The 44,176-nt window shown below is 66.7% G+C and carries 47 protein-coding genes; 18 read left to right on the top strand and 29 right to left on the bottom strand.

Going from position 1 to position 44,176, the window contains the following annotated elements; all coding sequences use genetic code 11:
• Positions 1 to 263: transposase (locus BP68_RS18740; RefSeq protein WP_496374607.1), on the bottom strand; the 263-nt coding region annotated here is incomplete at its 3' end.
• Between the two features lie 120 nt (positions 264 to 383).
• Positions 384 to 1,094, bottom strand: a complete 711-nt coding sequence (locus BP68_RS18735) for a helix-turn-helix transcriptional regulator (protein WP_496374605.1) — start codon at positions 1,092 to 1,094, stop codon at positions 384 to 386.
• 166 nt (positions 1,095 to 1,260) lie between these two features.
• Between BP68_RS18735 and BP68_RS18730 the strand changes: the two genes are divergently transcribed.
• From BP68_RS18730 to BP68_RS18665, 14 genes are all read left to right on the top strand, one after another.
• The gene (locus BP68_RS18730) at positions 1,261 to 1,593 is read left to right on the top strand and encodes a hypothetical protein (RefSeq protein ID WP_496374603.1); all 333 of its coding nucleotides are present in this window, start codon (positions 1,261 to 1,263) and stop codon (positions 1,591 to 1,593) included.
• A gap of 42 nt (positions 1,594 to 1,635) precedes the next feature.
• Positions 1,636 to 2,434, top strand: a protein-coding gene (locus BP68_RS18725) for an IS5 family transposase (protein WP_496374601.1) whose coding sequence is annotated in 2 segments (ribosomal slippage) — positions 1,636 to 1,907 and positions 1,906 to 2,434 — 801 coding nt in all. Because the reading frame shifts where the segments join, the coding sequence is not laid out codon by codon here.
• Between the two features lie 278 nt (positions 2,435 to 2,712).
• The gene (locus tag BP68_RS18720; RefSeq protein ID WP_496374599.1) at positions 2,713 to 3,288 is read left to right on the top strand and encodes an A24 family peptidase; all 576 of its coding nucleotides are present in this window, start codon (positions 2,713 to 2,715) and stop codon (positions 3,286 to 3,288) included.
• Positions 3,289 to 3,310: 22 nt separating this feature from the next.
• Positions 3,311 to 4,177, top strand: a complete 867-nt coding sequence (gene cpaB / locus BP68_RS18715) for a Flp pilus assembly protein CpaB (RefSeq protein ID WP_496374597.1) — start codon at positions 3,311 to 3,313, stop codon at positions 4,175 to 4,177.
• A gap of 366 nt (positions 4,178 to 4,543) precedes the next feature.
• On the top strand, positions 4,544 to 5,839 hold the full coding sequence (locus tag BP68_RS18710) for a type II and III secretion system protein family protein (protein WP_496374595.1): 1,296 nt from the start codon (positions 4,544 to 4,546) through the stop codon (positions 5,837 to 5,839).
• Positions 5,840 to 5,854: 15 nt separating this feature from the next.
• Complete coding sequence (locus tag BP68_RS18705) at positions 5,855 to 6,130, top strand: hypothetical protein (protein WP_496374593.1); 276 nt, start codon at positions 5,855 to 5,857, stop codon at positions 6,128 to 6,130.
• A gap of 114 nt (positions 6,131 to 6,244) precedes the next feature.
• Positions 6,245 to 6,445 carry a Flp family type IVb pilin gene (locus BP68_RS18700; RefSeq protein ID WP_496374591.1) on the top strand — a complete coding sequence of 67 codons (201 nt, stop codon included), beginning with the start codon at positions 6,245 to 6,247 and terminating at the stop codon, positions 6,443 to 6,445.
• A gap of 123 nt (positions 6,446 to 6,568) precedes the next feature.
• Entirely contained in the window at positions 6,569 to 7,819 is a 1,251-nt protein-coding gene (locus tag BP68_RS18695) for a pilus assembly protein TadG-related protein (RefSeq protein WP_496374589.1), read from the top strand.
• 8 nt (positions 7,820 to 7,827) lie between these two features.
• Complete coding sequence (locus BP68_RS18690; RefSeq protein WP_496374587.1) at positions 7,828 to 8,265, top strand: TadE/TadG family type IV pilus assembly protein; 438 nt, start codon at positions 7,828 to 7,830, stop codon at positions 8,263 to 8,265.
• Positions 8,262 to 8,711 carry a TadE/TadG family type IV pilus assembly protein gene (locus BP68_RS18685; protein ID WP_496374585.1) on the top strand — a complete coding sequence of 150 codons (450 nt, stop codon included), beginning with the start codon at positions 8,262 to 8,264 and terminating at the stop codon, positions 8,709 to 8,711. The genes BP68_RS18690 and BP68_RS18685 overlap by 4 nt, the downstream gene beginning before the upstream one ends.
• Before the next feature lie 9 nt (positions 8,712 to 8,720).
• Positions 8,721 to 9,869 (top strand): CpaE/TadZ family protein, encoded by a 1,149-nt coding sequence (locus BP68_RS18680; RefSeq protein WP_496374583.1) that lies wholly within the window; start codon positions 8,721 to 8,723, stop codon positions 9,867 to 9,869.
• Between the two features lie 88 nt (positions 9,870 to 9,957).
• On the top strand, positions 9,958 to 11,265 hold the full coding sequence (locus tag BP68_RS18675) for a TadA family conjugal transfer-associated ATPase (protein WP_496374615.1): 1,308 nt from the start codon (positions 9,958 to 9,960) through the stop codon (positions 11,263 to 11,265).
• 11 nt (positions 11,266 to 11,276) lie between these two features.
• Complete coding sequence (locus tag BP68_RS18670; protein WP_496374581.1) at positions 11,277 to 12,260, top strand: type II secretion system F family protein; 984 nt, start codon at positions 11,277 to 11,279, stop codon at positions 12,258 to 12,260.
• Between the two features lie 12 nt (positions 12,261 to 12,272).
• Positions 12,273 to 13,175 carry a type II secretion system F family protein gene (locus tag BP68_RS18665; protein ID WP_496374579.1) on the top strand — a complete coding sequence of 301 codons (903 nt, stop codon included), beginning with the start codon at positions 12,273 to 12,275 and terminating at the stop codon, positions 13,173 to 13,175.
• Positions 13,176 to 13,210: 35 nt separating this feature from the next.
• Here BP68_RS18665 and BP68_RS18660 read toward each other — a convergent pair whose 3' ends face one another.
• The 15 genes from BP68_RS18660 to BP68_RS18590 all read right to left on the bottom strand — a co-directional run bounded on the left by BP68_RS18660 (position 13,211) and on the right by BP68_RS18590 (position 29,004).
• The gene (locus tag BP68_RS18660; RefSeq protein ID WP_496374577.1) at positions 13,211 to 13,381 is read right to left on the bottom strand and encodes a hypothetical protein; all 171 of its coding nucleotides are present in this window, start codon (positions 13,379 to 13,381) and stop codon (positions 13,211 to 13,213) included.
• 150 nt (positions 13,382 to 13,531) lie between these two features.
• Positions 13,532 to 14,518 carry a porin gene (locus BP68_RS18655; RefSeq protein ID WP_496374575.1) on the bottom strand — a complete coding sequence of 329 codons (987 nt, stop codon included), beginning with the start codon at positions 14,516 to 14,518 and terminating at the stop codon, positions 13,532 to 13,534.
• A 237-nt stretch (positions 14,519 to 14,755) separates the two neighbouring features.
• A complete protein-coding gene (locus BP68_RS18650) occupies positions 14,756 to 16,447 on the bottom strand; it encodes an MFS transporter (protein WP_496374573.1) in 1,692 nt (563 codons plus the stop codon).
• Positions 16,448 to 16,828: 381 nt separating this feature from the next.
• A complete protein-coding gene (locus BP68_RS18645) occupies positions 16,829 to 17,584 on the bottom strand; it encodes an SDR family NAD(P)-dependent oxidoreductase (RefSeq protein WP_496374571.1) in 756 nt (251 codons plus the stop codon).
• A gap of 23 nt (positions 17,585 to 17,607) precedes the next feature.
• Positions 17,608 to 18,582 (bottom strand): Bug family tripartite tricarboxylate transporter substrate binding protein, encoded by a 975-nt coding sequence (locus BP68_RS18640; protein ID WP_496374569.1) that lies wholly within the window; start codon positions 18,580 to 18,582, stop codon positions 17,608 to 17,610.
• An 80-nt stretch (positions 18,583 to 18,662) separates the two neighbouring features.
• A complete protein-coding gene (locus tag BP68_RS18635) occupies positions 18,663 to 19,316 on the bottom strand; it encodes a 2-hydroxychromene-2-carboxylate isomerase (protein WP_496374567.1) in 654 nt (217 codons plus the stop codon).
• 43 nt (positions 19,317 to 19,359) lie between these two features.
• The gene (locus tag BP68_RS18630) at positions 19,360 to 19,620 is read right to left on the bottom strand and encodes a DUF1289 domain-containing protein (protein WP_496374565.1); all 261 of its coding nucleotides are present in this window, start codon (positions 19,618 to 19,620) and stop codon (positions 19,360 to 19,362) included.
• Complete coding sequence (locus BP68_RS18625) at positions 19,617 to 20,120, bottom strand: YbaK/EbsC family protein (protein WP_496374613.1); 504 nt, start codon at positions 20,118 to 20,120, stop codon at positions 19,617 to 19,619. The genes BP68_RS18630 and BP68_RS18625 overlap by 4 nt, the downstream gene beginning before the upstream one ends.
• 30 nt (positions 20,121 to 20,150) lie before the next feature.
• Complete coding sequence (locus tag BP68_RS18620; RefSeq protein ID WP_496374563.1) at positions 20,151 to 21,065, bottom strand: hydroxymethylglutaryl-CoA lyase; 915 nt, start codon at positions 21,063 to 21,065, stop codon at positions 20,151 to 20,153.
• Between the two features lie 41 nt (positions 21,066 to 21,106).
• Complete coding sequence (locus tag BP68_RS18615; RefSeq protein WP_496374561.1) at positions 21,107 to 22,039, bottom strand: 2-hydroxyacid dehydrogenase; 933 nt, start codon at positions 22,037 to 22,039, stop codon at positions 21,107 to 21,109.
• A 38-nt stretch (positions 22,040 to 22,077) separates the two neighbouring features.
• Positions 22,078 to 24,099, bottom strand: a complete 2,022-nt coding sequence (locus BP68_RS18610) for an ATP-binding protein (RefSeq protein WP_496374559.1) — start codon at positions 24,097 to 24,099, stop codon at positions 22,078 to 22,080.
• Entirely contained in the window at positions 24,100 to 24,828 is a 729-nt protein-coding gene (locus BP68_RS18605; protein WP_496374557.1) for a DUF4126 domain-containing protein, read from the bottom strand. It abuts the gene before it with no gap.
• 16 nt (positions 24,829 to 24,844) lie between these two features.
• Entirely contained in the window at positions 24,845 to 25,627 is a 783-nt protein-coding gene (locus BP68_RS18600) for an enoyl-CoA hydratase/isomerase family protein (RefSeq protein WP_496374555.1), read from the bottom strand.
• 13 nt (positions 25,628 to 25,640) lie between these two features.
• Complete coding sequence (locus BP68_RS18595) at positions 25,641 to 27,245, bottom strand: carboxyl transferase domain-containing protein (protein ID WP_496374554.1); 1,605 nt, start codon at positions 27,243 to 27,245, stop codon at positions 25,641 to 25,643.
• Positions 27,246 to 27,285: 40 nt separating this feature from the next.
• Complete coding sequence (locus BP68_RS18590; protein WP_496374553.1) at positions 27,286 to 29,004, bottom strand: AMP-binding protein; 1,719 nt, start codon at positions 29,002 to 29,004, stop codon at positions 27,286 to 27,288.
• A gap of 169 nt (positions 29,005 to 29,173) precedes the next feature.
• Here BP68_RS18590 and BP68_RS18585 point away from each other — a divergent pair, with 169 nt between their 5' ends.
• A complete protein-coding gene (locus BP68_RS18585; RefSeq protein ID WP_496374611.1) occupies positions 29,174 to 30,205 on the top strand; it encodes an AraC family transcriptional regulator in 1,032 nt (343 codons plus the stop codon).
• Positions 30,206 to 30,317: 112 nt separating this feature from the next.
• Here BP68_RS18585 and BP68_RS18580 read toward each other — a convergent pair whose 3' ends face one another.
• The 6 genes from BP68_RS18580 to BP68_RS18555 all read right to left on the bottom strand — a co-directional run bounded on the left by BP68_RS18580 (position 30,318) and on the right by BP68_RS18555 (position 36,175).
• Positions 30,318 to 31,019, bottom strand: coding sequence for an ABC transporter ATP-binding protein (locus BP68_RS18580; RefSeq protein WP_496374552.1), 702 nt, complete (start codon positions 31,017 to 31,019; stop codon positions 30,318 to 30,320).
• Positions 31,016 to 31,777: an ABC transporter ATP-binding protein gene (locus BP68_RS18575; protein WP_496374551.1), complete on the bottom strand. Its 762-nt coding sequence runs from the start codon at positions 31,775 to 31,777 to the stop codon at positions 31,016 to 31,018. The genes BP68_RS18580 and BP68_RS18575 overlap by 4 nt, the downstream gene beginning before the upstream one ends.
• The gene (locus BP68_RS18570) at positions 31,777 to 32,667 is read right to left on the bottom strand and encodes a branched-chain amino acid ABC transporter permease (protein WP_496374549.1); all 891 of its coding nucleotides are present in this window, start codon (positions 32,665 to 32,667) and stop codon (positions 31,777 to 31,779) included. Before BP68_RS18570 ends, BP68_RS18575 begins: the two co-directional genes overlap by 1 nt.
• 6 nt (positions 32,668 to 32,673) lie before the next feature.
• Complete coding sequence (locus BP68_RS18565; protein WP_496374547.1) at positions 32,674 to 33,549, bottom strand: branched-chain amino acid ABC transporter permease; 876 nt, start codon at positions 33,547 to 33,549, stop codon at positions 32,674 to 32,676.
• Positions 33,550 to 33,676: 127 nt separating this feature from the next.
• On the bottom strand, positions 33,677 to 34,897 hold the full coding sequence (locus BP68_RS18560) for an ABC transporter substrate-binding protein (RefSeq protein WP_496374545.1): 1,221 nt from the start codon (positions 34,895 to 34,897) through the stop codon (positions 33,677 to 33,679).
• 45 nt (positions 34,898 to 34,942) lie between these two features.
• Positions 34,943 to 36,175, bottom strand: coding sequence for a metal-dependent hydrolase family protein (locus BP68_RS18555; protein WP_496374543.1), 1,233 nt, complete (start codon positions 36,173 to 36,175; stop codon positions 34,943 to 34,945).
• Between the two features lie 216 nt (positions 36,176 to 36,391).
• Here BP68_RS18555 and BP68_RS18550 point away from each other — a divergent pair, with 216 nt between their 5' ends.
• Entirely contained in the window at positions 36,392 to 37,336 is a 945-nt protein-coding gene (locus tag BP68_RS18550; RefSeq protein ID WP_496374541.1) for a LysR substrate-binding domain-containing protein, read from the top strand.
• Positions 37,337 to 37,460: 124 nt separating this feature from the next.
• On the opposite strand, the gene BP68_RS18545 is transcribed toward BP68_RS18550, so the two are convergent.
• Together BP68_RS18545 and BP68_RS18540 are read right to left on the bottom strand one after the other, a co-directional pair.
• On the bottom strand, positions 37,461 to 38,129 hold the full coding sequence (locus BP68_RS18545) for an HAD family hydrolase (RefSeq protein ID WP_496374539.1): 669 nt from the start codon (positions 38,127 to 38,129) through the stop codon (positions 37,461 to 37,463).
• A gap of 185 nt (positions 38,130 to 38,314) precedes the next feature.
• Entirely contained in the window at positions 38,315 to 39,349 is a 1,035-nt protein-coding gene (locus BP68_RS18540) for a hypothetical protein (protein WP_496374537.1), read from the bottom strand.
• A gap of 214 nt (positions 39,350 to 39,563) precedes the next feature.
• Here BP68_RS18540 and BP68_RS18535 point away from each other — a divergent pair, with 214 nt between their 5' ends.
• Entirely contained in the window at positions 39,564 to 40,298 is a 735-nt protein-coding gene (locus BP68_RS18535) for a LuxR C-terminal-related transcriptional regulator (protein WP_496374535.1), read from the top strand.
• Here BP68_RS18535 and BP68_RS18530 read toward each other — a convergent pair.
• From BP68_RS18530 to BP68_RS18520, 3 genes are read right to left on the bottom strand one after another with little or no spacing between them, the layout of a single operon-like run.
• A complete protein-coding gene (locus tag BP68_RS18530; protein ID WP_496374533.1) occupies positions 40,292 to 42,139 on the bottom strand; it encodes an ATP-binding response regulator in 1,848 nt (615 codons plus the stop codon). The genes BP68_RS18535 and BP68_RS18530 overlap by 7 nt on opposite strands.
• Positions 42,140 to 42,154: 15 nt before the next feature.
• Complete coding sequence (locus BP68_RS18525; RefSeq protein WP_496374531.1) at positions 42,155 to 42,565, bottom strand: YchJ family protein; 411 nt, start codon at positions 42,563 to 42,565, stop codon at positions 42,155 to 42,157.
• On the bottom strand, positions 42,565 to 43,269 hold the full coding sequence (locus BP68_RS18520; protein ID WP_496374609.1) for a DUF4197 domain-containing protein: 705 nt from the start codon (positions 43,267 to 43,269) through the stop codon (positions 42,565 to 42,567). The genes BP68_RS18525 and BP68_RS18520 overlap by 1 nt, the downstream gene beginning before the upstream one ends.
• A gap of 173 nt (positions 43,270 to 43,442) precedes the next feature.
• On the opposite strand from BP68_RS18520, the gene BP68_RS18515 reads away from it, so the two are divergent.
• Entirely contained in the window at positions 43,443 to 43,916 is a 474-nt protein-coding gene (locus tag BP68_RS18515) for a DUF421 domain-containing protein (RefSeq protein WP_496374529.1), read from the top strand.
• A gap of 74 nt (positions 43,917 to 43,990) precedes the next feature.
• On the opposite strand, the gene BP68_RS18510 is transcribed toward BP68_RS18515, so the two are convergent.
• Positions 43,991 to 44,176, bottom strand: a 186-nt coding sequence (locus tag BP68_RS18510; protein ID WP_496374527.1) for an acyl-CoA dehydrogenase family protein, incomplete at its 5' end; no start/stop codon positions are given.

Raw genomic sequence — 44,176 nt, 5'->3', positions numbered from 1 at the left:
GGTGCAGCGTCCTCAACCTCGGGCGCAGAGAGGCTCAGAGGGATGAACGGATTGATGGGTTTGGGAGCGGGTGGCGCAGCGTGCTCGCGCAGCCAGCGATGGACGATGTTGGCGTTGATGCCATGGGCCAGAGCCACAGCCGCAATCGACGCTCCGTTCGCCCGGCACTGCGTTACGACCTGGGCCTTGAGTTCTGGACTGTAAAAGCGCCGCTTGGGATTTGGGGCGATCGCCTCGCTCGACATAGTGTGCATGATCTCCATCGTGCACACCATGCCTGCTCGAACGGGCTATATCAAGATGGGTTCACCGCGCGCATACTTTGCACGGAGTTTCCGCATCAAACCAGTGACGCCATGCTCCCATTATCGTGTGGTTAATATTCAATGCGGCTGACGACTCAGTTCGCCACCGAGTTCGCTGGGTTTATGTAGTCCGTGCCGGCTGGCATAGGCGTATAGGTCAAGTCGGTTACTCAGTCCCAGTTTGCTGTAAATGGAGCTGAGGTGGTTGCGCAGCGTGTGTTCGCTGATGCAAAGCTGCCCTGCAATCACCTTGCCAGGGGCTGCGGTGTTAGCTGCTACTGCCGCGATGAGTTCACGTTCACGCGCGGTGAGGGTGGCGATCTTCATACGCTCAGGGTCGTTCTGGGTGGCAGCATTCAAGCGGGCCATCTCCATAAAGATGCGACTGGTGGCAGCGCGGTCGATCCACAACTCGCCCTCGTTCACCTTCGCTATAGCCTTGAGCAGTACGTGAGCGGGCTCGCTCTTGCATACGACGCCGCGCACTCCCCCAAGCACCGCTTTGTCAAGGTGCTGTGTATCTTGTGACGATGCCAGCAGGATTACGTGGGCTGAGAAGCGTTCATGAACCCGGTTGAAGATCATCGTGTCAGAGCAGGCCTCCAGATCCACCACGATGACGTGGGCCAAGGTCATGGAGAGCATCTGCTGTGCTGCCTCCATGCCGCTGGCGGAGCCCACCAACTCCAAAGATGGTGCAGCCGACTGGACGAGATGCTCAAGTCCCCAGCAGGTCATAGCGGGGGCGATCAAAACCACTCGAATGGGTTGATTGCAAGTGATGTTCATGTGCGTGTCGCCTCATGGGAAAACTTCACTTATTGATGGTGATGTTATGCAACATTAGGTAAACGTGCATTGCTTGTTACAACTTTTATTCTTGAAATGCTGGGGAACGTTTCATGGATGGGTCCATCCGACTTCGCCATGGCGTAGGACAGAAGTCCTCCTTCAAATGAATGAACTGCCCCTCGCACAAGGGCGGCGCGCTGTGCACACTGCGGTCATGCTTTTTGACCGCAGACATGAGCTACGTGAGCCGATTGCCTTACGCATCAAGCTAGCCAGCGGTGCGATCGCAATCACTCGCGACTTAGGCTCTTGCGGCATGTATTTCCACATGCCTCTGGACCAGTCGTTGGAAGACTGGATTCACCTGGAATTCGATCTCGATCACTCGGGCCTGCGCGCGACTGCGCTGGGTGAGGTGCTGCGTACCGAGTTCGGCGCGGGTTCCAAAGGCGTGGCGATGCGGTTGCACCACCTGCAACTTCGCACCATCGACTGAGAACGTGTTCATGATCTTTGCTCTTGCCCTGACAATTGGTTGGTGCGAAGCAAGAAATACCCCAGCGACACGAGCCGCGAGCAATTCGAGATCATCAAGCCCTTGCTGGAGGGTGCGCGCAAGAAGACCAAGCCGCGCACCGTTGACTTGTACGAAGTGTGGTGCGCGGTGTTGTACCTGCTGCGCACGGGCTGCCAGTGGCGGGCACTGCCCAGCGACTTTCCCAAGTGGCGCACAGTGCACTCGTACTTTGCCCAATGGAGTCAGCCCGATGAGCAGGGTGTCAGCCTGCTGGAGCGGGCCTTAAAAAAATCAGGTTGGCGCGGCCCGAGAGAGACAGGGGCGCTACGCATGCAGCGCGTTCTTGATCATCGACGCGCAGAGTGTGAAGAACACGGACACGGCGGGCCTGAAGGGCTATGACGCGGGCAAGAAGGTCTCGGGCATCAAGCGCCATATTGCGGTGGACACCCATGGCTTGCCGCACGCGGTGGCGGTGACGACGGCCGAGGTGACGGATCGCAAAGGGGCGTTGCAGGCACTCAAGCGCTGCAAGTCCTGCCTGGGACGAGTGCAAAGCGTGCTGTGCGACAACGGCTACGTGGGCCAGCCCTTTGCGCAGGGCGTACAAGAGATTCTGAGTGATCACGTAACGGTGCAGATCGCCAAGAGGAGCGAGATGCACGCCTTCAAGGTCCTGCCCAAGCGCTGGATCGTCGAGCGCAACTTTGCGTGGTTGGACAAGAACCGGCGGCTGTGGAAGAACTGCGAGCGCTGGCTTAACACCAGCTTGCAGTTCGTCCACCTGGCATTCTTGGCTCTATTGCTCAGAAGATCGTGAACACGTTCTGAAGCCGTCGCTTCCTTCCCCTGCCTCCGGCCTGCTGACGCACTTCCTTGCGGCAGCTTCGTGAGTTGGGCGATTCATTCCCGTTTGCCCCCAAGTTCGCGTCAAAACGAAGGTGCTTCTTCGTCCTGTGGGTCGTAGTCGGTTTGTCCTGTGCACGAGGGGGGCAGAGAGAGGACCACTGTACTACCGAGAAAAGGATGCTTGACCAATGCCCGGCGTCGGTCCTCTTTCTACAGTGGGAGCCATCAACTAGCGCTGCGCCCACCACCATGACCACATTCGAAGCCCCGCTCCATATGCTGCAGACGCTGCTGTGGCACCCCGGCACGGGCGTGCTTGTCGCTTTGCTGTTAGTGGCTGCCTGGACAGATTGGCGCGCCTACCGCATCCCTAACTGGCTGACCGTGTCCGGCATGGCCTGGGGGCTGGCCTACAACAGCCTTGCTGGCAACTCGGTCGTCGCCGGGTTTGTTCATGGGTTGCTCGGCCTGGTCACAGGCTTGGCGTTGCTGCTACCGCTGTATGCACTGCGCGTTCTGGGGGCCGGCGACGTCAAGTTGATGGCGATGGTAGGAGCATTCTTGGGTGCGCTTGCCACACTCAAAGCTGCACTCATCGTATTCATCATCGGCGGCCTGCTGGCAGTGGCGTGGGCTGCAGTGCGTCGATCGCTGCCTCAGCTCAAAGACAACACACAGGCCTTGGTGGCGTCATTGGTCGTGCCGGGCATGCCCCTGTGGCGTCCGGGCGTGGCCACCCCCTCTGTTGGAAGCCTTCCTTACGGCATCAGCATCAGCTTGGGCGCGATCGTTTTCGTGACCTTGCGGCAGCTGGGCTACATCTGATCGACACCCACTGGAGCGCAGCATGAAGAATGTCAAAGCCCTCGTCCTGCTGGCCTTGGCCATCCTCACCGGCCTGGCGGCAGCCGTTTACGCTGCACGGTGGGTGGCTCAGCGAGGCACACTCGCCTCATCCAAAGTCGTGGTCGCCGCTGTCGACATCGAACTGGGCAGCAAACTCAATCCGCAAATGCTCACCACGGTGGAATGGCCGTCTGGCTCGGTTCCCCCGGGTGCGTTCATCAGCCTGGACCAAGCCCAGGATCGCGTGGTGCGCATGGCGATCCCGCGTGGGGATGCCATTCTGGAACGCAAGCTGGCCCCCGCTGGCACGCAAGGTGGACTGTCTGCCGTGATCGCCGACGGCAAGCGCGCCATGACTGTGCGCGTCAACGATGTGATTGGCGTGGCGGGCTTTGCTCTGCCAGGCAACTACGTGGACGTGATGGTCAATACGCAGCAGGAGCGCACAGGCGGCAAGGAAAGCCAGATCAGTCTGACCGTCCTGGAGCAGGTGCTGGTGCTTGCCGTGGCTCAGGAAGCCAGCCGCGATGACCTGAAGCCCAAGGTCGTGAGTGCCGTCACCCTGGAACTTTCGCCCGAGGACGCCGAAAAGTTGGACCTTGCACGCAGCGTCGGCACCTTGTCTCTGGTGTTGCGCAACCAGCTCGACAAGACGGCTGTCGGCACCACCGGAATCACCCGCGACCAGCTGCTGGGTTTGACGACCGTATCGGCAGCGCCTGCTGCCCCCGCAGCACCGGTACCGGTACAGAGGCGTGCCGTGGCCAAGACGCCAGCATCCCCGGCCACCACTGTTTCGACGGCAGTACCTCTGCGGGACTGTGTCGAAATCATCTCCCACGGAACGCGCACCGTCAGCTGCTTTTGAGCAGCAGCCGTCCAGAGCAACACCACCGAAAGGGCCTACACCGTGCACACACTCCGTCCAAGTCCCTTGGCTTTGCTGGCCGCCGTAGCCTGTCAGTTGAGCGTCGTGGTCCCAGCCGCAGCACAGTCACTCGACGCGCCCGCCGCCAGGGCCATCTCCAACCGCACTGTGCCTGCCCTTGGTTCGCGCCAGGGGGCATCCCCTTCCGCGGCAGCGCGGTTGGCTTGCACCTCGGTCACTACCGCACCCGCGAGTAGCGTGGCCTTGGGCAAGTCCCGGGTGATTCAACTCCAGGCGCCTGCCGTGCGCCTGATCGGAGGCGGCCGCCCTTCGAGCTGGATTGGTCAGCCGGTTGACACAGGAGACATGCCTCCCAATGCACAAGGCCGCGGGCAGGGCACTACGCCTGGCGGATCTGCTGGCACGGACGGCATCGCCGACACCGAAATCACGCTGCTAAGCCCCAATGAACTGTTGGTGTTGGGGCGCCGGCCCGGTTCTTCCAACGTGATAGTGCAGGACCGCGACGGCCGATGTGTGGTCCGCGATATCTTTGTCACGATAGACCCCGACACGCTGCAAACCAAGCTTGCGGAACTGATGCCTGACGAGCGCGGGGTCAAGGTCAGCGGTGCGGACAACGCGCTGGTGCTGACCGGAAGCGTGACCGACGCCGTCAAGCTTGACCAGGTTGTGAGCCTGGCCAGCGTGTATGGCGATGGCAAGAAGGTGGTCAACCTGATGCGAGTGACCGCTCCGCAGCAGGTCATGCTCGAAGTGAAGATCGCCGAGGTGAGCAAGGGCCTGCTGGACCACTTTGGCCTTGATTTCACCCGAGCCCTCAGCGCAGGTGGCCACACTTCAATGATCTCCGGAATCATCGGCGGGGCGCCGGCTGTGCTAAGCCGCTTTGGTCCGGGCGCGGGTGGATCGTTTTCCGGCAGTGCAGCATCCGTGATTTCCTCGCCATCAGCCGCTGCAACTGCCAACATCAACAGCAGTACCCGGGGCGCATCGCTGCTCGGCATCGATGCCGAGAATCGCGACGGCATCGTGCGCATCCTTGCCGAGCCCAACATCATGGCCATCAGCGGCCAATCGGCTAGTTTCCTGTCCGGCGGCAAGATCTTCATTCCTGTTGCCCAGAGCCGAGAGAGCGGTGCCACCACCATCACGCTGGAGGAAAAGGAGTTCGGCGTGGGCCTGAAATTCACGCCCACGGTGCTGGATGGGCGAATCAACCTGAAGGTGACCTCCGAGGTGTCGGAGCTGTCGCAAAGTGGTACGCCCTTTGCAACGGTCAACGGCAGTACAGCGGTGCTGCCTTCCATGACGACCCGGCGCGTGGATACGACCGTGCAGCTGGGTGACGGCCAGAGCTTTGTGGTGGCGGGCCTGATCAAGAACAGCATGACCGGGGCACTGAACAAGTTTCCTGCGCTGGGCGAGGCGCCTGTCGTCGGTGCGCTGTTCCGATCCACCGAGTTCCAGAACGACAAAACCGAGTTGATGTTCGTGGTGACCCCCCGCCTGGTGCGGCCCGCGGACGGACCCATCATGCTGCCGACCGACAACCACATCGTGCCCACCCGTGCCGACGTGATTCTGCGTGGCTCCGGCGAAGGCTCCATGCCCACTGGCGAGCAACCTGCACTCAAGTGAATTGGGGAGACCACCATGAAGACTCTTGCTCTTTGCGCTGCGCTGGCCCTGCTCGGAGGCTGCGCCTCCAGCACGCCGAACTACGACATGCGCTTTGGCGATGCCGTGCGCCAGGCCCGCCAGGCCATGACGCTCAATCCTAGCGCCGCAAGCACTGATCCGGTGGCAGGCATGGACGGCCGCGCCGCGCGCGATGCGGCAGGCCGCTACCAGGAGTCCTTCAAGTCGCCACCACCGGTGGTCAACGTCATCAACATCGGCGGCAACCCTGCCGGCAGTGGCAGCCGCTAGTGCAAAGGCTACGCTGCAGAAAGGAGCCTGCCATGACATGAAGCGGAACCCTAATCCCGATCCTGAAAGAGATTCCCTTTGTTGTTGATTTCTTCAAATTGAAAGGCGGACACCATGAACACGATCCAGAACTTCATCCGCGACTTCGCCCGGGAAGACGACGGTGCTCAAGTCATTGAATACGCGCTGATCATCGCGGTGGTTTCCATTGCCCTGATCGTTGCGATCGCCAACCTCGACAACGGCCTGTCTGGCTTCGTCACTCGCGTCGAGAGTTGCCTGTCGGGCAACGGTTGCACAGCCGTGACTCCCTGATCCACGACGTGGCGCATTGAGTTGACGGGGAACTGCCTAGTAGGTGCGGTTCCCCGTCATGGAACGTCAGATGCAGCGGAGCCGACCATGCGATCACACACTCGCCGCCAACGGGGGGCCACCTTGATCACCGCAGCCCTGTTCCTGTTGTTTCTTCTGGGGTTCATGGGCATTGCGCTCGATTTCGGGCGCCTGTTCATCGTCAAGTCCGAGCTCCAAACCGCCATGGACAGCTGCGCACTTGCGGCGGCCCAGGAACTGGACGGTACCGCCTCCGCCCTCGACCGAGCCAGGAGCGCAGGCATCACGGCAGGCAATCTCAACCGAGTCAACCTTCAGTCGGCCGACTGGGACGGCAAGGGCCGGATCACAGCTACCGACTTCCGCTTCTTCGACCTGAACTACGACCCCACCGCCAACGGCTCAGCGGCACGTTACGTGGAGTGTGCCCACGAGCAGCCCGGCGTACAGATGTGGCTGCTGCAGGCCTTGGCGGCCGTCTTCGGCCCGGCCTCCTACCCCGATGCCCGTGATGTGGCCGCGCGTGCTGTGGCGACGCGTGGTGCATCACAGACCAGTTGCCCCGTACCCTTGGCCCTTCGTCCCAAGCACCCTGGCGACGGCCCGCCCAACTATGGTTACACACCCGGTGAATGGGTCACGCTGCTGATGGGGGCAGGAGGGGGCACCAATGGCTACATTGGCTGGGCCAATCTGGACGGGAGCAACAGTGCTTCCGAAACCGAGCACGAGATGCTGCAGGGACGGTGCGATGTTCGCGTAGATGAACCGTTGGGCACCCCCGGTGTCCAGGCATCGATTGCCGATGCCTGGAACGCAAGGTTCGGCATCTACCGGAACGCGGGCGGACCCGAGCGACCTTACATGCAGCCCGACGCCAGCGGGTACGCCTACACCACGACGAACTGGCCAAGTGGCAACAGCGCCTACCAGGGCCCGACACCCGCTGGCGCGCACTCTACGGCTTCCAACTACACCACCAAGCAGGCGGCTTTTGCCTCTTGTGCCGATACCGGAACCCGGATGACAGGGGCTGGCAGCTGCTCGGCCATCATGGGCCGATCGGTTGGCGGCGGCTTCAACAAGATAGCACCACCGGGGGCGACGGCGCAGGACGGCCATGCAGAGTTCGGCGTCTTCAACCGTCGTGTCGTGACGGTGCCCATCACCATGACCTATCCCGGCAGAGTCCAAGACTACGGCTGCATGCTGATGCTCCAACCCATCAGTATTCCAATGCAGCCCGTGCAACTCGAATTCATCGGCCGTGCGGGGGCGCCGGGCGTGCCCTGCACCACCAACGGTTTGCCTGGAGGCAGCGTCGGTGCACTGGTGCCGGTACTGGTGCGATAGGAGCCATCATGCGAAGCGCACACACCCTTCAGCGTGGCGTGGCCATCATCGAGTTCGCCCTCGTGCTGCCCGTGCTGCTGATGCTGACGTTCATCACCACCGAGCTGGGCCGGGCCCTGTTGCACTACAACACCCTCACCAAAAGCGTTCGGGAGGCAAGCCGCTATCTGTCCACGCAGACCCCTGGAACGGGTACGACGCAGGCCCGCAACCTGGTTGTCTACGGCAGCGTTGAAGCACGCGCTGTGCCGCAACTGCCAGGCCTTAACACCTCCAATGTTCCCGATCCTGTCTGGGAGACCGCGGGTACGGTTCCTGTCATCAACACAGTGACCGTGCGCATCACGGGTTACCAGTTCGAGTCGATGTTCACCAATGCCTTCGGCATCACGTTTGGGGCGCTGCAGTTTCCAGACATTGCCGCCACCATGAGGAGCCACCTGTGAAACACAGTCAACGGGGCGCGACCATCATTGAGTTTGCGCTGGTGTTCCTGCTTTTCCTGATGTTCATGCTCGCGATCCTGGATTTCTCCCGGATGCTGTTCACCTGGAACGCTGCCAGCGAGGCCACACGCATCGGCGCACGCCATGCAGCCGTTTGTGACAGCACGCGCGAAGCCAGCGAGGTCCGCGACCGTATGCGGGCGATGTTGCCGCAAATCGACAGAGTCAGCATCGAATGGGACCCTCCCTCTTGCTCGTCTGGCAATTGCGTGGGTGTGCGCGTGGGCATCACCGACCTGAACTACCAGTGGATTTCCCCGCTCGCGGGCCTGGTTGGCGCGCTGGATCTGCCCATGCCGTCTTTCTCCACCTATCTGACGCGTGAAGCCATGCGTCAGGATCCTCTCAGCGATAGCGTGCTGTGCAGGCCGTCTGATGCTTCCTGAAGGTCCACCATGAAAATCGCCGTCATTTCACCCAATCCCCAGCACCTGAAGGAAATCGGGCATGTGCTCTCTAGCGCGTACGAAACGCTGCTGTTCGATGGCGGCAAGAGCCGGATGCGCGAGGTGGCCGACAAGGAGAACCCCGACCTGATCCTGGTGGACGGTATGTGCCACGATCCTCATGAGTTGGTGTACGTTGAGCAGGTCACTGCCCAACACCCAGGCATCACTGTGTTGTTGCTGTGCTCCAGCCACGCGCCAGAGTTCCTGTTGCAGGCCATGCGGGCCGGGGTCAGGGAGGTGCTGCCTTCGCCGGTTGCCGCAGATGTTCTTCGGCCTGCGGTGGAGCGGGTAGCGTACAAACTCAAAGGCAAGATACAGCGCAAGGGCAAGGTCCTTTCCTTCATGCCGTGCAAGGGCGGCAGCGGCGCGACCTTTCTGGCCACCAACCTGGGTTGGCAACTGGCACAGGACAGCTCGGTGCTGCTGATGGATCTGAATCTGCAGTTCGGGGATGCGCTGTCCTTCGTGCACGACGGCAAGCCGCCCACTACCGTGGCCGATGTGGCGCGGGACATCTACCGGCTGGACGCCTCGCTGCTGGCGGCCAGCACCGTCAAGATTGATGCCGGCTTCAGCATGTTGCCAGCCCCAGAGGATCTGGCGCAGGCAGGGGACGTGCGCCCGGAGCATGTCACTGCCATCATCGATCTGGCGGTCAGCCAGTACGACTTCGTGCTGGTCGATCTGCCGCGCTGCCTGGACCCCATGGCCATTGCAGTGCTCGACAGATCCTGGCGCATCTATCCGGTACTGCAGCCCTCGCTACCGGATCTGCGCAATGCCCGGCGTTTGCTGCAGGCGTTCCGCGCCCTGGGTTATCCGGATGATCGCTTTGAGCTCATCGTGAATCGCTACGACAAGGGCGGCGAGATCAGCCTGGATGAAATCCAGCGTTCGCTGGGCGTCGGCCGCATCAGCACGGTGCCCAATGCCTGGCGCGACGTGCACTCGTCCATCAATAGCGGAGACCCGATTGCCCGCAAGTCCAGAACCGGCAGCGTCGTGCGCCAGTTGGACGAGCTGGCGCGCACGCTGCGACCGCGTGCCGATGAAACCCAGCGCGGCCTGTTGGGCCGCCTATTCCGGAGGGCCTGACATGAATGCTGCTGTTCAACCCGACATCGCCGCCGTAGACAGCGGCTCCTCGCTGCGCGCGCGCCTGAACGTGCTGACCACCAACGCAATGGCGCGCCCGCAAGCCCCTGCGGGCGCCGACGCCTACAAGGCGTTGAAGGGGCGGCTACATCTGAAGCTGTTGGAGCAAATGGATTTGGCCGCGCTGGAGGTGTTGCAGGCCGAGCAGTTGCGCCGCGAGATAGCCTCGATGGTCGAGCGTTTGATCCAGGAGGAGCAGGCTGCCGTCAATGAGGCAGAGCGGGCCATGCTGGTGCGTGACATCCAGCACGAGATGCTGGGATTTGGTCCGCTGGAGCTGCTGATGGCGGATCCGTCGGTTTCGGACATCCTGGTCAACTCGTGGCAGCAGGTCTACGTAGAGCGCAAGGGGAGGCTGGAGCTCACGCCGGTGACCTTCACCGACGAGAAGCACTTGCTGCGCATCATCGACAAGATCGTGTCCCTGGTGGGGCGTCGCATTGACGAGAGCAGTCCGATGGTGGATGCGCGGCTACCCGACGGCTCGCGCGTCAATGCGGTCATTCCGCCGGTGGCGCTTGACGGGCCCATGATGTCGATCCGCCGCTTCGCCCATATCCCGTTGCGCATGGAGAACCTGATCAGCGACGCGCTCAAGACGCTCACGCCTGAGATGGGGCAGTTGCTGGAGGGGCTGATCAAGTCCAAGGTCAATATTCTGATTTCGGGCGGAACGGGTGCGGGAAAAACGACGCTGCTGAACATTCTGTCGGGCTTCATTCCGGAGAGCGAGCGAGTCGTCACCATTGAAGATGCCGCCGAGCTGCAGATGCAGCAGCCGCACGTGGTGCGACTGGAAACGCGGCCCATGAACATCGAGGGGAAGGGTGAGATCACCCAGCGCGCTCTGGTGCGCAACGCCTTGCGCATGCGCCCCGACCGGATCGTGATCGGCGAAGTTCGCGGTGCCGAGGCGTTCGACATGCTGCAGGCCATGAACACCGGGCATGAGGGATCACTCACGACCATCCACGCCAACACCCCCCGTGATGCGATTTCCCGGCTGGAGAACATGGTGGGCATGGCCAACCTGAACATGCCGCACAGGGCCGTGCGCCAGCAGATCGCATCGGCCATCACCGTCGTGGTGCAGTCGCTGCGTTTGATCGACGGGCGCCGCAAGGTCACCAGCATCCAAGAGGTGACCGGCATGGAGGGCGAGGTCATCACCATGCAGGAAATCTTCACGTTCCGTCAAACCGGAATTGGTGCAGATGGCAAGGTGCAGGGGCATTTCCAGGCCACGGGCGTGCGGCCCAAGTTCAGCGAGCGGCTGCAGGCCTTTGGCGTGAAGCTGCCCGACAGCATGTTCGACCCGCTTCGCCATTACCAGTGAGGGGTAGCACCATGAAGGAGCTTTTTTCAGGGTTCAACTTTCTTGTGCTGGCCGTGCTGCTCGGGGTTGCGGTGCTGCTGCTCGTCGAAGGCCTGTACCTGCTGTGGCTGGCGTACCGTGGCCCAGAGGCGTCCCTGCTCAAGAAGCGTCTGCGGGCGCTGTCTGCGACCTCCGACAGCACTTCGGTCCTCAAGCAGCGCATGCTCAACGAGTCGCCGTGGGCCCAGCGGATGCTGGAGCGGCTGCCCCGCTTGCGGGAGGTGGATCGCTTCGTGCTCCAGTCCGGGCTGGGCTGGCCCGTAGGTGGGCTGCTCCTGGGGTGTCTGGGAGCTTTCGCGGTCGGGACGCTGCTGGCGCAGCAACTGCTGCAGCTCTCCACGCTGCTGGCCTTGACGGTGGGCGTGGGCGTGGGGCTGTTGCCGCTGGCCTATGTGCAGTGGCGGCGCAGCCGCCGCTTGACCAAGCTGGGTGAGCAGTTGCCCGACGCGCTGGACCTGCTTGCGCGTGCGCTACGCGCGGGGCATGCCTTCACAGCGGGGATCAAGATGGCGGGCGATGAGCTGCCGGAGCCTATCGCCGGCGAGCTGCGCACGGTCCACGACGAGATCAACTACGGCATCTCGCTGCAGCAGGCACTGCACCACCTGTCCGAACGTGTGCCGCTGACCGATCTGCGCTACTTCACCGTGGCGGTGCTGATACAGCGCGAGTCCGGAGGCAACCTGACGGAAATCCTGACCGGCCTCAGCCATCTCCTGCGGGAGCGGGCGCGCCTGCTGGCCAAGGTGCGAGTGCTTTCGTCGGAGGGGCGGCTTTCCGCATGGATCCTCATGCTGATGCCCTTCGCTCTGGCTGGCATTCTGCAGCTGTTCAACCCCAAGTTCATCGGTGTGCTGTGGACCGACCCCATTGGCATATCCATGATCAAAACACTGCTGTTCATGATGCTCATTGGCGGATTGATCATGCGGAAAATCGTCCGTATTCGCGTCTGAGAAGGGCCTGCCATGCTGCTGCTCTCCATCCTGATCTTCGTGTCGCTTTCACTGATGGTGATTGCGGGCTACGTCTTCTGGGCACCCTCTCGCACCGAGCAGCGCTTGCGTGAGCTGTCGGAACCCGAGGGGCGTGAATCCTGGAGTGAAACTGCACTGAAGGTGGCCGGCCCTCTGGCGCGCCTGTCCCTGCCCGAGGGGGAGTGGGAAAACTCACCGCTGCGCACGCATTTTCTCAATGCCGGTTTGCGGGGCGACCATGTCCGTCTGTACTACTTCGCGGCCAAAACGGTGTTGCCGCTGCTGTTGGCCGGGTTGAGCTTCATGGCCAGCCGAGCGCTAGGAACGGCCACGGAAATGCATCTGCTCTTGTATGTCAGCAGCGCGGCCCTGGTAGGCGTCTATTTGCCCAACCTGTTTCTTTATTGGGCACGATCAAGTCGTCAGCGCGAGATCTTCGAGAGCTTCCCCGATGCGACCGACCTGATGCTCGTGTGCATGGAGGCCGGTCTGGGATTGGATGCCAGCCTGGTCAAGGTCACTGACGAGATGAGTCGCAGAAGCGCAGCATTGGCCGAGGAGTTGCACCTGACCACCCTGGAGATGCGCGCCGGTGGCACGCGCGAAAAGGCGCTGCGCAACCTGGCGCTGCGCACGGGCGTCGAGGAAATTGGAACCTTTGCCGCCATGCTGACGCAGGCCGACCGATTTGGCACGAGCATTGGCGAGTCGCTGCGCGTGTTTTCGGAAGACCTGCGTCACAAGAGGCAGGTCATGGCCGAGGAGCGGGCGGCCAAGGTGCCAACCAAACTGCTGGCGCCCTTGGTGCTGTTCATCTTCCCGTCAGTGATCATGGTGATCCTGGGGCCCGCGGTTATACAGATCATCCGTACCGTACTGCCCATGCTGCGGTAGGGCCACGGTACGCCCCGCAGGGCGTCAGCAGGCGCCTACTGCGCAGCACTGCCGGGGTTGGAGGCGGGTGTTGCCGCCGGCTCAGGCACATGCATGGCATCTGTGCCGTGCTTTTCACCACTCATGTCCACCTGGTCCCCCGCCTTCATGATCACGAACAGCGCAATTGCCGCAAACACCACAAAACCTACCACGATCTTCCACATGCTCATCTCCTGAAAATTGTCGTCAACGGAATGAGGCGCGACCAACAAAAAGGCCTCACACATGCATGTGTGAGGCCTGTTTTTTTCTGATTGCAAGCCCTGTCCAAATTGAATCAGGCTTGGGTTTCAGGCAGCTTACGCTGCCACATATCAGAAGTTGTGGCGAACGCCCAGAGCCAGGGAGCTGAAGTCCGCGCCGGCAGTGCCAGTGAGGTAGCTCGCACCGGCCTTGTTGTCCACCTTCGTGTAGAAGGCGTACACCTTGGTGCGCTTGCTCAGGTTGTAGTTGTAGCCCAGCGTGTACTGCGTGGCGGCGCTGTCAGGCACGTTGTCCCACTTGCCGGCACGGCCCACGTTCAGGTGGAACTCGGAAGCGCCCATCATGTAGGCACCGGCCAGGCGGAAGTTGTTGCGCTTGCCCAGCAGGTCTTCGTCGTTGCGCTGGTAGTAGCCGCCGACCACGAACTGGCCGAAGGTGTACAGAGCGCGCAGACCCAGCTGCTTGTCGCCGTCCACCTGGCTGTAGCCAGCGCCCAGGTTCAGTGCGCCGATGTTGTAGTTGGCAGCCAGGTCGTAGCCGTTCTTGCCGCCGGAGGTCTTCTCGTGCAGGTTCACGGAAGCATCGATCGTCAGGCCTCCCAGGCTGGGCGAGCGATAGCCGATCTTGTTCGTGGTGCTCAGGCCGTTGAACCAGACGGGGTCTTGGTAGAAAGCGTCGGAAGAGGTACCCGTGTCATGGTTGTGCATGCTCACGTAGTCGGCCGTCGCGTAGTACGACTCGGGCGTGAAGTTGCCCAGGCGAACCATACCGAAGCCGCCGGACAGGTTCACTTCGCTCTGGCGCGCGAAGGACATGCCGGTCGTCGGGTGGGTCCAGCCGGAGCCCGTGCCTGTGTCGGAGTTGAAGCCGCTTTCCAGTTGGAAGCCGGCCTTCAGGCCGCCGCCCAGGTCTTCCGTGCCCTTGAAGCCGAAGCGCGACGAGTTGTTCTGCATGACGGTGTTGCTGGTGCCACCGACCTTCTGGCGCTCCACCGAGGTGTTCACGCGACCGTAAATGGTCACGCTGCTTTGCGCGAAGACAGCAGAAGTACCCAGCAGAGCCAGGGTGGCGAGCAGCAAACGACTTGGTTTTTGCATTTGATTTCCTTGAATGCTTGTGTCCATCGGGTGTGGTAGGCACAGCTCGCCGCCTGCATTCGGCCGGTTAGCACAATGTGCAACTACGGCGCAAATTCTAGGTGTAACGATCTGGTTAACACACATGAATGTCTCCGCCATAACACCCCTGATGTTTTACCGCCACACTTTCGCGCAAGCAAAGGTGTGGCGGTCTGGGGGTGAACTAGGGCAAACCCTAGATCGATGGAGATGGCATCAATCGTCGGCGTAGATGTCCACGTCCTTGGTCTCGCGGATGAACAGCGTGCCGATCACGGCCGTCATGCCGGCGATGACGATGGGGTACCACAGGCCGTTGTACATGTTGCCGGTGGAGGCCACGATGGCGAACGAGGTCGTGGGCAGCAGGCCGCCGAACCAGCCGTTGCCGATGTGGTACGGCAGGCTCATCGAGGTGTAGCGGATGCGCGTGGGGAACAGTTCCACCAGCATGGCGGCGATGGGGCCGTAGACCATGGTTACCAGGATCACCAGGTAGGCCAGGATGACCAGCATCATGACCTTGTTCATCTTGGCAGGGTCGGCCTTGGTGGGGTAGCCGGCCAGCTTCAGGTCTTCGCTCATTTCCTTCTTGAAGGCGGCGATGGCCTTGACGCTGTCCTCATCGAACTTGTGGTTCACCACATTGCCGACAGGCGCGGTGACGACCTTGTCGCCGATCTTCACGACGGCGGGAGAGCCGGGGGCGCCGACGGCGTTGTCATAGCTCACGGAGTTTTGCACCAGATAGCGCTTGGCGATGTCGCAGGAGCTCTTGAAGTCGATCTCACGTGCCACGGGGTTGCCCTGGAACGAGCAGGTGGCGGGGTCGGCGGTCACCACCACGCCGGCCGTGGCTTGTGCATTGGCCAGATCGGGGTTGGCGGCGCTCGTCAGCGCCTTGAAGACCGGGAAGTAGGTCAGCACGGCCAGCACGCAGCCCAGCATGATGATGGGCTTGCGGCCGATCTTGTCGGACAGCGAACCGAAGATCACGAAGAAGGGCGTGCCGATCAGCAGGGCGGCCGCGATCAGCAGGTTGGCCGTGACGGCATCCACCTTGAGCTGCTGCGTGAGGAAGAACAGGGCATAGAACTGGCCCGTGTACCAGACCACGGCCTGGCCGGCGGTCAGGCCGATCAGCGCCAGGATCACGACTTTCAGGTTCTTCCATTGGCCGAAGGACTCGGCCAGCGGTGCCTTGGAGGTCTTGCCCTCGGCCTTCATCTTCTGGAAGGCGGGCGATTCGGACAGCGACAGGCGAATCCACACCGAGACGCCCAGCAGCAGGATGGATACCAGGAACGGAATGCGCCAGCCCCAGTCGTTGAACGCCGGTTCGCCCATGGCCGTGCGCGTGCCCAGAATCACCAGCAGCGACAGGAACAGGCCCAGCGTGGCGGTGGTCTGGATCCACGACGTGTAGGCGCCGCGCTTGCCGTGGGGGGCGTGCTCGGCCACATAGGTGGCGGCACCGCCGTACTCACCGCCCAGTGCCAGGCCCTGCAGCATGCGCAGCGCGATCAGGATGACGGGAGCGGCCACGCCGATGCTGGCGTAGTTGGGCAGGATGCCGACGATGAAGGTCGAGACGCCCATGATCAGGATGGTGACCAGGAACGTGTACTTGCGGCCGATCATGTCGCCCAGCCGGCCGAACACCAGTGCGCCGAAGGGGCGCACCAGGAAGCCCGCGGCAAAGGCCAGCAGCGCGAAGATGAACGCGGCGCCGGCGTCCAGGCCGCTGAAGAATTGCTTGGCGATGATGGCCGCCAGAGAGCCGTAGAGGTAGAAGTCGTACCACTCGAAAACGGTGCCGAGCGAGGAGGCGAAAATCACCTTCTTCTCTTCCGGCGACATGGGCCGGGCGGCGGCGCCGGGGCCTGCGTAGGCAGTGCTGGTAGCCATGGATGCTGTCTCCTGTTGGGATGGAATCGGATGCGCGAAAGATCGAAGCGCGCGAAAACTGACGATCTGGAAGCACTCTGCGGTGCTTGCGGCGCAATATCGGGCCGCCGTCTGACCGAAAGCTGACACGTGCCCGGCCATTCCGTTGTTCCATGCTTACCGGCGACTGACAGAATCCGTGTAAACCCGTTGTCCGCATTTCTTGATGCGGGAAATGCCGACCTGCCACCCCCGGGTTCACCGTGGATGGCCAGCCAAAGACGGGAATTCACTCACCGATGCCCCAGGGTTTTTCCTAGCAGGGAAAAACCCTTGATGTGCGGCAAAACGCCCCGGGCCAGGTTCGCCCTTACTGGCTGGGGCGTCCCTCAGGGCCGGTGTTCAGGTCGCGAGATAGCCGCCATCGACCTGGAGCACCGTGGCGGTGACATAGCTGGCCAGCGGCGATGCCAGGAAGGCGATGGGGCCCGCGATTTCCCCGGGCTCGCCATAGCGCTTCATCGGAATGCGGCGCAGCATGTACTCCACATGCTTGGGGTCCTTGCGCGTTTGCTCCGTCATGGCCGTCAGCATCACGCCCGGCGCGACCGCATTGACGCGGATGCCCTGCGGCGCCAGCTCCAGCGCCATCACCTTGGTGAGCATCTCGACGGCGGCCTTGGACGTGGAGTAGGCGATCGAATGCGCCGCTGCGCGCGACGCTGCGAGCGAGCCCACGTTGATGACATTGCCGCCGGTGGCGGCCAGCAGGTCCTGGAAGGCCAGGATGGTGTTGCGCACGCCATCGAGGTTGATGTCCATGGTGCGCCGCCATTGCGCGTCGCGGTCGCTGCTGTCGAAGGCGTGCTTGGGCCGCACGCCCGCGTTGTTGACCAGCACCAGCCGGTGGCCGGGCTCCAGCCGCAGGGCGGCTGCGGCCTCGCGGCAGGCCTGGGCGTCGGACACATCCAGCGCCAGGCCCAAGGCCGAGTGGCCGGCGTCGCGGATGGCCTGGGCCGTGCCTTGGGCCGCCGGGCCGTGGACGTCGCTGGCCACCACATGGGCGCCCATGGCCGCAAGGCCGTGGGCCACCGCCGCGCCGATGCCCTGGCCCGCCCCGGTGATGAAGACCGTGTGCCGGTCCAGCAGCGCAGGCACGGGGAGGTCCGGGGCGGCCGTGTTCACGTGACGCTCGCGCCGCTCAGGCGCACGATGTCCTGGTAGCGCGCCAGCTCCTGGCGCATGAACTCGCCGAACGCCTCGGGCTGGTTGGTCACGGTCTCCATCATCATGTCGCGGTAGAGGGCGGCCACTTCGGGGCTGTGGAGTGCCTTGACGATGGCCGCGTTCAGGCGCCGCGCCACGTCGGCCGGGGTGCCCGCGGGCGCGACCAGCCCCCACCAGGTGTCGATGGAGAAGCCCTTGAACGTCTCGGCCACGGCGGGCGTTCCCTCCAGCAGGGGGCTGCGCTGGGCCGTGGTCACCGCCAGCACCTTGAGCTTGCCGGCGCGCATGTTGGCGGCTGCGCTGGCGAGGTTGTCAAAGGAAAAGTCCACCTGCCCGGACAGCAGCGCCAGCTGCGACGGCGCGCCGCCGTTGTAGGGCACGTGCACGATGTCGCTCTGGAGCGCGCGCTTGAGCAGTTCGCCCGCCAGGTGGCCGGCGCTGCCGTTGCCGCCGCTGCCGTAGGTCAGCTTGCCCGACTCCTTCTTGGCGTGGGCGATGAAGTCCGCAAACGTCTCGATGCCGCGCTTTTTCGCCACCTCGGCGTTCACCACCAGCGCGTTGGGCACGCGCGTCATCTGCGTCAGGGGGGCAAAGTCCTTGATCGGGTCGTAGGGCAGCGTCTTGAAGAGCCAGGGGTTGATGGCGTTCGTCGCCACTGCTGCCACGCCCAGCGTCAGCCCGTCCGCCGGGGCGCGCGCCAGGGCCGTCATGCCGATGCCGCCGCCGCCGCCCGGGCGGTTGTCCACGATGATGGTGCCCAGCTCGGGCTCCAGCACGGTGGCCATCTTGCGCACGCTCAGATCGATGGCGCCGCCGGCGGAGTAGGGAACGATGATGCGGATGGGCTTGCCTGCCGCCAAGGCGGACAGCGGAACTCCCGATGCAGCCACGGCGGTGGTGACCGCGGCCATGAATTGTCGACGTTGCATGTTCAAGTGATGCCTCTCTCCAAGGATGGTGGGTTTTTATAGTGATGGGATGGTATAGCGGCCGGGGCCGCTGCCGGGGCTCAGCCCCGGGGCGGCAGGCCCGAGGGCACGCCAGGCGCCGCTTCCCAGGCGGGGCCGTCAAACCAGGTGTCGCCGTCCAGGTAGGCGCGCAGCATGGGCAGGCTGTCCAGCCCCCAGAACAGGCGGCCATCGACCTCGAAGGCCGGCACGCCGAACACGCCGCGGGCCGTGGCCTCGTCGGTGTTGGCGCGCAGCAGGGCCTTGGCCGCGGCGCCCGTGCCAGCGGGGTCGGGGCGCAACTGCTCCTCCAGCGCCTGTGCCAGGGCCTCCAGGCGCGGGGGGGCCAGCGCGTCCTGGCCGCCCAGCCAGACATGGCGCAGCACCGTGCCCGTGACGAAGCGGTTGGTCGTGCCGTCGTCGCTGCAGGCCAGGGCCTGGCGCAGCAGCGGCAGGGGGTTGAACGGGTGGCGCGCCGGCATGTCCAGGCCGCAGCCCTGCGCATGGCCCAGCCAGGTGGCGTGGCGGTAGGTCCAGTCGCGCTTCGGCGGGATGCCGGCCGGGCCGGGGTTGGCGTGCTGCTGCAGCAGGGCGCCCAGCAGCACGGGCTTGTAGCGCAGGTGGTAGCTCAGCCCTTCCAGCACCTGGGGCAGGCGTTCGAAGGCCAGCCAGGCATAGGGCGAGACGAAGTCCAGGTAGAAGGTAATCTGCTTCATGGCCGGGGCGCTCCTGGGTGGCGGGGTGTGAAATGGTGGGCCGTCAAGCCAGTTCCCGGGGCAGCTCCACCTGGGCACGTTGCAGCGCTGCGGCCCAGATGGTGCGGCGCGCCGCGCCGTCGGCCTGCGACCAGGCGCGGATCTCGTCGATGGTGCGGAAGCACCCCTCGCAGTGGCTGCGGTCCGGCGTCATGCGGCACACGGACACGCAGGGCGAGGGGATGGGCTCGTCAAAATCCAAGTCAAATTGGCCTTCAGCGCTTATCTGATAAGCGCGAGCAGCTATCAATTTTGAATCACTCATGCCGCAGGCCCCTGCACCACATCGGCCACGGGAGCGCCGGTGAGCGCCTCCAGGTCCTGCGGGCGCAGCTGGAACACCCCGTGGGGGTGGCCGGCCGCGGCCCAGATCACGTCGAAGCGGAACAGCTCGCGGTCGATCAGCGTGACGGGTGCGTTCGCATGCGCCACGGGCGAGACGCCGCCGATGGTGAAGCCGGTCTTGGCCTTGACGAACTCCGCGTCGGCACGCCCCGTCTTGCCCACCAGGGCATCGACCTTCTTCTCGTCCACGCGCCGGTCGCCCGAGGTCACCACCAGCACGGCCGCGTCGTCGCTCTTGCGCCGGAAGATGATGCTCTTGGCGATCTGGCCCACCGTGATGCCCAGGGCGTCCGCCGCCTCCTGGGCGGTGCGTGCGGCGCTGTCGAGCATGCGCGGCGCATGCGGATGGCCCTTGGCCTCGAGCGCGGCGGCCACGCGGCGCACGCCCTCGGGCAGGGCCTGGAGTTCGGCTCCACACATGTTCTGCATCGTCCTTTCGTTGTCGGTGGTTCAGCCGGCGCGCTTGTTCAGCAGCGCCGTGGCCGCGCGGGACTGGGGCTTGCGGCCCAGAAAGCCGCTGATGTAGGCGCCGGCATCGACCAGCCTGTCCAGGTCGATGCCCGTGTCGATGCCCATGCCGTGCAGCATGTAGACCACGTCCTCGGTCGCCACGTTGCCCGTGGCGCCCTTGGCGTACGGGCAGCCACCCAGCCCCGCGACGGAGGTATCGTACTGCCACACCCCCAGCTCCAGCGCCGCCAGGGTATTGGCCAGGGCCTGGCCGTAGGTGTCGTGGAAGTGGCCGGACACATCGTCCAGCGCGTAGTGGCGCAGCGTGGCCTCGATGGCACGCTGCACCTTGCGCGGCGTGCCCACGCCGATGGTGTCGGCCACGCCGACATGCTGCACGCCGATGCCCTTCATGAGCCCCGCCAGGTATTCCACGCGCTCGGGCGCCACCTCGCCCTCGTAGGGGCAGCCCACGGTGCAGCTCATGGCGCCGCGCACGTAGATACCGGCGGCGCGCGCCGCCTCGACCACGGGGGCGAAGCGCTCGATGCTCTCGGCGATGCTGCAGTTGATGTTCTTCTGGCTGAAGGCCTCGCTGGCCGCGCCAAACACCACGATCTCGTCGGGCCGGTCAATGGCGGCCGCCTCGTAGCCCTTCATGTTCGGCGTGAGCACCGAGTAGCGCACGCCCGGCAGGCGCGTGATGCCCTGCATGACTTCGTGGTTGTCGGCCATCTGCGGCACCCACTTCGGGCTCACGTAGCTGGTGACCTCGATCTCCTTCAGCCCCGCCTCCTGCAGGCGGTGCACCAGGCCGATCTTGATCTCGGCCGGCACGGGCTGCTTCTCGTTTTGCAGCCCGTCGCGCGGGCCCACGTCCACGAGCTTGACGCGGGAGGGGATGTTCGGGTTCATGGCAAGGCCTTGTCTCTGAATGGTGTGTGTGGGGGATGAAATCAGTAGCCGTGCGCGGTGTTGACCACGCCGGCCACGGGCTCGCCGCGTGCCAGCGCGGCGATCTTGCCGGCGATCTGCGCAATGCTTTCCTCGCGCAGCGTGCGCGCCGAGGTGTGGGGCGTGACCGTGATGCGGGGATGGCTCCAGAACGGGTGGCCGGCGGGCAGCGGCTCGGTGCGGAACACGTCCAGCGTGGCGCCGGCCACATGGCCGCTGTCGATCAGGGCCAGCAGGTCGTCGTCCACCAGGTGCGCGCCGCGCGCCACGTTGATCACATAGGCACCGGGCCGCAGGCGCGAGAGCGTGGTGCGGTTCAGGATGTCCCGCGTCTCGGGCGTGAGCGGAAGCAGGTTCACCAGCACGCGGCTTGCGGCCAGGAACTCGTCGAAGCCCTGCGCGCCGCTATAGCAGCGCACGCCCTCGACCTGCCGGGGGCTGCGGCTCCAGCCCCGCACCGGAAAGTCGAACTGCGCCACCGTGCGCGCCACGCGCTCGCCCAGCACGCCCAGGCCCATCACGCCCACGGGGAAATCCTGGCGCAGCAGCGGCTTGCGGAAGGTCCACCGGCCGGCCCGCGTGTCGGTTTCGTAGGCGTCGAGCTCGCGGAAGTGGCGGATCAGCGCATGGCTCACGTACTCGGCCATCTGCACGGCCATGCCCGCGTCGTGCAGGCGCACCACGCGCAGGGCCGGCGGCAGGCGCAGCCGGAGCAGCGCGTCCACGCCGGCGCCGATGTTGAACAGCGCCTTCAGGCCGGGCTGCTCGTCGATGAACTGCTGGGGCGGCGCCCATACCACGGCGTAGTCCGCCTGCGGGGCGCCGGGTTGCCAGGCGCTGATGTCGGCCCCGATGTCAAGGCCCCGCAGCGCGGCGGTCAGGCCCTGCAGCCAGGGCTCGGCCGGGGTGTCGGTGCAGCAAAAGGTGATCTTCATGGTGCCCCGAGCCTACCGCGACCGGCCCGCGCGCGCCCTCAGGCCGCGGAAAGCCTGAGCAGTTCCGCGCCTTCCGTCACCTGGTCGCCGGGCGCATAGAGCAGCTCGGCCACCACGCCGTCGGCGGGCGCGGCGATGGTGTGCTCCATCTTCATGGCTTCCATCACGGCCAGGGGCTGGCCCTTGCTCACCTTGTCGCCAGCCTGCACGGCGAACGACACCACCTTGCCCGGCATGGGCGCCGTGAGGCGCCCGCCCTCGCTGGCGGCCTCGCCCGCATGGGCCAGCAGGTCCAGCGCCTCGATGCGCGTGGCGCCGCGCGGGGTGAAGATGTGGTCGCTCTCGCCCTGTGCGTAGACCATGGCGCGCGTGCGCTGGTCGGCGAACTGTAGATCCAGGCCGCCGCCGGGCAGCGCCTCGAAGGCCAGCGGGCCGCTCACGGCATCCGCGCCCTCGCCCACGGTCAGGTGGCGGCTGCCGGCCGGGCCGTAGCTCAGCCAGGCCTTGGCGTGCGCGCCGCCGAAGTCGAACTCGAAGCGGCGGCGGCAGGCCGTCAGCGAGCGCCAGCCGTCGCGGCGACTGAAGGGGTGGGCGCCTTCCTGCGCCTGTTCGCGCTGCAGCTGGCTGGCCACGGCGGCGGCGGCGGCCAGCGGCAGGCCCACGGACTCCTGGGCAAACAGCACGGCCTCCTCGCGCTGGATCAGCGCGGTGTCGAGCCGCGCCTGCGCGAACGAGGCGCTCTTCGCCACATGGCGCAGGAACTGCACGTTGGTCGCCAGGCCCACGATATGGGTCTGGGCCAGCGCATCGTCGAGCCGCGCCAGCGCCTGCTCGCGCGTGTCGCCATGCACGATCAGCTTGGCGATCATGCTGTCGTAGAAGGGGCTGATGGCGTCGCCCTCGCGCACGCCGTCGTCCACGCGCACCGTGCCGCGCTCAAAGCTGGTGCACGCCGGCTTGCGGTACACGTCGAGCCGGCCTGTGGCGGGCAGGAAGTTGTTGTCGGGGTTCTCGGCGCAGATGCGCGCCTCGATGGCGTGGCCGATGATCTTCAGCTCGTCCTGGCGCTTGGGCAGGGGCTGCCCGCTGGCCACGCGCAGCTGCCACTCCACCAGGTCCTCGCCCGTGATGGCCTCGGTCACCGGGTGCTCCACCTGCAGGCGGGTGTTCATCTCCATGAAGTAGAACTTCATCGCCTCGGGCTGGTCGTAGCCGCCCGGCTGCTCCACGATGAACTCCACCGTGCCCGCACCCACGTAGCCCACGGCCTGGGCGGCGGCCACGGCGGCCTCGCCCATCTGCCGGCGCAGCGCGGGCGTCATGCCCGGCGCCGGCGCCTCTTCCAGCACCTTTTGGTGGCGGCGCTGCACGGAGCAGTCGCGCTCGAACAGGTAGACGCAGTTGCCCTGGGTGTCGCCAAACACCTGGATCTCGATGTGGCGCGGGCGCAGCACGTATTTCTCGACCAGCACGGCATCGTTGCCGAAGCTGTTGATGGCCTCGCGCTTGCACGACTCCAGGGCCGCGGCGAAGTCTCCGGCCTTTTCCACCAGGCGCATGCCCTTGCCGCCGCCGCCGGCGCTGGCCTTGATGAGCACGGGGTAGCCGATGGCGTCGGCCTCGCGCTGCAGCAGGGCGGGGTCCTGGTCCTCGCCCTGGTAGCCCGGCACCAGGGGCACGTGGGCCTTGGCCATCAGGCGTTTGGACTCGGCCTTCAGGCCCATGGCCTGGATGGCCGAGGCGGGCGGGCCGATGAACACCAGGCCGGCGCTGGCGCAGGCCTGGGCGAAGTCCTCGTTCTCGCTCAGGAAGCCGTAGCCGGGATGGATGGCCTGGGCGCCCGTGGCCTTCGCGGCCTCGATGATGCGCTCCCAGCGCAGGTAGCTGTCCTTGGGGGCGCTTCCGCCGATGTGCACGGCCTCGTCGCACGCGGCCACATGCTTGGCCTGGGCGTCGGCGTCGGAGTACACGGCGACGGTCTTCACGCCCATGCGGCGTGCGGTGGCGGCTACCCGGCACGCGATCTCGCCGCGGTTTGCAATCAAGATTTTTTGGAACATTCAGGCCACCTTGGCGGAATCAGAAAGGAAGGAAGACACGCGCCGCAGCACGGCGCGCAGAAACTTGAACAGCGCCGCCATCAGCAGCACCGACACCACCAGCACCACGACCAGCGCGAAGCCGAACGCCACCGGGTGCTGCGTGGCCAGCCAGACCACGCCCACCACCAGGCCGTCCTCCAGGAACGACAGCCCCCAGTTGGAAAACGGCTCGGGCGAGGTATTGACGGCCGCGCGTGTGGTCATCTTGGTGGCCAGCGCCGTGGCCGAGAGCGACCCGCCCAGCAGGCCCGCGGCCAGCGCCATGGCGGCGTTGTCGGCACCGAACACGCCGGCCGCCAGCAGCGCGCCGGCCGGCACGCGGATGAAGGCATGCACGGCGTCCCAGGCGCTGTCGAGCCAGGGCACCTTGTCGGCGAAGAACTCCACCAGCAGCATGAAGCCGCTCACCATGAGCACCACCGGGTGTTCCAGCAGTGCCAGGCCCTGCGGCAGCGGCAGCCAGCCGGCCACGCCCATCATGCCGACGAGGAACACCACGGCGTACAGCCGTATGCCGCTGGCCCAGCCCAGCGCGGCGGCCAGCGCCAGCAGGCCGGCCATGTCCAGTTGCGCCACGGCCTCGCCCGCGCGCGCCGCGCCTTCCGCCACGTCGCGCGCCGTGCCCGCATCCACATGCAGGCCCAGCGTGTGCAGCCATTGCACGAACTGCAGCCAGAGCGCTTCCATGGCGGCGGCCTCGTCCTCAGCCGTTCAGCCAGGACGGCTTGCGCTTTTGCAGGAAGGCCTGCACGCCCTCGCGGCCCTCGTCGCTCGCGCGGATGTCGGCAATGCTCTCCACCGTGGCGGCGATGAGCGTGGCGTCGATCTCGCGCTCGGCCACCTGGTGCACGAGTTGCTTGCAGGCCAGCACGGCGTTCGGGCTGGCGCCGGTCAGCGCCTTGACCAGCTCGTCCACCTTGGCGTCCAGCTGGTCGGCGGCCACCACCTCGTGCACGAAGCCGATGCGCAGCGCCTCCGGCGCGCCGAAGCGCTCGGCCGTGAGGAAATAGCGGTGGGCCGCACGCGCGCCCATGGCGCGGATCACGTAGGGGCTGATGGTGGCGGGGATCAGTCCGATCTTCACCTCAGACAGGCAAAAGCCCGCCGTATCCACCGCCACGGCCATGTCGCAGGCCGCGACCAGGCCCATGCCGCCGGCGTACACGTCGCCCTGCACGCGCGCCACGGTGGGCTTGGGGCATTCGTAGATCACGCGCAGCATCTCGGCCAGCTTGGCCGCGTCCTGCAGGTTCTCGGCGCGCGTGTAGTCGGCCATGCGGCGCATCCAGTTCAGGTTGGCGCCGGCGCAGAACGCGGGCCCCTCGGCTGCCAGCACCACGGCGCGCACGTCGGCGCGCGCACCCACCTCGCGGAAGGCGGCGGTGATCTCGGCGATGACCTCGTCGCTGAAGGCGTTGCGCACTTCGGGCTGGGTCAGCGTGATGGTGGCGCGATGGCCTTCGTAGTGGACGGAAAGAGCGCTCATGCCTGCTGTCTCCTTACATGCGGAACACGCCGAACTTCATGTCCTCGATCGGCGCGTGGCGCGACGCGGCCAGCGCCAGGGCCAGCACGCGGCGCGTGTCGGCCGGGTCGATGATGCCGTCGTCCCACAGGCGGGCCGTGGCGTAGTAGGGGTGGCCCTGGTGCTCGTACTGCTGGCGGATGGGGGCCTTGAAGGCTTCTTCTTCCTCCGCGCTCCACTGGCCGCCCTTGCCCTCGATGCCGTCGCGCTTGACGGTGGCCAGCACGCTGGCGGCCTGCTCGCCGCCCATCACGCTGATGCGCGCGTTGGGCCACATCCACAGGAAGCGGGGGCTGTAGGCGCGGCCGCACATGCCGTAGTTGCCGGCGCCGAAGCTGCCGCCGATGATGACGGTGAACTTGGGTACGTTGGCCGTGGCCACGGCCGTGACCATCTTGGCGCCGTGGCGCGCGATGCCCTCGTTCTCGTACTTGCGGCCCACCATGAAGCCGGTGATGTTCTGCAGGAACACCAGGGGAATCTTGCGCTGGCAGCACAGCTCGATGAAGTGCGCGCCCTTTTGCGCGCTCTCGCTGAACAGGATGCCGTTGTTGGCCACGATGCCCACGGCCATGCCCTCGATGCGCGCGAAGCCGCAGACCAGCGTGTTGCCGAAGCGGGCCTTGAACTCGTCGAAGGCGCTGTCGTCGACGATGCGGGCGATGATCTCGCGCACGTCGAAGGGCTTGCGCGTGTCCACGGGGATCACGCCGTACAGCTCTTGCGCTGCATATTTAGGAGCTGCTGGCGCTTTGTCTGCGGGCGCTGCGGGCTGATTTCTATTCAAATTCGCCACGGCGGCGCGGGCCAGTGCCAGCGCGTGCAGGTCGTTGTGCGCCAGGTGGTCGGCCACGCCCGACAGGCGCGTGTGCACGTCGCCGCCGCCCAGATCCTCGCTGCTGACCACCTCGCCCGTGGCGGCCTTCACCAGCGGCGGGCCGCCCAGGAAGATGGTGCCCTGGTTCTTGACGATGATGGTCTCATCGCTCATGGCCGGCACATAGGCGCCGCCGGCCGTGCAGCTGCCCATGACCACGGCGATCTGGGCGATGCCCTGCGCGCTCATGTTGGCCTGGTTGTAGAAGATGCGGCCGAAGTGGTCGCGGTCGGGGAAGACCTCGTCCTGGTTGGGCAGGTTGGCGCCGCCCGAGTCCACCAGATAAATGCAGGGCAGGCGGTTTTGCTGGGCGATCTCCTGCGCGCGCAGGTGTTTCTTCACCGTCATCGGGTAGTAGGTGCCGCCCTTGACCGTGGCGTCGTTGCACACGATCAGGCAGTCGATGCCGCTCACGCGGCCGATGCCCGCGATCAGGCCCGCGCTGGGCGCGTCATTGCCGTACATGTTCAGCGCGGCTAGCGGCGCGATCTCCAGGAATGGCGTGCCGGGGTCCAGCAACATCTCCACGCGCTCGCGCGGCAGCAGCTTGCCGCGCGCCACATGCTTGGCGCGGGCCGCCTCGCCCCCGCCGTGGGCCACGCGCTCGACATGCTGGCGCAGGTCGTCGACCACGGCGCGCATGGCGGCGGCGTTGGCCTGGAAGTCGGCGGAACGCGGGTTCAGTTGGGATTCGAGAATCATGGTCTCTCCGGAATGCGGGTGTCTGGTAGGGATGGTGCGGTCAGGCCGTCTTGCTTTCGTGCAGGCTCAGCTCGTCCTTCATCACGTCGCGGATCTTGAATTTCTGGATCTTGCCCGTCACCGTCATCGGGAAGCTGGTGACGAAGCGGATGTAGCGCGGCACCTTGTAGTGCGCGATCTGGCCCTTGCAAAAGGCGCGGATGTCCTCCTCGGTGGGCCGGGTGCCGGGCTTGGCGATGATCCAGGCGCACAGCTCCTCGCCGAAGCGCTGGTCGGGCACGCCCACCACCTGCACGTCCTGCACCAGCGGGTGGCGGTAGAGGAACTCCTCAATCTCGCGCGGGTACACGTTCTCGCCGCCGCGGATCACCATGTCCTTGATGCGGCCGACGATGTTCACGTAGCCCTCGGCGTCCATGGTGGCCAGGTCGCCGGTGTGCATCCAGCCTTCGGTGTCGATGGCCTCGCGGGTCTTTTCCTCGTCGCCCCAGTAGCCGTGCATGACCGAGTAGCCCTTGGTGCACAGCTCGCCGCGCTCGCCGCGCGGCACCACGGTGCCGGTATCGGGGTCGATGACCTTCACCTCCAGGTGCGGCTGCACCCGGCCCACGGTGGCCACGCGCTTTTCCAGGGGCGTGTCGGCGTCGCTCTGGCAGCTCACGGGGCTGGTCTCGGTCATGCCGTAGGCGATGGTGATCTCCGACAGGTGCATGTCGCTCACCACGCGCTTCATCACCTCGATGGGGCAGGGCGAGCCGGCCATGATGCCGGTGCGCAGCGTGGACAGGTCGAACTCGGCGAAGCGCGGGTGGTCCAGTTCGGCGATGAACATGGTGGGCACGCCGTGCAGGCCGGTGCAGCGCTCGGCCTGCACCGTTTCCAGCACGCTCAGGGCGTCGAAGCCGTCGTTCGGGTAGACGATGCAGCTGCCATGCGTGATGCAGGCCAGGTTGCCCAGTACCATGCCGAAGCAGTGGTACAGCGGCACGGGAATGCACAGCCGGTCCTCGGGTGTGAGGCGCATGCACTCGCCGATGAAGAAGCCGTTGTTCAGGATGTTGCGGTGCGTCAGCGTGGCCCCCTTGGGGAAGCCCGTCGTGCCGCTGGTGAACTGGATGTTGATCGGGTCGGTGTTTTGCAGCGTGGCGCCCACGGCGTCGACGCGCGCGTCCTGCCCGCTGCCCTGCGCCATCAGGGCGGAAAAGCGCAGCATGCCGGCCTGCTCGCCGCCTTCGCCCGCCACGTCGATCCACACCACCGTGCGCAGCGCCGGCAGGCGCGCGGCCTGCAACTGGCCGGGTGCGGCCGTGGCCAGCTCGGGCGCCAGTTCGCGCAGCATGGACAGGTAGTCGCTGGTCTTGAACTGCGGCATGGTCACCAGCGCCTTGCAGCCCACCTTGTTCAGCGCGTACTCCACCTCGGCCGTGCGGTAGGCGGGGTTGATGTTCACCAGCACTAGGCCCACCTGGGCCGTGGCCAGCTGCATCAGCACCCATTCGGCGTTGTTGTGGCTCCAGATGCCGATGCGGTCGCCCTTGTCCAGCCCCAGGCCCAGCAGCGCGCTGGCCAGCTGGCGGGCCGCCTGGTGCAGTCCGGCGTAGGTGTAGCGCAGGCCCTGGTGGCGGCTCACCAGCGCCTCGCGCGTGGGCTGGCGCTGCGCCATGCCGGCGAAGAAATCGCCCAGCGTCTGTTCGATCAGCGGCGTGTCTGCGGTGCCGCGGGCCTGGCTGGGTGCGGCCGTCGGGGTGGCGAGGTCCATGTGTGTCGTCTCCTGGGCGGCCGGGATGCGGGCGGGCCCCGGCCATCGGCACACAGCATACGCCGCGAGATGTCGCCGTGGTGACCTAGAAAGGTCAGAAAGGTTGCAAATTACGCCACGCGAATGCAGACTCCCCTTCGTGTCCGATCCCGCCCAGAACGCCCCCAGCATGCACACGCCCACGGCCGCCACGCCCATGGCCTTCGTGCAGGCCATCGTGCGCGCCTACGAGGCGCGGGGCATGGACCCGTCGGCCGTGCTGGTGCAGGCACAAATCACGCCAGAGCAGGTGGGCGATTCCAGCGCCCGCATCACCGCCTTGCAGATGGAAGACCTGTCCGCCGGCGCCATGCGCGAACTGGACGACGAGGCCCTGGGCTGGTTCACGCGCCGCCTGCCCTGGGGCAGCTACGGCATGCTGGCGCGCGCCTCGCTCAGCGCGCCCACGCTGGGGCTGGCGCTGGCGCGCTGGTGCCGCCACCATGCGCTGCTGACGGGCGACATCACGCTGTACCTGGCCGTCGAGGGCGAGCGCGCCACGCTGTCCATCACCGAACAGCGCGACCTGGGCGCGCTGCGCGAGTTCTGCCTGGTGTCCACGCTGCGCAACGCGCTGGGGCTGGCCAGCTGGTTCATCGACTCGCGCCTGCCGGCGCTGGCGGCTGACTTCCCCTTCGCCCCGCCGCCGCACGCGCCGGTCTACGCGGTGCTGTTCGGCGGCCCCACGCGCTTTCATGCGGCGCATGCGGCCGTGCATTTCGACGCGCGCTACCTGGCCCTGCCGCTCACGCGCGACGAGGCCGCCATGCACCAGATGCTGCAGCACGCACTGCCGCTCACCGTGCGCCAGTACCGGCGCGACCGCCTGCTGGTGCAGCGCGTGCGCCAGCTGCTGGCCGCCATGCCCGATGCCGCGCACAGCGCGCACAGCCTGGCCGAGCAGTTGCACGTATCGGCGCGCACGCTGCACCGCCAGCTCAAGGAGGAGGGCGCCTCGTTGCAGGCGCTCAAGGACGAGGTGCGCCGCGGCCGCGCCATCGAGCTGCTGCACCGCAGCGACCGCCCCATCAAGCAGGTGGCGCAGGCCACGGGCTTCGCCAGCGAAAAGAGCTTTATCCGGGCATTCCGGGGCTGGACGGGACAGTCGCCCGCGGACTTCCGCCGCCGCGCGCGTGGCGCGGGTGCCAACGGTATCGCATAGATGGCCATAGGTTCTTGCGGCGCAAGAACCAACGCCCTCAAGACACCAAAGCTCCAGAAAACCTGGGGTGGCTGAACACTGCACGGGTGTGCAGCGTCCGCGCGCCCTGCGTTCAATGGCTGCCCAGGTACAGGCGCGTCATGCGGTCGTCGGCCAGCAGGTCGGCGGCCTTGCCGCTGAGCACGCAGCGGCCCTGGTCGAGGATGTAGCCCTGGTGCGAGATCTCTAGCGCCTGGCGCGCGCGCTGCTCCACCATGAGCACGGCCACGCCCGCGCGCGGCAGTTGCTGCACCATGTCGAACACGCGCTGCACCAGCGAGGGCGCGAGGGCCGCCGTGGGTTCGTCGAGGATCATGAGCCGAGGCGATGGCATCAGCGCACGCGCAAAGGCCAACTGCTGGCGCTCGCCGCCCGAGAGGTTGCTGGCCTGCTGGGCCAGGCGCTCGGAGAGGGCCGGGAAGTCCTGCAGGATTTCCTCCATGCGCTGCACCACGTTTTTCACGCCTTGCACCACCAGCAGGTTCTCCTTCACCGTGAGCGAGGGGAATACGTTGGCCACCTGAGGCACATAGGCCAGCCCGGCGTCGAAACGGTCCTCGGCCGAAAGGCGCGAGATGTCCTGTCCGCCCAGGCTGATGCGTCCTTCCACGCGCGGCAGCAGGCCCAGCAGCGACTTGACGAAGGTGGACTTGCCCGCCCCGTTGGTGCCCGCGATGGTCACGATCTCGCCCTGCTCTACCCGCAGGTCGATGCCGTGGATGATGTCGACCTCGGAGTAGCCGCCCTTGACCGATTGGATTTCCAACAAACTCACGCCACGCCTCCCATATAGGCTTCCTGGACCCGCGGGTCATTCAACACGGCTTCGGGCAAGCCCTCGGCCAGCACGCGCCCACGGTCCATGACCAGCATGCGGTGGGAGATGTTCTTGAGTGCCTGCAGGTGGTGCTCGATGACGATGAAGGCGATGCCCTGGGCATTGAGTTCCAGCACGCGTTCGCAGATCTCGCCGATGAGCACGGGGTTCACGCCCGCGAAGGGCTCATCGAGCAGGATGCACTGGGGGTCGAGCATGAGCACGCGGCCCAGCTCGACGAGCTTCTTCTGCCCGCCCGAGAGGCCGCCCGCGCGCACATCGCGCACCTTGGCCAGGTTCAGGAACTTCAGGATGCCATCGGCCTTGTCGGACAGTGCCTTCTCATAGGCGCGCCGGCTGGGCGTGCTGAAGAAGGCATTGATCAGACGTTCGCCCTGCGGGTTGGCCGCGGCCGCCAGCAGGTTCTCGTGCACCGTGAGGCTCGAAAACTCGCGCGGCACCTGGAAGGTGCGCACCAAGCCCAGCCGCGCACGCTGGTGCGGTGGCAGGTGGGTGATGTCCTGGCCCGCGAACTCGATGCTGCCGCCATCGGGCGGCTGCTGGCCCGCAATGCCCGCGAACAAGGTGCTCTTGCCCGCGCCGTTGGTGCCCGCAATGCCCAGGATTTCCTTCGCCCCCAATTGCAGCGAGACCTGGTCCACCGCAGTGAACCCGCCAAAGTGCCGCGAGGCGGACTTAACTTGCAACAGCGCCATCAGCGTTTGCCCTCCGACTTGCCGCCGAACAGACCCTCGGGCTTGTACAGCGTCACCAAAATCAAGGCCATGCCCACGGCCGCCAGGCGCAGGCTGGCCATGCCCACTTCGGACACACCGGGAATCCAGTCCTTGACGAAGCGCGAGCCCTCCAGGAACACCATCAGCAGCACCGTGCCCATGAGCGCACCGCTGACCCGGCCCGAGCCGCCCATGATCAAGCCCATCCACACGTAGAAGGTGATGAGCGGAATGAACTGCTCGGGCGTGATGAAGGTGATGAAGTGGGCATAGAACGCCCCGGCCAGGCCGGCCAGCGCGGCCCCCAGCATGAAGACCTGCACCTTGAACCAGGCCGGGTCCTTGCCCAGGGCGGCCAGCGCGGTCTCATCGTCGCCAATGGCCTTCAGCAGGCGCCCGAACGGGCTGTGCGTCAGGCGCACCGTGCCCCAGCAGACCAGGCCCACAATCACGATCAGCAGCACGAAGATGGCCACATCCGAATCGCCACCAAACCAGCCCACGAACAGCTTGGGCAGGCCCGGCAGGCCCTGCACGCCCTTGGTCAGCCATTCTTCCTGCTGGATGCCGATGCGGATGGCCTCGGAAAAGCCCAGCGTGACGATGGCCAGGTAGTCGTCGCGCAGGCGTAGCGACAGCAGGCCGATGGGCAGGGCCATGATGGCCGAGAACACCGTCGCCAGGCCAAAGCTGACGAACAGCGGCACGCCCTGCAGCGACAGCAGGCCCGAGGTGTAGGCGCCGATGGCGAAGAACGCCACCACGCCGAAGTTGACCAGACGGGTCAGGCCGAATTGCAGGTTCAGGCCCAATGCCAGCAAGGCATAGATCAGGGCCACGATCCCGATTGCACAGAGATAGGACAGCATGACCGATCACCTCACCAACTGCACGCGGCCCATCATCCCGGCGGGACGAACGAGCAACACCACGGCCAACACCGCAAACGACAGCACCAGCTTGTAGGAGGCGCCTAGCCACGGCACGGCCAGCTCCTGCGCGATGCACAGCGTGACGGCGCCCAGCACGGCGCCCACCGGGCTTCCGATGCCACCCAGCACCATGGCCGCGAAGGCGGGGATCAGGCTTTCCCAGCCCAGCTCGGGCATGACGATGGCCTTCACGCCCAGCAGCACGCCGCCCAGCGCCGAGATGGCACCCACCAGCACCCAGAGCTTGACCATCAGCCCGTTGGCGCGAATGCCGCTGGCGCGCGCCAGATCGGCGCTGTCGGCCACGGCGCGCAGTTGGCGGCCGAAGCTCGTGCGGTAGAGCAGCACAAAGACCACGGCCAGGCAGCCCAGCGCCACGGCGGCGACGATCAGGTCGGTGGGCAGGATGCGCACGCCGCCCAGGTTCCAGGCGCGCACCATGGGCATGTCGAAGGTGCGCTGGTCGTGGCCGGCGAAGAAGCCGATCAGGCTGCGCAGCACAAAGCCCAGGCCAATGGCCGCGAGCAGCGAAGACACCATGGGGCGCTTGGCCAGCTTGCGGAAGATCAGCAGGTACGAGCCCGCCGAAATCGCGCCCGTGACGGCCATGGCGAACAGCGCGCCGATCCACAGCGGCAGGCCGGCCATGAGCTGCACGGCCACCAGCGCATAGGCGCCCGTGGTCATGAAGTCGCCCGTTGCCGCATTGGGAAAACGGTTCACCCCCATCACCAGCGTCATCGCCAGTGCGGGCAGTGCCACCACCAGGCCTTCGATGAGGCCGTTGATGATGAGGTTTACAAAATCAATCCAGATCATTCCATCACTTTCCGGTGTGGCCGTATCGCCCCCTGCGGCTCAGGCCCGCAGGCAGGGACACAGAGGACAGCGCCTGCGCGCCGCCCACTTGCAAACACATGCCCCGGCCACGGGGCATGCACCAACATCAGCCGGCGATCGAGACCACGTCGCGGCGCACGAGCTTGCCCTTCTCGATGATCGAGACGCCGAAATCGGGCGTGGCATCGCCGTACTGGTCGAAGTCCAGGCGGCTCGAGGCGCCCTGGTAGTTGATCTTTTGCTTCTTGGCCAGCAGTTCCTTGCCTTGGGCAAAGGTGAACACTTCGGTGCCCGGGCCGTTGCAGACCTCGCGCATCTTGGCGTTGATCTGCTCGACGCTGGCGCCGGGGCCTGCGGCCTCCATGGCCAGGCCCAGGGCGATGATCATGTCGTAGGTCTGCGCGGCGTAGATGTTGGTGGAAGCGGGCTTGCCGCTGACCTTGGTGTAGCCGCGGTCGAAATGCGCGTACGAGGCGCTTTGCTCGTTGGAGACCGACTCCACCGAGATCAGGCCTTCGCACACCTCGGCGCCCAGGGCCTTGATCAGGTCTTCGTTGGCCGCCCAGCCCGGAATGACCCACTTGCAGTCATAGCCGGCCTGGAACCATTCGCGCAGGATGATGGTCGTGTCGGGCAGGTAGGAGCCCATGACGATGACGTCGGGCTTGGCGCGCAGGATCTTCTGCAGCTCCGAGCGGTAGCTGGGGCGGTTGGGTTCGTAGGTCACATGCTCCACCACCTGGCCGCCGCGCTCCTTCCACACGCGCGTGAAGCCCTGCACGTTGCCCAGGCCCGAGGCGTTGTTGAAGGCCATGGTGGCGGGGCGCTTGAAGCCACGCTTCTTGCAGATCTCGGCAAAGGCCATGCCGAAACGGTCGTTCGTGGCCTGGTAGCGCCACACCAGGTCCTTGGTGTCCTGCGTGGAGATGGCCGGGGCGCCCGAGACGTTCATCTGGATGATGCCCGCGGCATCGGTCATGGGCATCACGGCCAGCGTCACGCCCGACGACCAGGTGCCCAGCACGGCCTGCACCTTGTTCACCTCGATCAGCTTCTTGGCGGCCAGCACGGCGGCATCGGGCTTGGTCTGCGTGTCTTCGGTGAAGAGCTGCAACTTGCGGCCGCCGGCACCGCCCGCGGCATTGATCTCATCGAGGCCCAGGCGGATGGCCAGCTGCATGCCCGTGCCGTAGGGGCTGCCCGCGCCCGTGATGGGAGTGAGCGCGCCCACGCGGAACACATCCCCCTGTTGGGCGAAGGCAATGGCGGGCAGGCTGCCCACGGCGGTGGCGGCACCCGACAGGCGCAGGAAATTTCGACGATCCATGGTTAACTCCTCAAAACACACAGGGGGAAAGGCAGGCAAGCGCGCTTACAAAGCGCCCTTGACCACGGCACCGTCCTTGATGACGGTATGGATGCTCTGGCCGCCATCGGTCAGGCACGAGAGATCGTTCAGCGGGTTGCCGTCCACGAGCAGCAGGTCGGCGATGGCGCCCACGCTGATCTCGCCCAACTCGCCGCTGCGGCGAATGATCTCGGCTCCAATCAGCGTGGCCTGCTGCAGCACCGCGCCGTTGCCCAGCACCTTGGCGCGCAGGGTCAGCTCGTCGGCCTGCAGGCGGTGCGTCTCGCCCAGCAGGTCCGAGCCCAGACCCATCTTCACGCCGGCCTTGGCCAGTATCTCGATGGCCTTCATGCCCGGGCCGCGCACAGCGTCGATCTTGGCCACCGACAGTGCAGGCAGGCCGTAGCGCTCCCCCTCGTTGGCCAGACCTTCGTAGGTGACCAGCGTGGGCACCATGTAGGCGCCCATGTCGTGCATGAGCTGGGCCGTGCCGGCATCGACCAGGTTGCCGTGCTCAATGGTGCGCACGCCGCAGCGCACGGCTCGCGCGATGGCGCGCGGCGTGTAGGCATGGGCCATGGTGTAGGTGTTGGCGTTGCGGGTCTCCTCGACGATGGCGCGCAGCTCGTCCTCGGAGAAGCCCAGGTTGTCGACGGGATCGTTGGGCGAGGCCACGCCGCCTGAGGCCATGATCTTGATCTGGCTCGCGCCCTTGAGGATTTCCTCGCGCACGGCCAGGCGGCAGGCGTCCACGCCATCGACCACGCGGCCGATGTTGCCCAGCTTGTGTGCGCACGAGCACAGCTCCAGGTTGTCGCTGCGCGGACGAAAATCGGCATGCCCGCCCGTCTGCGACAGTGCCTTGCCCGAGGGAAAAATGCGCGGGCCCTGCACCAGACCCGTGCGCACGGCCTCGGCCAGCGACCAGTCGGCGCCGCCCGCATCGCGCACGGTGGTGAAGCCGCGATCCAGCATGCTGCGCATGATGGGAATGGCGCGCATCATGGTGAACACATTGGGCAGCGTGGCAACGGCCCCCAGATTGAACGACGAGGCCACCACATGCACGTGACAGTCGATCAGGCCTGGCATCAGGGTCTTGCCCTGGCCGTCTACCGTCCGGGCGCCCTCGGGGGCCACGGCATCGGCGCCCACGGCCGTGATGCGGCCGTCTTCCACCAGAACGGACTCGCCCTGGCGCAGGCTCAAGGCATGCACGTCCAGGATCTGGACATTGGTGATGAATAAACTCGTCATAGTTGTGTGGCCGACCGCTTAGGCTTTAAAAAAACTCATGCCAATCTGGTGCACCAGCGCACCGCCCAAAGCACCAACGTGGTGCTTCTGTTTTTTGCTCCGCCTTCCTTAAAGGCGTGCAGCAAAGGGAGCATTTATCGGGCCAAAACCGTTCTGTCACAATGCCGTTTTTCTCACGGCGGCATGAGTAAAACTCATGGCTAATGGGGGTGCCACATGCGCAGACTCTGTCCCACCATCTCCGAGCTGAACGCCTTCCACACGGCGGCCAAGCACGCCTCGTTCACGCTGGCGGCGCGCGAGCTCTGCGTGACCCAGGGGGCCATCAGCCGCCATATCGCCGCGCTCGAGTCCTATGTGGGGCAGCAGCTCTTTGTGCGCAGCCCCACGGGCCTGCAGCTGACCGAGGCGGGGCAGACCTACTTCAGCGCCACGCAGCCCTGCGTCTCGGCCCTCGAGCTGGCCACGGCGCAGATGCGCGCGCGCGGCACCACGGGCGGCATGCTGAACATGTCGATCCCGCCCACCTTCGCCACGCAATGGCTGCTGCCGCGCATGGGTGAGCTCAAGCGGGCGCTGCCGCATTTCGAGCTCAACTTCGTGCGCTACCTGCATGTGCCCAACTTCTCGGGGCAGACCGAGTTCGACGCGGCCATCGTCTTCGGCCAGGGCTCGTGGCCCCATGCGGTCTCTCACTACCTCACGGGCCATGAGGTCAGCCTGGTCTGCTCACCCGCGCTGCGTGACGCGCTGCACAGCCCCGCCGACGTGGCCAGGCAAACGCTGCTGCAGCACATCGAAGTGCCCGACGCCTGGCCCGAGTGGATGCGCTCGCATGGGCTCGAGACCAGCGAAAGCCGCTTCGGTCCGGGCTTCACGCAATACGCATTGATCATCCGCGCTGCCGAGGCGGGCTTCGGCATTGGTCTGGTGCCCACCTGTATGGCAGAGCTTGAGCTGCAGGCCGGCTCGCTCGTGGAGCCCTTTGCGCGCTTTGAAAGCGCCTACGGCTACTACCTGTGCGCCTCGGCCTCCAAGGCCAAGCTGCCCGCGCTGCGCACGCTGCACGAATGGCTCATGCATTGCCTGCAGCATGAGAGCGACGCCACCCGGGCCGCCTGCTCGTTTTGCGAGGCGCGCATGCTGTCACACAGCGGCTGAGCTGCAGGCTCGCACGGGGGAACTGGCATTGGAAAGGCCTCGGGCTCTCATCCAAAAAAGAACCGTAGGCTCATCTTTTCATGGCGAAATGCGGCGCGTGCGCGCCGCGCGGCCATGACGGGCCTCAGACCCCAGCCAGCAGCGCCGGCAGCTGCGCCATGTCGGTCATGACGCGCACGACGCCCGCGGCGCGCAGGGCCTCGGGGGTGCCGTGGCCCACGGGCGAGGGACTGTAGCCCACCACCGTGGCCCCGGCGGCCACGCCGGCGGTGACGCCGGTCACCGTGTCTTCCACCACCAGGCAGCGCGCGGGGGCGATGCCCAGCGCGGCGGCGGCGGCCAGGTACACGTCGGGCGCGGGCTTGGTCGCCGGCATTTCGTGGCCGCTGAAGATGCGGCCCGCGAACAGCGGCGCCAGTCCCACCTGGGCCAGCTGCATCTCGACCTTCTGCCGGTCGGCGCCCGAGGCGCAGGCGATGCGGCCCTGCAGCAGCGCGTGCACGGTGCGCACGGCCTCGGGGGCGTTCGGGATGGCCACCAGCTCGGCCTGCAGGCGCGCGTTGCGGCGGGCGTAGAACTCGGCCATCCAGGCGTCGGTGAGCGGGCGGCCGGTGGCGGCCTCGATGCGCGCGGCCTCGCTGCGCACGGTCTTGCCGATGAACAGATGCATGCACTCCTCGGGCGAGAGCGCCCAGCCGGCCTCGCCCAGCATCTGGCACAGCACGCCGTTGGTGATGGGCTCGCTGTCCACCAGCACGCCGTCGCAGTCAAACAAGATGGCTTCAAATTGCATGGTCGGGATTATCGGCGGGCGGCCGGCGCCGGCCGCACAGGCGCCTGCTGTGTGGGTGCGTTGCTATTTATTTTATAGCTATTTGCGCTTTGCTGGCGGGCGCCGTGGCCGAAAATGGCCACGGGCCACGGGCCACGGGCCACGGGCCACGGGCCACGGGCCACGGGCCACGGGCCACGCCGGGCTCAGGGGAAGGTGATCCCTGCCAGCGGATGCCGCAGGGCCGCGGCGCCGCGCACGGACAGCTTGTGCACGCGCTGCCCGCCAAGGACCAGTTCGCCGTAGAAGAAATAGCCCTGGGCGGCGCGCTCGTTCAGGCCGGCGAGGAACTGGGCCAGCGAGGTTTGCTCGGGCAGCTCTTGCAGGTGGTAGTCCACCCGGCCGCTTTGCGCCGAGCTTTTCTCGAAGACCTGTGCGCCCGTCGATCCCTCCAGCAACATGCCTCCCTGATAGAAGTAGCCTTGCGCACCCATGGTCTCCAGGCGCTGGAGCAGCACTTGCGGCAGGTGCATGTCGGTGAGGTTCTGCAGGGAGTAGCTGTAAGTGGCGGCGGACGAGTCCTTCACGTACAGGTTGAAGATCTCCCCCCCTACGGACATGGGGCCCACCAGGCGGAAGCCCCGTGCGCCCTGCGTATTGAGCTGCGCCTGGAAGCCCGCCTGGGACAGGGCTGTGGGAAGGGCTATCTTTTCATAGACGAAGCGCTGGTTACCGCCGATCTCGCGCACGAACAGCGAGTACACCGCGCCGCCTAAACCTGCGGGCCCCTTGAAGGCCCATCCGCCTGCGCCCTGCTGGTTGCAGCGTGCCACCTCGGCATCGCCGGAGGCAGCCTGGGGCAGCAGGGCGTATTCCAGGCGCACGCCCCGGTGCGCGGAGTCGGAGAAGTAGAAGTCGCCGACGCCGTCCGCCTGCGCCAGGGCGGACAGGAAGGCATAGCCCTGGGCGCCCTGGGCGTTCATGGCCGCCAGCGCGGCGCCGACCGTCTCCGCGGGAGCCTGCAGAAGGTACTGGCCCGTCTGCGTACCAGGCGCGGGCGGTGGCGCGGGGGCCGGGCCCGGGGCCGGAGCGGGGCCGGGTGCGGGGGCCGGCCCAGGCGCGGGCGCAGGGCCTGGCGCGGGAGACTCGCCGGGCGTGTCGTCGTTGCCGCCGCCGCAGCCTGCCAGCAGGGCGGTGATGGTGGCCAGGGCCGCGCGGCGGTGGATGTCCGCTGTGTTCATGAGTGTTCCCTTGTCGTTGTGATGGGGTGGTGGCAGGCCGCCGTGGCGGGCACGGTGGCGCCGGGTTGCACAGGTGCGCGCGGCCCGGGGCGTGGGGCCCTTTTGCACCGCAATGGTGCGCAGGCGGCGCGGCGCCGCGAATTGTGGTTACAGTCCCGCCCTTGCCCCATCCCTCGCAAGGGGGGTATTTGTTACTCCCGCGCCGCGCGCCACCATGGGCGTGGCGCAGGCATTCGATGCGCCGGCCTTCTCCGTGACGAGTCTTTCACCCTCCGACATTCCCAGCCTGACCCCGCCCCGGCGCTACGCCCTGGTGGTGGATGACCACCCCTTCATGGCGCGCGGCCTGACGGGCTTTCTGGGCCTGCAGCCGGGGCTGGACGAGGCCGTGCACGCCGGCTGTGCCCATGAGGCGCTGCACACCATCGTGCGCCGCGGCCGCCCGGTGCTGGCGCTGGTGGACTTCTGGCTGCCCGAAGGTGCCACGGACGGGCTGGTGCGCGAGCTGCTGGCCCTGGCGCCGCAGATGCGCGTGCTGATGACCAGCGGCGACGACCATCCCGCGGTGGCGCTCAAGGCGCGCGCCAGCGGCGCCCATGGCTTCGTGCACAAGCAGCAGCCGCCCGAGGTGCTGGCCCAGGCCGTGGCCACGGTGCTGGCCGGCGGTATCTGGTTTCCCGGGGCGCCGCCGGCGGCCGCCAACGCCAGCACCGCCGGCGCGCGCGAGGTGCCGCTGCGGCCCGCCGACCTGGGGCTGACGCTGCGCCAGGGCCAGACGCTGGAGCTGCTGCTGCAAGGCCTGCCCAACCGGCAGATCGCCGCCGCGCTGAACCTGTCGGAGCACACGGTCAAGGACCATGTTGCGGCGATTCTGGAACGCCTGGGCGCCCGCAACCGGGTGGAGGCCATCACCCGCCTGCGCGGCGTGCGGCTGGAGCTGCCCTACTGAGGCGCGCCCGGCGCGGGCCCGTGGGGCGCCCCGGCGTTCAGCCAGCGCGCCAGCAGCGCGTGCAGCAGGTCCGGGCATACGGGCTTGGGCAGCACCAGATAGCCGTCCTCCTGGGCCTGGCGCAGCGGCGGCGCGTCGGGCTCCGCGCTGAGCATGGCCCCGCGCGCGTGGCTGCAGCGTTCCAGCACGGCCTGCAGCACGGCCAGGCCGCTCTCGCCGCCCTGCAGGCGCTGGTCGCACAGCACCGCCTGCGGCCGGCCGCCCTGTGCCAGCCATTGCAGCGCCTGGGCGCCGCTGGCGGCCGTCTCCACCCGCAGCCCCCACGACTGCAGCAGCCGCGCCAGGGCCGCGCGCACCTGGGGGTCGTCGTCCACCACCAGGCATGTACCGGCCTGCGGCGGCAGGGCGGGCCGGTCCTGCGGAACGGCCGGGACCGCCGGGGGACGTGCGCCGTGGCGCAGCCGCGGCGGCACTGCGGGCACCAGCAGCCAAAAGCATGAGCCGCGGCCCGGCTGGGAGTGCACGCCGTATTCCACCCCCATGCTGCTTGCGCACAGCGCCACCGCGGCCAGGCCCAGGCCGTGGCCGGTGGCCAGGGCGCCGGCGCGACCGCGCGCATAGGGCGTGAAGATGTGCGCCAGCTCCTGGGGCGCGATGCCGGCGCCGCTGTCCCAGACCTCGATGCGCCAGCGCGCGCCGCGCCGGCGTGCGCCCAGCACCACGCCGCCCTCGCGCGTGTAGCGCAGCGCGTTGTGCAGCAGGTTGAACACCATCTGGCGCAGCAGGGCGGGGTCGGAATGCACCCAGGCGGCGCGCCTGCGGGGCGCGCGGCAGCGCAGGCGCAGCCCGCTTTGCGCGGCCTGCGGCGTGAAGACGGTGGTGACCTCGCCGAACAGCATGTCCAGCGACACGCTTTCCATGCGCGGGGTCATGCTGCCGTCTTCCAGGCGCGACAGGTCCAGCAGCGCATCGAACAGAAAGCTCAGCGAGCGCACGCAGCCCTGCATGTCCTGCAGCACCGGCGCCAGCGCCGGATGCTGGTTGCGCTGGCGTGCCGTCTCCGTCAGCAGGCCCATGGCGTGCAGGGGCTGGCGCAGGTCGTGGCTGGCCATGGCGATGAAGCGGTTCTTGTCCGCCAGCGCCCGCTCGGCCTGCTCCTTGGCGGCGCGGTACTGCTCCGCCAGCCGCAGGCGCCGGCGCTCCTGGCGCGCCTGCAGCTGCACGAAGCGCCGCCCGCCCGCGGCATGGCGCGCGATCACCGCTCCGAGGGCCAGCAGCAGGGGCAGCAGATAGGGCCAGCGCGCGGGAAAGAACCAGAACACGCCGCCCAGCATGGGCAGGTACAGGGCGGTGAAGAAGCGCCAGAAGATGCCCGGCAGCGGGGCCAGGAAGGTGGTGCCGGATGCGAGCACCACGCTCAGCGCCAGGTACAGCAGCAGCCGGAAGTCGCTCGATCCCGGATGCAGGGCGATGACGATGGGCGCGGCCCAGAAGGCGCCCACCGCCAGCGCCAGATAGCCGAAGATGCGCTCCCAGCGCGGCACGGCCACGCTGTCGGGCAGGGCGGCCTCGGCCCACATGCGCCTGCGCAGCGCCATGAGCACCAGCATCAGCAGGGTGAACAGGGCCCACCACCACAGCATGGGGCCGGCGGGCGCGTCGCGCCCGTACACCCAGCACAGCACGCCGGGAACGATGAGCACCGCCGCCTCCGACGAGCCGCGCTGCGCCACCGACTTGAGCAGGCGCCGGCGCATGGCCAGATCGAAGGCCGCGGCGTCGCTGCCCGGCGGCAGCGAGGCGCCCCAGGTGGGCGGAAACAGGCTGTCGCGCGCCTTCATGCGGCGCGGCCCGGGTCAGCGCAGGTCGCCATCCACGTAGTACCAGCGCCCGCCCTCGCGCCGAAAGCGGCTGCGCTCGTGCAGGCGGTGGGCCCGCCCGCCCGGGTCGCGCTGGCGGGCGACGAACTCGACCTCGGCCTGCGTGTCGCTCAGCGGCAGGTGGGCGCGTACCTGCAGCCCGAGCCAGCGCACGCCGGGCTCGAAGGCCAGGTGCGCGGGCCGGTGCGCGGCCTCCCAGGTGGCGAGCAGGTAGGCCGCGTCTTCGCGCACGAAGGCCGTGTAGCGCGAGCGCATGAGGCTCTCGGCGTCGGGCGCGGGGCAGTGCGCGAAGTCGTCGATGTAGCGGCCGCAGCACTGCGCATAGGGCAGCGGGCGGCGCTGGCGGTCGGTGCGGCCGCAGGGGCAGGGCAGGGGGGCGGCCGGCATCAGCGGGCCGCGCCGAACACGCGGCGCAGCAGCTCGTTGCCCGTGCCCACGGGGTCGCGGCGGATCTTCTTTTCTTCTTCGCCGATCATCAGGTAGAGGCCGTCCAGCGTCTTGCCCGTGACGTACTGCGCCAGGTTGGCGTCCTGCTTGCGCAGCAGGCCGAAGGCCGCGGCCTTGCCGGCGAAGCTGTCGTACTGCTGGGCCAGGCCCAGCTGGCCGGTGGTCTGCGTGACCACGGGCAGGAAGCGTTCGGACAGCGGCGTGCGCGTCTTGGCCGCGAAGAAGTCGGTGACCGAGGTGTCGCCGCCCGCCAGGATGTTCTTGGCGTCGGTCACGGTCATGGTCTGCACGGCGCCTACCAGCAGGTCCTGGCCCAGGGGCACGGCCTGTTCGGCCGCGCGGTTCATGGTGGTGACCAGCTCGTCGATGCGCCGGCCCTGGCCGAACTTGCGCATCATCTTGGCGGCCTCGTCCAGCTGGCCCGGCAGCGCAATGCGCACCAGGGGGTTGCCCAGGAAGCCGTCGGGGCGGCCCAGCAGCGCCACCGCGGCCTCGGCGCCGCGCGTGAGCGCCGCCTTCACGCCGCCGCTGGCATCGGCGTTCGAGAGATCGGCCAGCGACAGGGCCTGGGCCTGGCGCCAGGCCAGCAGGGTGCCCCACCCGAGCAGGCCCAGACCGGCCTGGTGCACTTGGCGACGACGCAACATGGCTGTGTTTCCTCCATCAATACGGGGCCTGCGCGCGGACGGCGCGGCCATGGCGGCATTCTTGCAGAGGGGGCGGGCGTCTTCCGTGACGGCCGGCGCATCGCTGACGATTGGATACATCTGCGGGCCGCTGTCATGATGGCGGCCATCGCACACAGCAGGAGTCAGCCATGTGGTCCATCAGCGTGCCGTGGTGGGAGTTCGTCGCCCGCGGCGTCATCGTCTATCTGTTTCTGCTGGTGTTCCTGCGCCTCACGGGGCGGCGCCAGACGGGGCAGTACGCGCCCTTCGACCTGGTGCTGCTGCTGATCTTGTCGAACGCGGTGCAGAACTCGATGAACGCGGGCGACAACTCGCTCGTCGGCGGGCTGATCTCGGCAGCCACGCTGCTGCTGTGCCACGCGCTGCTGGCGCAGCTCACCTACCGCTACCCGCGCCTGGCCACGCTGGTGGACGGCGCGCCGCAGGTGCTGGTGCATGAGGGCCGCGTGGACGAGCAGTTGCTGCGCGAGCAGCTGCTGTCCGCCGACGACCTGGCCGCCGCCCTGCGCGCCGGCGGTTGCCTGCACCTGCACGAGGTGGAGCGCGCCACGCTGGAGAGCAACGGCCAGATCACCGTGGTGCTGCGGCGCCGGGATGGCTGAGGGTTTTTAAGTGAAAAATGCCTCCAGTGCCCGCCAGATAAGCGCAAGCAGCTATCTTTTCAGGAGTTGTTTTCTCAGGCCAGCGCGCGCTGGATGATGATCTTCTGCACGTCGCTCGTGCCCTCGTAGATCTGGCACACGCGCACGTCGCGGTAGATGCGTTCGACCGGGAAGTCGCCCACCACGCCGTAGCCGCCCAGGGTCTGGATGGCGGCGCTGCACACGCGCTCGGCCATCTCGCTGGCGGCCAAAGCCTCTGC

It is taken from the genome of Diaphorobacter oryzae DSM 22780, from assembly GCF_059568935.1.
Note: the sequence above shows the minus strand (reverse complement) of the source record. Positions and strands in the feature narration are given on the sequence as shown.

What these genes read in the sequence shown, in the direction of transcription:
- BP68_RS18700 (WP_496374591.1), top strand. Translation starts at nt 6,245, where the DNA reads ATGAACACGATCCAGAACTTCATCCGCGACTTCGCCCGGGAAGACGAC.
- BP68_RS18690 (WP_496374587.1), top strand. Translation starts at nt 7,828, where the DNA reads ATGCGAAGCGCACACACCCTTCAGCGTGGCGTGGCCATCATCGAGTTC.
- BP68_RS18575 (WP_496374551.1), bottom strand. Translation starts at nt 31,777, where the DNA reads ATGGCGCTGTTGCAAGTTAAGTCCGCCTCGCGGCACTTTGGCGGGTTC.
- BP68_RS18620 (WP_496374563.1), bottom strand. Translation starts at nt 21,065, where the DNA reads ATGAACCCGAACATCCCCTCCCGCGTCAAGCTCGTGGACGTGGGCCCG.
- BP68_RS18565 (WP_496374547.1), bottom strand. Translation starts at nt 33,549, where the DNA reads ATGATCTGGATTGATTTTGTAAACCTCATCATCAACGGCCTCATCGAA.
- BP68_RS18600 (WP_496374555.1), bottom strand. Translation starts at nt 25,627, where the DNA reads ATGAGCGCTCTTTCCGTCCACTACGAAGGCCATCGCGCCACCATCACG.
- BP68_RS18555 (WP_496374543.1), bottom strand. Translation starts at nt 36,175, where the DNA reads ATGACGAGTTTATTCATCACCAATGTCCAGATCCTGGACGTGCATGCC.
- BP68_RS18705 (WP_496374593.1), top strand. Translation starts at nt 5,855, where the DNA reads ATGAAGACTCTTGCTCTTTGCGCTGCGCTGGCCCTGCTCGGAGGCTGC.
- BP68_RS18605 (WP_496374557.1), bottom strand. Translation starts at nt 24,828, where the DNA reads ATGGAAGCGCTCTGGCTGCAGTTCGTGCAATGGCTGCACACGCTGGGC.
- BP68_RS18530 (WP_496374533.1), bottom strand. Translation starts at nt 42,139, where the DNA reads ATGAAGGCGCGCGACAGCCTGTTTCCGCCCACCTGGGGCGCCTCGCTG.
- BP68_RS18720 (WP_496374599.1), top strand. Translation starts at nt 2,713, where the DNA reads ATGACCACATTCGAAGCCCCGCTCCATATGCTGCAGACGCTGCTGTGG.
- BP68_RS18615 (WP_496374561.1), bottom strand. Translation starts at nt 22,039, where the DNA reads ATGAAGATCACCTTTTGCTGCACCGACACCCCGGCCGAGCCCTGGCTG.
- BP68_RS18585 (WP_496374611.1), top strand. Translation starts at nt 29,174, where the DNA reads ATGCACACGCCCACGGCCGCCACGCCCATGGCCTTCGTGCAGGCCATC.
- BP68_RS18515 (WP_496374529.1), top strand. Translation starts at nt 43,443, where the DNA reads ATGTGGTCCATCAGCGTGCCGTGGTGGGAGTTCGTCGCCCGCGGCGTC.
- BP68_RS18640 (WP_496374569.1), bottom strand. Translation starts at nt 18,582, where the DNA reads ATGCAACGTCGACAATTCATGGCCGCGGTCACCACCGCCGTGGCTGCA.
- BP68_RS18670 (WP_496374581.1), top strand. Translation starts at nt 11,277, where the DNA reads ATGAAGGAGCTTTTTTCAGGGTTCAACTTTCTTGTGCTGGCCGTGCTG.
- BP68_RS18655 (WP_496374575.1), bottom strand. Translation starts at nt 14,518, where the DNA reads ATGCAAAAACCAAGTCGTTTGCTGCTCGCCACCCTGGCTCTGCTGGGT.
- BP68_RS18660 (WP_496374577.1), bottom strand. Translation starts at nt 13,381, where the DNA reads ATGTGGAAGATCGTGGTAGGTTTTGTGGTGTTTGCGGCAATTGCGCTG.
- BP68_RS18665 (WP_496374579.1), top strand. Translation starts at nt 12,273, where the DNA reads ATGCTGCTGCTCTCCATCCTGATCTTCGTGTCGCTTTCACTGATGGTG.
- BP68_RS18595 (WP_496374554.1), bottom strand. Translation starts at nt 27,245, where the DNA reads ATGATTCTCGAATCCCAACTGAACCCGCGTTCCGCCGACTTCCAGGCC.
- BP68_RS18535 (WP_496374535.1), top strand. Translation starts at nt 39,564, where the DNA reads ATGGGCGTGGCGCAGGCATTCGATGCGCCGGCCTTCTCCGTGACGAGT.
- BP68_RS18625 (WP_496374613.1), bottom strand. Translation starts at nt 20,120, where the DNA reads ATGTGTGGAGCCGAACTCCAGGCCCTGCCCGAGGGCGTGCGCCGCGTG.
- BP68_RS18730 (WP_496374603.1), top strand. Translation starts at nt 1,261, where the DNA reads ATGAATGAACTGCCCCTCGCACAAGGGCGGCGCGCTGTGCACACTGCG.
- BP68_RS18525 (WP_496374531.1), bottom strand. Translation starts at nt 42,565, where the DNA reads ATGCCGGCCGCCCCCCTGCCCTGCCCCTGCGGCCGCACCGACCGCCAG.
- BP68_RS18550 (WP_496374541.1), top strand. Translation starts at nt 36,392, where the DNA reads ATGCGCAGACTCTGTCCCACCATCTCCGAGCTGAACGCCTTCCACACG.
- BP68_RS18710 (WP_496374595.1), top strand. Translation starts at nt 4,544, where the DNA reads ATGCCTCCCAATGCACAAGGCCGCGGGCAGGGCACTACGCCTGGCGGA.
- BP68_RS18540 (WP_496374537.1), bottom strand. Translation starts at nt 39,349, where the DNA reads ATGAACACAGCGGACATCCACCGCCGCGCGGCCCTGGCCACCATCACC.
- BP68_RS18590 (WP_496374553.1), bottom strand. Translation starts at nt 29,004, where the DNA reads ATGGACCTCGCCACCCCGACGGCCGCACCCAGCCAGGCCCGCGGCACC.
- BP68_RS18675 (WP_496374615.1), top strand. Translation starts at nt 9,958, where the DNA reads ATGGCGCGCCCGCAAGCCCCTGCGGGCGCCGACGCCTACAAGGCGTTG.
- BP68_RS18610 (WP_496374559.1), bottom strand. Translation starts at nt 24,099, where the DNA reads ATGTTCCAAAAAATCTTGATTGCAAACCGCGGCGAGATCGCGTGCCGG.
- BP68_RS18545 (WP_496374539.1), bottom strand. Translation starts at nt 38,129, where the DNA reads ATGCAATTTGAAGCCATCTTGTTTGACTGCGACGGCGTGCTGGTGGAC.
- BP68_RS18630 (WP_496374565.1), bottom strand. Translation starts at nt 19,620, where the DNA reads ATGAGTGATTCAAAATTGATAGCTGCTCGCGCTTATCAGATAAGCGCT.
- BP68_RS18680 (WP_496374583.1), top strand. Translation starts at nt 8,721, where the DNA reads ATGAAAATCGCCGTCATTTCACCCAATCCCCAGCACCTGAAGGAAATC.
- BP68_RS18560 (WP_496374545.1), bottom strand. Translation starts at nt 34,897, where the DNA reads ATGGATCGTCGAAATTTCCTGCGCCTGTCGGGTGCCGCCACCGCCGTG.
- BP68_RS18735 (WP_496374605.1), bottom strand. Translation starts at nt 1,094, where the DNA reads ATGAACATCACTTGCAATCAACCCATTCGAGTGGTTTTGATCGCCCCC.
- BP68_RS18650 (WP_496374573.1), bottom strand. Translation starts at nt 16,447, where the DNA reads ATGGCTACCAGCACTGCCTACGCAGGCCCCGGCGCCGCCGCCCGGCCC.
- BP68_RS18635 (WP_496374567.1), bottom strand. Translation starts at nt 19,316, where the DNA reads ATGAAGCAGATTACCTTCTACCTGGACTTCGTCTCGCCCTATGCCTGG.
- BP68_RS18570 (WP_496374549.1), bottom strand. Translation starts at nt 32,667, where the DNA reads ATGCTGTCCTATCTCTGTGCAATCGGGATCGTGGCCCTGATCTATGCC.
- cpaB (WP_496374597.1), top strand. Translation starts at nt 3,311, where the DNA reads ATGAAGAATGTCAAAGCCCTCGTCCTGCTGGCCTTGGCCATCCTCACC.